Source organism: Alteribacter keqinensis, assembly GCF_003710255.1.
In the GTDB taxonomy this organism is placed as follows: domain Bacteria; phylum Bacillota; class Bacilli; order Bacillales; family Salisediminibacteriaceae; genus Alteribacter; species Alteribacter keqinensis.
This window is the reverse complement of the sequence record NZ_RHIB01000003.1, coordinates 173,015-230,685: the sequence shown is the minus strand read 5'-3', so window position 1 is coordinate 230,685 and position 57,671 is coordinate 173,015. Positions and strand designations below refer to the sequence as shown.

Genomic DNA, 57,671 nt, shown 5'->3' with positions numbered 1-57,671 from the left:
CACATCAAAAAACCTTCCCCAGGAAGGTTGAGTGTCTTGTTATAGGTCAATAATAAATCCCTGTTTTGACGTTGAATAATAAATTGGTCTTTGACAAATGGCCCGGTAAGACAATGGGGAAATTTTTTTGAACCCTTTAAATAATGGACAGCAATTCGCCTCGATGAACCATATCTTTCCTGCACTATCCAGTGCAACATCCATGCCTATATCTGCAAAGCAGTCGTCTGGATACGCCTGATCAATGGCCTCACCAATCATTTTACATACCGCTATGAGCTTATCTTTCAATTCGTCGATTTCAGGTTCCGACTCCATAACTGTTTCAAAAGTAAGTGGTTCCCCTCCTTTAGCCAGATTCGTTACTTGCTGCCCCGAAGCGGCCACACGGCATTCAACGCCACTGCAAACCCAGCCTTCATCGTTTTTCTGCATATGAACACGAATGTCAACGGGGTTACCTTTGTAAGTTTTAAATTGTATCCACTTTTGAACGATAAAACGGCCATTACTAAGATTTCGCTCCTTTATAAAGCTTATTAGTTGATTGGTTGAGAGAATTTTCTTCATTGCATTTCTCACATTTTTATAGTCCGCAACCTTAAACCTGTTCCACCCTATTTTCTCGATAAATAATACACCGTTCCCTCCTACTCCGGCTTTTGGCTTGATAACAATCTTTTTAAACCGGTACACCATAATGAATATATCTCCTATGGTGTTTACATCTCGCTGTTCGATAATAAATTCCTTTAATGTTTCATCTTTTGAGAGTATTGTGTCGAGGTTTCCTTTATAAAGGGGTCTCGTATTAAAGAGAGTGCCACCCATTTCTTTGTATTTTGTAATCAGTTCATCCGAAAATTTTGATCCTCTTCGATAGATAACATCAGGCAACGGGACGGTAGCCAACTGCCATTTTTTCTCGTTTCCTGCATAAACCCTGCCTACTACTGTTTTAGCCTCCCAATTAATATTACTCTTTTTAAAAGCAACAAAGATGCCACCGGTTCTGCTATAATCTCTGACTCTTTTAACTCCTGTGGATTTGTCATTTGAAACAGTCATACCGGTCAGTGGCCCAATTTTTATTGTGTCACCCTTAGCGATAACCTGATATTTAACACCTGGAAATAAATAAAGTTTTTCCATAACCTCTTTTGAAAAGTTGAGAGTCAAAGGACTATCAATATCTCCACTCTCACCAGTTCCTTTTTTTGTGATGATCTCACAAGAAACATGTAATAAACCATGCTGAATACTGTTATATTTACGAAATGTCTCTGGAAATTCCTCTGGTACAACAATGTGGCTATTCCCGGATTCACTCTGTAAAACTTTTACCCAAACTATTGTCATAACACTTTGAACCTCCGTTATCTTATTTCCTTCTATAGTTTATGAGCCAAGCTTCGAAATGCTGTAGTTATAAGACTAGTAAGTAAAATAAGGAAGGAGTTCTTCAAAAATCTGTCTTAACCGCTTTTTTTATAAATAAAGAGGGTGTCCCAAAAATGATGATTTTGGTGACACCTTCTGATAAATGACGCTACAGGTGGATGTTTTATGCGGGCCTCACTTCGGCCTGATATGAACAAAACTGTCAAGAGTGGTACGGGTTTTTTAAAAACGGGTGATGGACACCTTTAATAAAGAATAGGACCTTCTAATTTTCTTATAATTTTTTTACTAGTCTGTGTGCACTGTCACTGGCTTTACTTGGAGTGCAGGCATGAGAAGGTGTTTGGACGGGCCGAACATTATTATAAAATTCCAGCCTGTCCCCCGTTGACTGCCACTGCTCCTACCATTCATTAAACTCTGCACAGCAGGACAATTCATAAACCGGCAAATTAAATGAAAGTGCTCTGGAGATATTCGTATAATCAGCTTTGTTTTTTTGCAAGATACTCAGAAGTTTCTCAATAAGAGGTTTAATCGTGTAAGCACAAGAGGTTAAAATTTAACATTTCCAAATACCAACATTACCAAGTCCTTTTAAAAAAGTGGTTTAAAACACCTTCCGACAAACTTTGGAATGTAAAATCGGTACCAGAAAAGGCACTAGAATGTACTATTGAAATATGCTATTTAACTATTACATATTTTTAAAAGCCTCATAAATTATTACTATAATCAGGAAGGAGGTGGTTTGTAATGGGTACTGTCAGCCCCTTTTTTTTCACCACTGGTCCAATCGAAAATGCGTATTTCAATAGTACAGAGGTACTCGCGCTAAAATTTTTAAACGATAGTAATTCTCCAATTTCCGTCCGAGCACAGGTATATGGTTTAAACGGTGGAAAAGATCTCCTTTTTGATACAGGTGTAATTAATCTTGATTCTTGCGAGTCAACTTTTAATTTTGTGAACTTTGAGGCAGAGGGAATTCCTGTTCCTGCCCAGTTTGAAGTTGTTTTTATTTCTAGTATAAAGAGTGGAGCACTATTCTCAGTATGGGGCTACCACATTGATGAGAATGATAACTTAATATCCAATCCAGAGCACAGGGTTCTTCATTCTGAATTAACAAAACTACGAAACATATGTGAACCAGGCTAATTTTTGATAGTCGATGCATCCTAAAAATCTCTTCATATTAGGAAGGGCTCAGTGTTGTTGGGAAACCTATACACGTTTTTTTATCGTATGTGGGTTTCTTTATGCAGAAGTAATACCTTACGATTACGATTTCTTACGTTCTGTACTGCGACTGTAATTGTTCCAATGCGCCTTTCAAGCTTCGCAACCTGCAATAGCGAAGCCCGTACAGTTGTTTTACGACCACGAAGCTTCGCTCTATTGTTTCTTTTCTTTTTTTGTAGATTAGCTCCCCTTCTTTTGAAAGCCTGTTTTCCCTGACTTTCTCCTTGCTGTCCTCCTTACGTGTCGTCTAATAACTTTTTTGTGGTTCCGTCCGTTTGTATATTGTGCAAGCAACGGACAGTTTACATAGCCTCTTAGACCGGAATGATATTGTTGCTTCACCAGGCTGCAAGATTCACTTGATGTTAAAAATTGTTAAGTTGTTCGCACTCCGTAAAAAGTTATTTTGTCACAGGGTTTCAACCTCATGATTTCTCCACCAGTTGATTATCAGCTTCTTGGTACTTACTCAGACTGGACTTTCACCAGTTAGCAATTAATCGTGTGCCGGGCACGCTGAAAAAGAAAAAACGCTTCCTTTATACACGGCATAAAGGAAGCGTTCGTGAGGTTTGTTTACGTTCCGCAAAAAGTACGGTAAGGACGACTGGATGGTTCCGGAGGATTAGTAAATTCCTTATCCGGATTTTTAGTATAAGGATTCGACAAAACATCAAGAAGGCGAAGCATAACACTGAAATTCCCTTCACCAGCAGCTTCCAGTGCCTCTTCCACCTTGTGGTTGCGAGGGATAATTGCAGGGTTGGTTTGCTGCATCAATTCCCGGGAAGACTCTTTTGAACCTTCCTGCCTGTTCAGCCGTGCCTGCCACTGCCTATACCATTCATTAAATTCTCCAGAGCAGGACAATTCATCTACAGGCTGATCAAATGAAAGGGCACGGAAGGTATTCGTATAATCAGCTTTGTTTTTCTGCATGATACTCAGGAGTTGCTCAACTAGAGATTCGTCTTCTTTTTCTTCGTTTAACAACCCTAACTTTTTTCGCATACCGTCAAGCCAGATACGCTTGTAACGTTCACTGAAATCAGCCATCACAGCCTGTGCAAGCTTTACTGCTTCTTCCTCATCGTTGTGAAGCAGAGGCAGGAGGGCTTCTGAGAACCTTGAAAGATTCCAGCCGGTAATATAAGGCTGATTCCCATATGCATAACGCCCCTGTACGTCTATCGAACTGAATACGGTTTTTGGGTCATACGTATCCATGAAGGCGCACGGGCCGTAATCAATCGTTTCTCCACTGATGGTCATATTATCGGTATTCATGACGCCATGGATAAAACCGATATGCTGCCACTTGGCAACCAGGGAGGCCTGATCTTTCATTACTTCCTCGAGAAAAGAGAAATACTGGTTTTCATGATCTTTTATATGAGGGTAATGGCGCTCTATGGCATAATCAGCAAGAGTCCTGAGGTCGTCCACTTTTCCCACTCCTGCACTGTACTGAAAAGTTCCGAATCGAAGGTGACTGGCTGCTGTGCGGGTCAGAACAGCACCGGGAAGTTCCGTTTCACGGTAAACGGGCTCCCCTGTAGCAACAACAGCAAGACTCCGGGAAGTCGGGATACCAAGGGCATGCATAGCTTCACTGATGATATATTCCCGAAGCATCGGGCCAAGTGCCGCACGACCGTCTCCTCCACGGGAAAATGGTGTAGGTCCCGATCCCTTCAGCTGAACATCGACCCTTTCCCCGTCAGGGCTGATCTGCTCCCCAAAAAGCAGGGCACGTCCGTCTCCCAACATGGTGAAATTCCCAAACTGATGTCCAGCATAGGCCTGAGCGATAGGTACTGAGCCGTCAGGAACATCGTTTCCTGCAAGAATATTTATCCCTTCCTTGCTTTTCAGCTCTTCAGCATTCAGGCCCAATGTGGCTGCCAGCTTAGTGTTAAGTACGACAAGCTCTGGATCTGCAACCGGATTTGGATTGATCAAGCTGAAAAACGATTCCGGCAGCCGGGCGTAACTATTGTCCAGATTCCATCCTGTATCTATTGATTTCGTCATGGGATCTTCCTTTCTGAAAATGTTCTTCTCTCAAGTTATATTTACTTTTTTTCATTTTTCTATCCATACGTTTATCTATCCTTTTATTCAACTCTAACATCTTAAGTCCTGTTATGGAAAATGTAAGATGATTTCTACAGGCTCAATGATTGATTATCCGTTTTGTCCGGTTTTTGAAATGAGTAGGGATACATATTTATGACAACTACGGGTATAGCGTTGACATGTACAAGATTAACTTTTAAGAGGAGGCTGTATCAGTATGGACAAACTGATCATTAAAAATGGAATCATGTTGGATAAGCACTTTAACAAAAGGAAGGCAGACATTCTAATTGAGGGGAAATACATTAAAGATGTTCAACCAGGGCTTCCTGTCAATAATGAAACTGAAACGATTGATGCAGAAGGTAAGATTGTTATGCCCGGCTTCGTCGATTCCCACCGCCACGTCTGGGAATCTCTTATCCGCCATACCGGTACAGACTGGTCACTGCCTCAATATCTGGAAAACATTTATTACGGAAATCTAGGATCCATGCTCACAACAGAAGACATGTACCTGGCAAACCTGTGGGGCTCACTTGAAGCCCTGGACGCCGGTGTGACTACGGTCCTTGATTACTCCATGCTGGAAACGCCCGAACATGCGGATGCTGCCATAAACGGTCTGCGCGACGCAGGGATACGCGGGGTTTTTGCTCACGGGGTATCGGGACGAGGGGAATACTGGGATCGGGAGAGTCAACTGAGGCATCCCGAGGACAGCCGCAGAGTAAAAAAAGAGTACTTCCAATCCTCCGATCAGCTTTTAACAATGGGACTGGCTATTCGAGGGCCTGAATTCAGTGCATGGGAAACCGCCGTTGATGACATTCAGCTTGCAAGAGAACTTGACGCCATTGCATCCATGCACATAGGGTTCGGCAGCTGGGGACCACACGACAGGTCGATTTCCCGCCTTCATGATGCAGGGCTGCTGAGAGAAGATTTGAATCTGGTACACGTTAACCGCATCCAGCCTCATGAATATAAGCTCATTGCCGAGAGCGGTGCGTCCCTTTCTGTGACTCCAGAAATTGAAATGATGATGGGCCACGGATACCCGGCAACCGGTCGCCTTCACGAACACAATGGCCTGGTGACGCTGGGAGTCGATGTGGTTGTGTCCACAGCAGGTGACATGTTTTCTCAAATGAAGTTTGCAATGCAGGCTGAAAGAGCACGGCAGAACGAGATAATACTGGATAAAGGGGACATGCCAATGGAACTTGGAATTACGACAAAGGATGTTCTAACGTTCGCTACACAAAATGGAGCAAAAGCCCTTCAACTTGATCACAAAGTCGGGACGCTCGAGACGGGGAAAGAAGCGGATATAGTTATTATTGATCCGTCTTCAACGAACCTTCATCCACTCAACAACCAGCCTGTAGGGGCTGTTGTCCAGAGTGCCCGCCCGGAGAATGTGGAATTTGTCTTCGTTGCAGGAAAAGCTGTAAAGCGTGACGGCAGGCTGGTTTACGGTGAACAAAAACGCCTTAGGGAGCGGGTAAAGGCTGCAAGTGAAAGGATCTTTCAAAGACAGAGAGAGGCTGTGAAGAAGTAGTAGGGTATTAAAGGTGCACCGGTCCAGTTCCCGGTGCACCTTTTCTACTATAATCTCAAAGTTAAGATAAATGACCTTTCCCTAAATACTTCTGCATTAATTTTTCGGCTTCTTTGATACCCTCTTCCGTTAAGTAAACGGACTTTGACCGGGTACTCCCGCGAATAAAATCTTCATCCGTTAATTCATCTAACGTTTCAAAGCGGTAGCCCTTCCAACTTCTTCTCATTTCTTCAAAAGGAGGCTCATCTTTCCATGTTTGCAGGATTGTTGTATTTCTTTTAGTCGTGCCACATAATCCTCGACAAAAGTGTATGTGGTAACACAAGCGGCGCTGGTGATCTTACAAAAACTAACGGAACCATTATTGCCTGCTTCGTCAGGAATATCTTTCTGCTTCATTCAGGTTTAATTATTTAAGAAATAATAATCTTACCCATTCGCGAGCTTCTAATTTGCAAATATTACCCTGATTAAAGATTACTATACTAACAACTTTAAAGAAAAAATGGCGGGCATGATTTGAGTTCACTACCTCCTTCACGCCAGCCAATTTCCTGCTTCGTATAAATTCTAACTATTTGGAGGCACACCAGTTTAACACACTGCTTTACTTTCCCCTTGAATCACGACCTTCTACCGTTCCCCAATGCCCTACAGACTCTTTAACTCAAAGTTATCGAGTAATTCACGCACTTCATCTGTTGACTCTGTGCTCATCAGTTGATTTCTTAATTCACTCGCCCCGCGGAATCCTTTGACATAGATCTTAAAAAAGCGGTGAAGAGCCTTGAACGGACGCAGCCCTAAATGTGAATATTTATCGTGAAGATCCAGATGAAGTCTTAAGAGATCAAGCAGTTCCTTACTGCTGTGATCTTTCTTCTCTTTTTCAAAGGCAAATGGATTATGAAAAATACCACGGCCAATCATCACCCCGTCAACACCATATTGATCAACGAGTCTCAAACCGGTTTGACGGTCGGGAATATCCCCATTGATCGTCAAAAGTGTATCCGGTGCTATCTGGTCACGGAGTTTCTTAATCTCCGGGATCAACTCCCAATGGGCATCCACCTTGCTCATTTCATCTCTTGTACGCAGGTGAATGGAAAGGTTAACGATGTCCTGCTTCAAAATGTGGGTAAGCCAGTCCCGCCATTCATCTACTTCCGTAAAACCGAGCCTTGTCTTTACGCTTACGGGGAGCCCGCCTGCTTTCGCTGCCTGGATTAATTCTGCTGCAACTTCCGGACGCCGGATAAGGCCGCTCCCCTTCCCATTGTGTACAACATTAGGTACAGGACAGCCCATATTGATATCGATACCGCGAAAGCCCAGTTCCGCCATACCAATACTCATTTGCCGGAAGTATTCAGGCTTATCCCCCCATATATGTGCAACCATCGGCTGTTCATCCTCTGTAAAAGTCAAGCGCCCGCGCACACTGCGGATCCCCTCAGGGTGACAATAACTCTCCGTGTTTGTAAACTCTGTAAAAAACACATCAGGTCTGGCTGCTTCACTCACTACATGGCGAAAAACTACATCGGTCACTTCTTCCATTGGTGCCAGTATAAAAAAAGGTCGTGGGAGTTCACGCCAAAAATTATCTTTCATCATTAAATCAAAACCCTCTCATTATGGGATACCAGACCAACCGGTTATCCCAAAATTCAAAAGCAGGATGTCCCTGTTTCTTCTACACTTATACCATGTTTAAGCCCTGTTTATCAAACGGATCGGAGATGGTAATTTTTATTTCAAAATCTCTTTACAACCAGAACACCTCCTGCTAAATCCACCCATTCAATCGTGCATTCTACAGTTCGAGATTTGGTAAAAGACTGAAAAGGAAAGTGGAAGATCGGACAAGGCTGTAACAGGAAAAAGACCCCGAAATCGTTTTAACGAATTCATGGTCGGTATAGAATTTTTTGATTACGACTTTAAGACGAGTTGTGCTACACACTCCACATGTGTCGTCTGCGGAAACATATCCACCGGTTGGACTTCTTTCGTCTCGTATCCGTGCTCGTCCAGGTACTTCAAGTCCCGGGCAAGCGTTGCAGGGTTACAGGAAACATAGACAACACGCTCGGGCTTCATGTTTACAATCGCTTCGAGGAGTTCTTCGTCGCAGCCTTTTCGCGGCGGATCAACGACGACCACTTCCGGGCGGACACCCTGGGCGGACCACCACGGCATGACTTTCTCCGCTTCACCGACAACAAAGTCTGTGTTAGTCAGACCGTTCAGTTTTGCATTGTTTTTGGCGTCCTTAATCGCTTCCGGTACGACCTCCACTCCAAGAACCTTCTTCGCTTTTTGAGCCAGGAACAGGCTAATGGTGCCAATGCCGCAGTAAGCGTCGATTACCGTTTCACTGCCGGACAGATCGGCGTATTCCAGCGCTTTATCATAGAGCACTTTTGTCTGGGACGGATTCACCTGGTAAAACGAACGGGGAGAAATAGCGAAGCGGATGTCTCCAATGGAGTCGTAGATTACGTCTTCGCCCCACAGGACTTCTGTTTTTTCTCCAAAAATGACGTTGGTACGTTTCGGGTTAATGTTCTGCACAATCGACGTAACATGGGGAAGGTTTTCCCGTATGTCATCGACAAGATTCTTCTTATTAGGAAGCTCTTTGCCGCGGGTGACAAGAACGACCATCAGTTCCCCGGATGTTTTGCCGTGACGGGTGACGATGTGGCGGAGTGTGCCCTTATGTTTCTTTTCATCGTAGGCACGGATACCGTACTTTTTAGCCAGTCCTTTCACAAGCTGGACCACCTTATCATTCTCTTCGTGCTGAATGACACAGTTTGGCATGTCCACAATTTCGTGACTCCGCTCGGCGTAGAAACCTGCAATAATGTGGCCGCCCCGCTCGCCAACGGGAACCTGGGCTTTATTTCGGTAGCGCCATGGGTCCTCCATTCCAAGTGTTTCGTGAACAGGCACATCCGGCAGACCGCCGATCCGGGCAAGTACATCCTTTACGTGCTTTTGTTTGTACTCCAGCTGTCCTTCATAGGATAAGTGCTGAAGCTGGCAGCCGCCGCATCGCTTGAAAATCGGGCAGGGGGGCTTAGTGCGGTTGCTGCTCTCTTTTGTTACGTTTATTAAACGGCCAATGGCAAAGTTCTTTTTTACTTTTATAATTTTGATTTCCGCTTCTTCATCAGGAAGGGCTCTTGGTACAAAAATCGGGTAGCCGTTTACTTTCGCTACGCCCGCCCCGTCATGTGTAAGGTCTTCAAACGTCACATTAATCGTGTCGTTCTTCGCTACAGGTGTTTCATGTTTAGTCATTATCGTCGTTCCCTTCCGCTCAATCATTCTGCACATGATTGTACCACAAACAAAGCCCGGACAGGAAACCGCCTCGGTTACTTGGAACACCACTGATGAAAACATGCATAAACAAAAGGTCAGACCGCCCAAAACTATGTTCAGGGGTCTGACCCTATTGGCTCTTTAATTTTTTACCGCACTTTTTGATGGCTGCACGAGCTAAAATCAAGGTTGGGTCAACTGGATTAATTCCAGTCAAATCCAGATGCGGATACATGAGGGGAATTTCGGTACACCCTCCTATAATCATGTCGATCATATGGTTTTCTTTATAATGCTCTATAAGGTCCTGGATAAGCTTATAGTCACTTGTGTCACACAGACCGCGCTTGATTCTCTCAATCGTATTATCCACCACCCTTTGCTCTCGTTGGTTTGGCGTCAGAATAACTGCACGCTTGTCTAATTCTTTTTTATAGAGCCCCGCTTTCACTGTCCCTTCTGTTGCTAATAACAACACCTTTGGAAGGGTTGTCCCTGCTGCATCCTTAATTTCTCTGGCTGTTTCTTTTATTATGTGAAGTACGGGTACATTCACCTGCTCAGTAATTTGGTCATACCAGTAATGAGCGGTGTTGCAGGGCATTACTACAAAGGAAGCTCCCACCAGTTCAAGCAGACGAATTCCTTCTATTATAAATGGAAGAGGAGACTCCCCTGCTCCTGAAATACCTTTTACTCTTGAGGGAATCTGTGGGTTGTTGTTTATAATCACATGGATATGGTCTTCTTCTTTGTCTACTGACGTATTCAAGACCATTTTATCAAAGAAATCAATTGTGGCGGCCGGTCCCATACCACCGAGAACGCCAAGCACAATTTTCACAGTCTATCACCTGGCCTTCCTGTTTGGAGATTCATCAAACCAGCCACTACCTTTCCTTAATCTATTCATAGATTAGTGTATTCTCCTACCCTTTCTTTGTTTGGACAGGTATCCTCACATCATGTTCTTTCCACGTAAAAAGGCCTGTCCCGGAAAGTTCGTAAACTTTCCGAAACAGGCCTCTTTTACAATTGTTTACTCTTCTGTATCCATCTCTCCCTCTTCTTCCCATTCGAGGTTGTATTCTTCAATGTAGTCATTAATCATGTCAGACAGGCTGTTTTCCTGACGCTGGGCTTCTGAGATGAGGCTCTGGAGTGTCAGCTCTTCTTCTGCCCCGAACGCACCTGATGCTTCGGCAGCAATTGCTTCGTAAAATCCTTCAAGGAAATCATCCACTGCTACCACATACTCATAAAACTGATCCTGCAGATCCTGAACAGGCTCGGAGTCATAGCTTCTTCCCTCAAAGGAATCACGGATCGCCCTTATTTCGTCCCTGGCAGCATCCATCATGCTTTCTCCTTCTTCTGTTTCCCCGTATTCCAAGCGGATCAGCCCTTCATCGAACCGGTTAAGCTGCTCGTCCACATCCTCCCAAGCCGGATGCATCTCTCCATTATAATAGTCTACAATCGCATCCTCTTCTCCACATGCAGCCAGAATAACGGTAAGCATAAAAACAACAGGTATGACTAACCACTGCCTCTTCATTCTCATTTTGTCCTCTCCTCGCAATCGTGTTTTCCCGGTTCTTTACCCGGAAATCACACAAATAATCCCTAATATTGTTTATTTTTAGCAAAAAACACAGTGCTTTTGATTCATCCTTAACCTTTCGTTCAATCACTGGTATGATAGGAAGGTCGATTTATTTGAACGAGGTGACCAGAGGAATGGCAAAAGTAAGACGAAACGATCCCTGCCCGTGCGGCAGCGGGAAAAAATACAAAAAATGCTGCATGAACAAACAAGAAGCTTTATCAACAGCAACGTTGCAGGATGAAAAAGATTATCAGCAGTTTTTACCTAAAGTAGTGGAATTTAGCACACCTTATGAAGAAGAATTGCAGGCAAGCATCTGGAAGGATGTCAATGAACTGTGGGTACTGAAAAAAGCCGACCAGCAGGCTTTTGTCCAGAGCATGTCTCTCTGGAGCCTGTTCAATGCAAAGGTCGTTGACGGCAAAACCATTGTGGAAATGTATATTGACAAACACGGTGCATCCTACTCGGAGTCCTTCCAGCAGTTTCTGACTCAGTGGAAACAGATTCGCCCGGCCGTTTACCGCGTGGAGCAGGTAGAAGGCAAACAGATGACGATTGTGGAATGGTTTGATAAAACGAGGATTCCTATGGAAATAACAGAAACGACGAAGCAGCTTTCCGAACAGGATCTGATTATCGGATACCTGTACCCTACTCTCTCTGGCTACGCTCTCGGAAGTGATATCATGATTATTCCTGAGGACTTTGTCGATACATTCGAGTACGAGTGGAAAAAGTTCCATACCTTCTTCAGTAAACCCGGGGAATCGGAGCGTGACCTTCTGACCCGTGAATACCCGTCTGCCCTTCAGATCCTCTCAGGAATCCTTACTGAACTGGCCATAGGGATCAAAGACGATATCCTTTCAGATAAAGCACAGGAGTGCTTTGACATTCTGATCGAGAATATCTCCCTCAATGAATTCCCTTACACAAAGATCATTCATGCGAGATTGTTGTGGACGGAATTTATCGAGAAGAAATCCCCACGTATTACAAAACCTGAAGTATTTGCAGCAGCACTTGAATACTGGATGTACCAGTTAAGTGCCCCTGAGAAAAAAGTGAGCCAGAAGAGCCTCGCAGAAAAATACGGTGTATCATCGTCTACAATTTCAAACAAGTTCAAGCAGTTTGATCTAGACGGCCTGGATACAAAATAACACCTGTAAGAAGCCTTTCAGTAAAAAAGGCTTCTTTTTTCGTATATGGATATGATAGGGTTTGCTTGCCCGAATCACGAAACAGCTAAATAAACGAAACCGGCCTACATATCTGCAGACCGGTTTTTCGTGGTGTTCGTATTTGGTTCGAGCCATTCTCCGTATTTTTTTAACCATCCCCGGTACAAATGAGGCCGGACTTCTTTAACCGCCCGGGGGAGACTTACCGATGAGAAACCGAGAAGCATGAGACAGCCTGATAACCGGAACATCCAGTCGCTTTCCGGTTTCCACACCATCAGGAGTGTACTGCAAAGAAGTGTGAGTGCCCCAACAAGCACAGCCTTCCAGGTAATCCGCCACCGTAATTTATGGTTATGTCCCCACATTTTTTAAATCCTCCTTCCACTTTCTTCTATTAAGTTGCGCTATTTCCGTTTTTTTATGAGTTTTCCAGATAAATTATTTGATTATTTAGAACAAAACGAAAATAATAGAAGTGAGGGGATTGAAAGCGGTTTCTTATTATCCACCCTTAAATCATATAAAAAGAGAGGGGAAGAAAAATGAGTGCAATTATTTTAGCTGTTGTCGGGATGGCCGTCTTTTTTCTCGGCTATAAGTATTATTCCAAGTTCGTAGCCGAGCGTATTTACCGGCTCGATCCTGATTATGTGACACCTGCCCACAAGTATAAGGATGGTGTCGACTTTGTACCAACGAATAAATGGGTATTGTGGGGACATCATTTTACGTCCGTTGCCGGAGCAGCTCCGATTGTAGGACCTGCTATCGCCATCTACTGGGGCTGGCTCCCTGCCTTTTTGTGGGTCGTATTAGGTACGGTGTTTGCTGCCGGGGTTCATGACTTTGGCGCACTTGTTCTGTCTGTCAGGAACAAAGGGCAGTCGGTCGGAACACTGGCCAACAAGATTATCGGCCAGCGGGCAAAAATTCTGTTCTTATTTATCATCTTAATTCTCGTATTAATGGTAAATGCCGTATTTGCATGGGTGATTTCAAACCTCTTCATCAATTTCCCATCAGCGGTATTATCGGTGTTCATTCAGATTCCACTGGCGATCTGGATTGGGTATCTCGTTTATAAACGAAGCGGTAACATGCTTTTCCCGTCGATTGCGGCCCTGGCTACCATGTACGTTACTGCCATTATCGCAGCCCGTGTGCCTGCCCTTCAAATTGATCTGCCCCGGTACTTTGGCGGTGCGGAAAATACGGTAGCATTCGGTCTCGACGGGGTTTCCATGTCATTCTTTGTATGGATTATCGTTCTTATGATCTATGTGTATATCGCGTCAACACTGCCGGTGTGGAAGCTTCTCCAGCCGCGGGATTATATTAACTCGCACCAGCTTATGGTCGGTCTCGGTATTCTTTACCTGGGTCTGTTATTCTCAAACCCGGAAGTTACGGCTCCAATGATGAATACAGAAGCAACCACGCCTTGGTTCCCGCTTCTCTTTATCACCATTGCCTGTGGGGCCATTTCCGGTTTCCACGGTCTCGTTGCATCAGGAACCTCCAGTAAGCAGCTCAATAAAGAAACCGATGCCCGATTCGTTGGTTATTTCGGGGCTGTAGGTGAAGGATTGCTTGCTCTGATTGCCATCATTGCCGTAGCCACATTCTTTGCCAACCCCGGTGCATTCACAGCTGCCTATGACAGCTTCGGCACAGCAGGAAACATCGGTTTAACCACGTTCATCCAGGGTGCCGGCCAGCTCGCCACCGGAATTTTCATTCCGGCAGACATTGCCGCAACCATCGTTGCCGTTATCGTCGTAAGTTTCGCCGCTACGACTCTGGATACATCGGTCCGTCTTATGCGCTACATTATCTCAGAGCTTGGCAGCGAGTATAAAATCAAGTCACTTACGAAAATGCACGTAGCTACAACCATCGCCGTTGTATCTTCTGCAGCTCTGGTACTCCTTCCAAGAGGACCACAGGGATTCGGTTCCGGCGGTTACTTACTTTGGCCGTTGTTCGGTACGTCAAACCAGCTCCTTGCAGGGATCACCCTGCTGCTGATTACACTTTGGTTAAAAAGACAGGGACGAAACTACCTGATTACATTAATCCCAATGGTCTTTCTCATGATCATGACCCTGTGGGCCATGGGACAGCAGGTATTCTTCCAGTGGTCGGGTCTTGGAGATGCGGAAATGAATCTGCTCCTCTTCATGCTCGGTGCTGTCATTTTCGTCTTCGCCATCTGGATTATGCTTGAAGCAGTCAGTGCCTTACGTAAAAACAACACGAATATACCAACCGATAAAGATCAGTCTATGTAAATCTCGTAGAAGAGGTTGGGACATAAAGAAAGTGTTTAGCTGAGAATCCCAATAATATGCTGACATAGCGGAGTATATTTCAGGATCGGTTTATTTGCACCGCACGTTATTCGTTCGGATTCCCGCAGGCTAAAACACTTGTGTCTCAGCCTCTTTCCATGCAGGTCACATCAGCAGGGAGGAATTCATAATGGATTTTAAAAAGATCCTTCAGCTTTACGATGAGATGCTCAAACAGGGCCACAGGACCGAAATTGCCAGAGAGCTCCGTGACGAGGACGACTTGTTTATGATTCTCTGTTACTCGGACATGCTGGGTATCCCAAACCCTGCTTTCTATTACACACTGGAACTTTATCCCCACATGCTCGAGCGGTTCCATGAGTGGCACTTGCGCATGGGGATGGACAAGTCCCCCATCAACGGCTTTCGCTGCTGTTAACATTTAAGAAGGAGTGATACATCATGACAGTCGAAAAAGCCATCCTGTTTGTTGGCGGAAAAGGCGGTGTCGGTAAGTCTACCACTTCCTCCGCTCTTGCCCTCGCCGCCAGTAAAGCCGGCAAGCGCACTCTCTTAATCTCAACAGATCCGGCTCATAACCTGAGCGACCTTTTTCACACGAAGCTCGGCAATAAGGCGAAGGAAGTCTCACCCTCTCTTTTCGTGATGGAGATTGACCCTGAAAAAGAGAGTGAACGCTATATTGAGCAGGTTAAAGCAAACATTTCAGGTCACGTTAAAGCAACCATGATTGAAGAGGTTCACCGGCAGATGGATATGGCCAAAACGAGTCCCGGAGCAGATGAGGCTGCTCTTTTTGACAGAATGACGTCCATCATTCTGGACGAGCGTCAAAAATATGACCGCATTATTTTTGACACGGCACCTACCGGACACACCCTCCGGCTGATGAACCTCCCGGAAATGATGGGGGTCTGGATGGACGGAATGCTGGAGCGGCGGCGCAAAACAAATGAGCACTACACACAGCTGTTAAACGACGGTGAACCTGTGGAGGATCCGATCTTTGATACACTCCAGGCCAGACGGGAGAAATTCGCCCAAGTAAGGGCGATTCTGCTGGACAAAAAACAGGCAGGCTTTCTGTTTGTCATGAACCCGGAGCGTCTTCCTATCGCCGAAGCTGTACGTGGTGTAAATACGTTAAAGCAGCACAACATTCCGGTTGAAGGGATTGTGATTAATAAAATCATTCCCGATGACGTGGACGGGCGCTTTTTTGAAAAGCGGAAAGCACAGCAAGGCAATTATCTGGATCAGATAAACAGCTGTTTTAAAGATATTGCTCAAATACGTATTCCATTATTGGAAGAAGACATCTCCACTGTGGATCATTTGGAAAAGGTAGCCTCTCTTATTTAAGATTTAGTAAAACGCTTCTATAAATTCCACTTAATAACCCCAGAGAGAATCTGTGAATGTAAAAAGGAAATCAATCTATATTTTTGTTCAAAACATAGTGGAATGTACATGCCCCTTCACTCTTTTTTACATATGATGTAGAAGTACAAAAGATTGGAGGGAAAACTATGGGATTAGCAGTATTTGCGGAAGTCACAGTCGACATTCTTGCTGTTGGAGGCGTACCTTTAGAAACCAGGGTACAACTCTATTCTGGTATCTACCCGGTATCCGGTGACAGCGTTACTTTTCAGTTGTTAGGATCAACAATCACAGGTGAAGTAGGCTCTGTATTCATTACAACAATTCCTCTTCTCGAAACAGAATTGACAGTAGAGGTAACAATTGATTTACTTTCAGGAACGTAACCATTTATCTTTCTTATCATTTTCCGGGTGGAGACCTTCCACCCTTTTCTTTTTTGGGATTGGTATTTACATAAATGCATAAGTGCACGGAGTATGCGTAAGTAACTGAGTTATAAAAGATGAATATAACTAGAAAACAAGTTTTGTTCCTCAAAAAAAAGCCCTGCTTATTATCAAGGCCGTTTTAACTATTTAATTCATGAGCGTGATCCACTGTTTTATTTTTGCAGTGATCAGTTCAGCCGGAGAATCAACTATATCGTAAGGGTTTACAGTAAATTCTCTCTTACTGTCTTTTATAGTTCTTATGGTACTTTCAATTCGTTTTATATTGTAATCCAGATGAATCACATTATCTCCGGACTCTCTGTTCCTTTGACGATCTCCTATATTTATAAACGGAAGCTTTAAGAAGGGAGCTTCTATAATACCGCTACTTGTATTGCCAAGTAATACTCTTGCTTGTGACAATAAATATAAGTATTCATCAGAAGTCATACTTTCAATATAACGTGCATTCGGGTTTGTGGTTAAATATGTCCTTACCTGTTCCCTAAAGACATTCCCTCCCGCATCACTGTTCGTTCCGATAACAACAACTTTTATGCTGCCCAATGACAGTAATGCCGCTAAAACTGCATTCACCTGGTCTTTATAATTGACCGACACCTCTTTTGTATCAGGATGCATGGCTAGGATAATAAGATCGTTTAGTTGGTCATAATTCAATTTATCCTTTAATTGGGCCTTCAGCATTGGCTCCTTACCTGCCAATGATTGAATATCATGCTTTCGTAATGATCCGCTTACGATTATGTTTTCTGCATCCTCTCCCATGGCGATCAACCTTTTCTTCGAATCATGTGTGGAAACAAAATGGTACATTGAAAGCTTTGAAATCGCGTGACGGACCCTGTCATCAGCAGAACCGGAGACTTCACCGCCATGAAGATGGAACGTCGGGATGTTTTGATAATGACAAGCAACGGCAGCAGCAAGCATCTCTCCTCTGTCTCCAAGTAACAGCACACCATCCGGTTTTTCTCTGTCAAAAACATCCGCGAAATAAAGAATTCCCATCCCTGCAGCCTGACTCATTGAAAGTGTGGAATCGCCCTTAAATAAAATTGAAGGTGTTGCAGCCACTTGAAAGTTGTCACGATAAATGGCTTCAATTGTGTATCCGTATTCTTCCAGAAGATGCATTCCAGTCACCACTAACTGAAGGTTGATTGCCTTTTCTTGCTTCAGGGAAAATAACAATGACCTTAATATCCCATAATCGGCTCTGGTACCGGTAACACACAGAATTTTTTTACTTGTCATAGGATACCATCTCTAAATCTGTCCACCTGAGGGCATCTCCACTGCTTTTTGCTACTTGTAATTTCTTACCAATAACATCAAGGTAACTAGAAGCGCTTATGTTCCCTTCAGGCCGAAGGAATAAAAGGTCCTCTTCATGAATAACGTGTCCCGGCGGATAATCTCCGTTCAGATAAATACCGCGCCTGACCAGTATCCTGGTCTCCAGTTCTGAAGGTCTCGTTACTTTTTCTTCTGAACCTAAAGCGCTCTCGATGGCTCTAATACCTGCAACCATTCTGGCAAACTCATCCGGCATCAACGAAGCTTGATGGTCTGGTCCTTCCAGGTCCCGCCCAAGGGTAAAATGTTTTTCAATGATGTTATACCCCATCGCTGCAACAGCAAATGGAACTTCAAGACCAAGGGAATGATCTGAGTAGCCAATAGGACAGTTGAATACCCGTTTAAGCGTTTGGATGACATTAAGATGAAGGTCTTTAAATGGTGCCGGATAGGCAGAAGTACAATGGAGTATAGCGACTTCTGCTGAGTTTCCAAGAAAAGATACAGCCTTTCTGATTTCTTCTAAGCTTGCCATTCCACTTGAGAGGATTAACGGTATTTTGTAACCGGCCAATTCTTTTAAAAGATGATAATAGGTAAGATCACCGCTTCCAACCTTTATGGCATCCACATTCATTTCTTTTAGCAATCTGGCACTTGTTACATCAAAAGGCGTAGATAAAAACACAATTCCCTTTTTATCGCAAAATACTTTTAACCTTTTAAACTCTTTTTTGGAGAGTTGATACGATTTAAGCATTTCTCTTTGAGAGGAATACATCCCTTTTTTCTGATAATTTACAAGCGCTGCTTCTTCGGAAACCAATGCGTCTGTTTCATAGGTTTGGAATTTAACAGCATCCGCTCCTGCTTCACAAGCCTTTATAACAAGTTTTTTTGCCATCTCATAGGATCCGTTGTGATTGACTCCTATTTCCGCAATAATAAACATCGGGCTTTCTTTGCCTACCATTTTCCCTCCAATTTGAAGTGGCATGGTTAACGCTCCCCTTCTGTATCAAGCGCTGTTTTTAAGTGTCTTATCACATATTCCTGCTCATGGAACTGCATATTGGAAAAGAAGGGAATGGCAAGTGTCCGCTCTGACATTTCTTCACTTACCGGGAATTTACCCGACTGAGAACCAAATTGATTGACGTAACTGGTTTGTTTATGAATGGATGGAAAATAGGGTTTCGCTTGTATTCCTTTTTCCAGCAGGTGACTGATGATCTTGTTTCTGTCTGTGGTTTTAGGCAGTATCACAATGTATACGAACCAGCTCATTGAACATGCGGGTAAAACTTTCGGAGTTGTAACTTCCACCTGATATCGTTGCAACAACTCAGAGTAACGTTCAGCGACATTTTCTCTCTTTTGAAGAATGTGCTCAAGACGTTCCATCTGACCAACACCCAGTGCTGCCTGCAGCTCAGAAATTCTGTAATTGTAACCGACATATTCATGGTCAAGCCACCCGCTTGACGCACTTCTTCCCTGGTTGCGAAGAGCCCTTGCAGTTAGCGCCGCGTCTTCACTTTCTGTGACCAGCATTCCCCCTTCTCCTGTTGTAATTTGCTTATTAGGATAAAAAGCAAATACTCCTGCATCACCGATTGTTCCGACAGGCTTACCGTTCCATTTTGCACCAATTGCTTCACAAGCGTCTTCAATGACTTTCAGCCCGTAATTAGAGGCGACTTCCATAATCGTTGTCATATCACAGGGCTGGCCGAATATATGCACTACTAAAATTGCTTTTGTCCTGGACGTAACAGCACTTTCTATCCTTTTAGGATCAATATTGAGCGTTTGTGGGTCTATATCAACAAACACCGGTGTAATTCTTTCATATAAAAGGCAGTTTCCGGAAGCAATGAAACTGTATGGCGTCGTAATAACCTCGTCGCCTTCTTTTAAACCAAGTGCTTTAACAGCCACATGCAAAGCACTCGTTCCACTGTTCATAGCTATTGCAAATCCCGCCTTAAGTTTCTCCTTAAATAAAGATTCAAACTTAATCGTTTTCTCTCCGATACTAAGTTGACCGGAGTTTAAAACTTCACTTACATATCTTCTTTCCAAATCGGATATGTCAGGTTTGGATAAAGGGATAAACATCATTCATCAGGTCCTTCCTGTTTCCACATTTTATTCCATTACACTTATGTTATTAAATGTAGATTTCTATTAATTGCCCCGGACAAGTGACTCTATTATCCACTTTTTGTATTCTATACAATTAAATTAGATAACTAACCAGGACAACATCATCCCTGCTCGCATACTTTATAAATGTGTATCCCATAGACCAGAGGTGAAAGCCAGGTGGAAAATCTACCTGAATTAAAACAATTCTTTAAAGATAAAACAATACTGGTTACAGGTGGTACTGGCTCAATAGGAGAACAAATCGTATCTTCCTTACTTAGTTACCAGCCAAAAAAAATAGTCATCTTTAGTAAAGATGACAGTAAGCAGTATTTAATGAAACAAAAGTATTTAACTTATAAAAATCTATTCTTTCTTTTAGGAGATATTCGTGATTATGACTCAATCGAATACGCAACCAGAGGAACCGACTTCGTCTTCCATGTCGCAGCATTAAAACAAGTACCCATCTGTGAAGAAAACCCGTTTGAAGCAGTCAAAACGAATATAATCGGAAGTGAAAATGTTATACGGGCATGTATTTTCAATAATGTAAAAAAAGTAGTAAATGTCAGTACAGATAAAGCCGTTAACCCCACAAACACGATGGGAGCAACCAAGTTTATTTCAGAAAAGATGTTTACTAACGCAAACACCAAGCTGAACAATAAAGAAACTGTTTTCTGCTCCGTGCGATTTGGTAATGTTATTAACTCGCGAGGTTCTGTTATTCCTTTATTTATGAAACAGGCTAAAGATGGGAAACCCCTGACTGTCACTGACCCGGGCATGACTCGATTCATTATGAGTATTTCAAATGCAGCGAATCTGACGCTAAAATCTATTTACTTTTCCCGGGGCGGTGAAACGTTTATTTTTAAAATGAAAGCCATCAGGATTCTGACATTGGCAGAAGTTATTCAAAGCCATTATGCAAATAAAGGAGTAACCAACTTAACTGTACAGGTTGTTGGCAGCCGTCCCGGCGAGAAACTATTCGAAGAATTAATCTATGACCACGAAGTGAACCATGTAGTTGAAAACGATGAATTATATGTCATTCTTCCACAGAAAGGCAAAGACATCCTCCCATTTCGATCATGTCCTTCCCCCATGATTCGTTCTGATAAGCTGGAATTTTTGAGTAAGGATGATATTCTTAAGATGATTGAGACCCTGGAGGATACCTGGTAATGGCTGATAAATCCAAAATACTTTGGAGCCAATCAATCGACTTCCTGAGGGCGTTTTCAACAGTAACTTATGCTGGTGTTCCTGTTTCGCTTCCATTATTCAGGGATTTTCAATTATTTGTTTCCGCTCATAAAAAGACAGCGGCCACCGGCAGGGAAAAGTTTACTCATCAGATTCACAAAGCATGTTCACCTTACCTGATAAACGGCCGTTCCCGTTCCAACTTTAACCTGTCAGGCTCCATCTTGGTACGTGCTGAGCTGGCACCACTAATCCCGAAGAACAATAATATAAGCGTTGTCTATTTAGCTCATACTAAAAGTGAATATAACAAAGCAATGAAGAACCCTTCCTGCCGCCCTCTTTACTATCTTCCTAAACTGCCACAAACAAAGCTGCCTCTTGAAGAAGAACAAAAAGCTATGAATGAGATTGCGATCATTACAAATGCAGAAAATACACCGCCATTTTTAAGGAGTCCTTTATTTGTTACATGGATGAAGAAAAAGGCAGCTAAATTTATGAGTAATATTAAAAGACTTCACAGCTTGTTTGAGTATCATCCTATTAAAAAGACGTTGTACGGTTCAACGATCAATTGTCACGGTGCCCTGGTAACGACATTTGCCCAGAGCAGAATGATACCGACCATCAATTACCAGCACGGTCTCCTGGGAGAGGAAGGTCATCTTCCTGTAAACGCAGATGTACACCTTGTCTGGGGAAATTCGCATAAACAATATCTCCAGTCCCACGGTGCCCCCTCACACTTGATACACGTAGTTCAGCCCTCATTTCAGGATAATGTAAGGTCTAAAAAGACCAACATTAAGAAATCATCAAAAAAACAGGTGCTTATCGCTTTGCAGCCTCTTAGTCACAGGTTCAATAAGAGAATGATAAAAACAATTGAAGCAGCAGCTGAGAAGTTCAGTAAACACCTGCACCTGACTGTGAAGCTGCACCCGGCTCAATCCGGCCACCGTCTGAGGAAAATCATCACTCCCAAGATGACAACCCTACTCCCCCATGGAAGTGTACCTTTATACGACCTGATTGAGCAGGCGGACTTGGTTGTTACATCCTTTTCCACAGTAGGATACGAGGCACTCCTGCTTGGGAAACCGGTTATTTATTATTCGAATAATCCCTCCTTTTTTTATTTTTTAAAGAATAACCCGGTATGCGGGACGAAACAGGTTCAGTACGAAAGATTGTTTAAAAGCCTGATCCTCACAAATGATAGCCTGGTAAAAACAAATGTCCGAGACGATTTAAAAGATTACGGACAAAAGGCGCCCGGGCTTGAATACTATTTAAGATGAACTAATTTTTCCGTCAACTGTCATGAGTGATTTTCTCACATTCTTCCTTTCTGTATAACTGCATTTTATGCAGCTATATACGAGGATATTTAAGCATAGAAATCGATTGGCTTTTGCAGTGATGAGGGTTATTTCTGTTACCGGCGGACCTGAAAAGCTCCCCGGTAAAATAGTAAAGACCTTAAAACTGATGAGCTGTGGATGTAGTGTAGAAAAACATACTTATGGTCATCAGTAAAACTACCATTTTAGGAGATAATAAAAATGATTGGTGTTATAGGTGCAGGCGGGCATGCAAAAACCGCAGTTGCTATCATTCAGCGTTGTTGTTCCAATGAGAAAATCGTTTTCTTCTCTGATTCATCCAATTCCTTTTTCAAGGACTATCAACTATTCCCCGCAGACCTTCATTCCTTATTATCAATGCAGGAAAAAATTCACCATTGGCATATTGCCCTTGGTGACATTCAAAAGAGAAAGAGGTTTGAAAAAGAACTGACAGAGCATAATCTGCCATTGAAAACATTAGTTCATCCTGGAAGTATCATAGAAAAATCTGTTGACATCGGTCATGGGTCCATAGTGGTTGGAGGGGCAATAATAAACTCATGCAGCACGATAGGCAAATGTTGCATCATTAACACAGCCGCCACTATTGATCATGATTGTTCTATTTCCGACTTTGTTAATATTGGGCCGGGGTGTCATTTGGCCGGTAACGTAGAAGTCGGTAAAGAGACCGACATCGGGACAGGAGCGATCATCATTCCGGGGATAAAGGTCGGAAGAAATTGCAAAATTGGTGCAGGGGCTGTCATTATTTCAGATATACCGGAAGATAGTATGGCTGTCGGGGTTCCCGCCAGGATCATCCGGCGCATTTGAATCCTCCCATACAGAAAAGTTCAATTTATAACTGAATCGTAAAAAGCCCGCCCTTTGGCAGGCTTTTTTAAATTGCAGCTCAAAAGGAATTAATTCAGAATATACGCTATGATATTGCTTATGTTGATTTTTTCTCATTGAGTTCCCGCAGAATGCGGCTTATTACCATAGAGGGTGATTTCTCCGGTGAAATCATTGATTTAAGAAAGCTTTGACCTTGATTGTATGTTTTTGTATAGTAGGCTTTGTCCTGTATTAACCTCTCTATCTCTCTTTTCAATTCCGCGCTTTCTTTAACGACAATTCCAGCAGAGGCATTCTCCAAAAAATAGTTAAAGGAGTTATTATTTAATTCGTAATGGTAAGGGATACGGGGTTTTAATACAATGAGCGGTTTCTTCATGATTGCTGCTTCAATAGCGGTATTTGATGATATCGTTAACAGAAAATCAGTAACATATAAATTGTCATATAGCTCCATGTCTTCCCTGGAGAGTATTAGGAAATTTCCTTTTTTCCCCGCTAATTGTTTATAGTCTGAATTGTCGGAGGGGTGGGGGCGAATAATAAACGTTAAAGGAAGCATCTCTGTCTTTTTCAGCCAGTCCAGCACTTGTTCATTTACCGCTTTTTCAAAAGGCTGGGTAGTCCATGTGGCAATGTAATGATTTTGCGGTATATTGTGTTTTCTCTTAAACTCGCCAACGTCTATAGAAGTATTCAGCTTCTGTCTGGCATACTCAAAGTTCATATTTCCCACAATTTCTATTTTAGAAGTATGGATTCCACGTTTGATTAACCACGCTTTATACATCTTTCCCCAAACCAGATATTTTGCAGCCCGGCTGGGAATAATGGAACGGTCCGTCATTAGCACCTGAGGTACACTAACGTAGGGAATATCATATTTTAATCCAATAAGAGAAGTAATACAACCCGGAACAGTAATATCCACATGATCAATAATCACTCCGACCTTCTCTTTCAGGATAAGGCTTTCGTATACATGAACCATTTTTGCCATCCTGAAGATATACCCTCTCAACCAGGTAAAAAAAGAGGGGTCTTTAAATAGGAAGTGGCTTTCAGATAACAGACTCTCCTTTTTATTGATAAACTGGCTTAACTGTTTTCTTTTGGCGGCAGGTAAATGGACTGAGGGAAGATGGTCACCTAATTGAAACGTAGAGAAATTACCGGGCAGTTTTTTTCCTTTGACTGCCTCTGTATCAGCTGCACTTGTTAGTGTAAACACAACTTTATCAGTTGAAAAATGATCCAGCGCCAGTTGAACAAAACGTCCGGGCATTAGATAGGTTTTGTAATGGTTCGCATTATAAAGTTTTTTTCTTACAGGTTTATTTTGAGAAAGGGCCTGTTGTGCGTCCCTTACAGACTGCATAGGATGTTTCAATTTTAAAAAGGTTAGGAATGGTTCATTGCTTATGTTTTCATCAACAAATTCTTTTATCCTCAAATGAAAATGCCTTACAAGACATGTAGGAAGTTCAATTCCACTGTAGTTAAGTCCATTGAATTCATCAAAAAATTCTTTTGTAAGGGCATAGCGTAAAAAGTAATGATTATTCAACTTCTCTTCTCCAAACAATGTTCTTCCCCCCGGCTGTTTATTTGATTTATAATAAATGACCGAATAACTCTGGAAGGCCTTACGTTTAAATTAATCGTTTCCCCGACAAACTTCTTCGCTTTCTCTAAAAGGTCTCTTTCAAAAACAGGATTATGGAGGATATCCTCAACCACATTTAACAGCGATTCACCGGATTGAATCACACTTCCTGCGTTCCCCTTCACTAAGAATGAATTAAAATCGTTATTGTGATGCTCATAGTGATAATCCATGTCGGGCTGCAGTACAATAATTCCATTATTCATAAGTGCCCCTTCAATCGCTGTGTTTGAAGAAACCGTCATTACAAAATGACTGTGATGGAGTAAATCATAAAGTCCGAGCCTGGGATTCGAAATACTCACATTCCCGCTGCCGCTGAAAAATTCACTGTAGTCAACATGATCGTACGGATGTGGCCGTATCAGAAAGTGAGCAGGTAGGTTTTCTTTTTCGACCCTCTTTATCCAATTGATGATATGAAGATTTGTTTGATCTGTAAAAGGCTGTGAAGTAAATACAAATATCTTATGATCCGGGGACACCGGGCAAATGTCAGCAAATTGGTGAGCGGTCATGAATGAACGGGAATGATATTTATTATCAAAGTTCAAGTTTCCTGTTTCTAATACAGAAGAAGCCGGGACTCCCCTTTTTACCAGCCACTGCTTATAGTTCCTTCCCCAGGCAAAATGGTGTGAGGCCCTTGTTGGAATCAAAGAACGATCCGAAATGAGTACCTGGGGCATGTTAACAAACGGAAGGTTGTATTTTTTAGCCAGGATACCCAGTGTGGTCCACGGGTTGATTATTTCTACCGGACAAATAAAAAGCTTTATCATCTTCTTTCTTACCAACCTGTCTAAACTTGTAATGATACGAACCGCGACAGGAATTTGTTTATTCAGCCAGTATTTAAATGTTTCTCTTTTAAACAAGGTGTTAATTTCTTTTTTAGGATGGATCCTTGAAGCTTTTCTTCTAATAACGTTTACCGTTTTCCTGGGGAGCCTCACAGACGTAATACCTTTTCTATAGCTGTATATCTGAAAGTTGCGGGGTAACGCAAGGCTGTTTAACATCTTTTCCTCTTCTTCATTAATTGCCATCAGGATAATGCTTTCTTTTTTTAAGTTTTCTAACGCAAACGATACAAGAGAGGCGGGTATAACGACAGTTTTTCGATTAGGGAAAAGAGACAGGTCTTTATAGACTTTTGGAGATCTGGTCAGGGCATGTTGAACATGTTTCATATCTGTCATGCTGTGTTTTACGATATTGTTCTTTTTTTGGTAGTTTCTATCTACGTAAACCTTAATATACTGGTGAAATACTCTGATTAATGTAGTCGGAATTTCAACCCCTTTATAAGTAAGGTCAGAGTAGCCTTCAAAGAAGCTTCGAGTCAAACCGTATTTCAGAGATGAATAATCATTTAGCCTGCTGTCACCATACATTTTAAAAGGTACCTCCATCTGCTATAGGTTCATACCAGTTGATTGCGTGTTCGTATTGTTCTCCTATAGTTACAAGGTTACGATGGCTTGAGTGAAGGAATTCCAGAACCATATTATATAAGCCGGGTTTAAACTGAAGATCTAAATGGTTATTCAATGCTATTTGCTCCACTTCAAATGAGCCGCGTTTCTGAATAAACAGCTTCTCTACAGGCTGTAAAAGCAATTTTGACTTTTCGGTATTTACCTGAATACCCCACCTTCCCGGAGAGATCCAGTTTGCATTGTAGGAAAACAAAGCTCCTTCGCCGGTTTCTCCGCATCCCGTAAAAATGGCCGCTTCAGGGTGCCAGTTCAACGCATCTTTCCCGCTTATTTTTGCTTGCAGTTTAATCGGGTTCCCTCCCAGATAAAAGGCAGTATCGATGATATGGGACGAGTTTGCCAGGAGCCAGGAACGCTTTACTTTGTCATGAATAGCGGATGTCGAAATCGAGTGACTCAGTTCTGTAAAGTCAAAGTGGAAAGATAAAACGCCTCCCTCTTGCCGGACCATTTCTTTGATCTTTTCTACAGAGGCATAGAAACGTCTGTTATAGGCGACATATACATTCGCCTGCTTCATCTTTGCTCTGTTCCCAAGTTCTTTTATTTCACCTGCATCCATCCCCCCGGGCTTCTCAACCAACAGCTCGTTCAGGCCGTGATGGAGCAGGGCTTTCGTAACTGGATATAATTGTTCAACGGGCACCGCAACAATGCCTTTTGCCGGAACCTCTCCGATATTTTTTAAATAGGTGTGGATCCCGCCTGATACAGGACGTATACCTGTTTGTTTAAAAAAATTTTCACATGAAGCCTCTCCTCTGCCCACACAAATATACTTTTGTTTTATGGCACTAAGTACCTTTGCATATTCAACAGCCATCTTTCCGGAGCCGACCAGCAGAACGTGATTTTTTATGTGATTGGACAAGAAGCCGTCTCTCCTTTGCAGTAAAAATGGTGAGACAGGGACTGGAGTAGTGGAATATGCAGATTCCAGGATTCCCTGAAGCCGGGCAAGTCGCAGCTTTCTGTTGAAAAAAGTTGTTGAAGATATAAACATGTCAGTTCGCTTTGTAAAGGAGATTTATAGTCTACTTCTTCCCAGGTCCATTTATGATCTGCACAGGCTAACCAAGCTTTATTCTCCGACACCCTGATCACAGCTCTCCATTCATTGGATTGGCAGGTGATAACCGGTGGAATCCCACCTTGATCAAATGAAGTCATGTTTAGTGTACTGTGATTTCTTGTATATGCACTCAATGTCCCCGTGCACTCAAAAAAGCCTTTCCGCTTACTTGAAAAAGGCGTATTTAACAAACGAGGATCAACGACTACAACGTTATCTTCAGAGAGATAGGTAATCAGATCCAGATGGTGAATAACATTTGATGCCAGATTTAACTGTGAGCCAGTTACAGTATAGTGAATGGGAGAGGGACCAAAACGACGTTTGATTTCCTTAAAGAACGGATATGTTCTCATCGGGCAATTAACCCACACCGTTACTTTTTTTTCATTAAACAGTTGAGATATTTCACTAAAATCTGAGACTCTTTGAAAAACAACCTTTTCCAAAATCATAAACCTTGCCGTTCTTTTTTTCAGGAATGCTTCGATAATGTTACGCCTTACATTGGATGGAGAAGCAATAATGACTATATCAAGAAAATGGGGAAGCGTATCCAGTGTTGTGCCGCATGATAAGGAATGAGGAAATGTGGATGATTTGAATTCTTCAGCCATCATCTTTTTTGCTGATGTTATCCCTTCTTCTTTTTGATCAACCAGAAAAATATCAGCACTTTCTTTCAAATAAAACAATGATTGGAAGTGCCTTCTTCCAATATGACCCAATCCTATAATTCCAACTTTTTTTCTGTCTGTCTGCATACTTTACTGCCCCTTTCCCGGTCACCAAGCAGTTAAGCCACCATCTACCACAATATTCTGACCAGTTATATAAGAAGATGCCTCCGAGGCTAAAAATAGTAAGGCTCCAACCAGCTCGTCAGGCTGCCCCATCCGTGCCATAGGTACTCTATGAGAATACTTTCGAATAAAAGTCTCATTTTGACCGCTTTCTATGCCTCCGGGGCTTAACATGTTTACTCGAATGCCCTTATCAGCCCAATACGTCGCCAAGTATTGTGTCAAACCCCAGACTGCTGCTTTTGAAGCGGCATATACCGCAGGAGTGTTTATTTCCATGCCCAGATATTTAGAGCCTGCATATATGCGATTGTCGACTCCTTTAATACCATAAATCGAGGAAGTTTGAATAATGACACCACGTTGTTGCTTCAACATTTGACTGCCTACCTTTTGTGCTGTCAGATACATTCCCTCAACATTTACCGCCATGACTTCCCTCCAGGTTCCGAGTTTGTATTCCTCAAAAGAAGTAAAATATTCCTTTAAATTCTGTGTTTTCGTGGCTGCGTTATTGTGGAGGATATCTATTTCAGAATACTTATTAATGACTTTATTCACCATCTTATCAACCTGATCGGGGGAGGTAATATCGCATCCAATACCTAAGCAATCGGTTTTATATAAACGTGACAGGTATTTTGCAAATGCTGTACAACTATCTTCTTCAACATCCACTACCACCACATTTGCTCCGGATTCCGCCATGCCTTCACAAAAACGTTTCCCAAGTATTCCAAGTGCTCCAGTTATGAGTGCTGTTTTTCCCTTCAACAGGAACTTTTCACTAAATGACGATTTCATCTAAGTAAACCTCCCCCTTTCCAGCCTTCGATTGAGTGCCTGCCATTAAAACTTTCATCAACGTTAACGTGCTTGCAGGGGAAATTTCCGGCTTCTTTGTCTCGATAGATTTGAAAAAGTGCCATAATGTCCTGCGAAACATTGAGAAATTATCATTTATAATTGTCTGGGAATGGGTCTTCTCTCCAAAAAAATCAATAAGAAAAGGAACCTTTAAATTCCCCAGTGTATTGACTAACAAGGTAGTATGATCTTTGAACCTGATAATATAGGAATCGTGAGTTGATGAATGATAGAGGACCGAGAGAGGTTCTGAAGGATAAAAAGGGATAATGGCTTCCAGCAGATGTATTCCGTACTTAACCCAGGACAATGGGCCAGCCGCACGTATGAGATGCAATTTTCCATAAATTAAAGGGTCTGAATGATAAGAGTCCAATTCACGGGCAAACCTCATAGAAGAACACGACATCAGCTTTCCATGCATCAGGAATGGTGTAAAGTACTTTAACTCTTCTTCTTTAACAGAGAGCGGCTTATCAATAAATACAGGAATATCTTTTTCAAGAAAATGTGCTGACAGGCTTTTATGACATTCAAAATCATCTCTTGCTATAATCACAGCATCCACTTCATTACACATATCCTCGATATTTGTTATTGCATTAGGTATAAAGCAAGCTTTACAAAGTTGCTTGGTAGTTAAAGGGTCTTGTGTCCAGGCATGGGTCACTTTTATATTACCGAACCCAAACTCAGAAAGGTCTCTCCTGTCAAGATAGTTACGGATAACTTCCCATCCTGCAGACGTAATTAGTGAAGGGGCATACCCATTAATGATAGCTGAAAAAGAAAACGGATGTCCGTTCCCCTTATTGTATCCGACTATTCCTACATTCTTTACCATACAGCCCATCCACCATCAACGCAGATATTCTGTCCTGTCATATAGCTTGAGGCATTTGTACATAAAAGTGCCACAGCTCCCTTTATTTCATATGCTTTCCCTATTCTGTTCATAGGGTTCTTAGAAGCCAGCTTTTGAATAAATTCCTTGTTTTCCTGTGTTTGTTCGTGTGGAAAAGGACCAGGGCTCAGGCAATTCACACGAATTCCATGTGGAGACAAGAAACTTGCTAAATACTTTGAGAATTGGATGACTCCTGCTTTTGCTGCTCCATAACTTGGGGGGTTGGTAAATTCTTTTCCATCATAAATTCGGTAATCAGGTGCAACGTGCCCGTACATGGACGTGACATTCAATATAACGCCTTTCTTTTCAATCAGCCCCTTCACTGCTTTCTTAGTACAATAAAATACTGAATTTAAACTCATATCAATGTCATATTCCCAATCTTGGTCTGTTATCGTTTCAAATGAATTCTTGTTACCCGACCAGGCATTGTTTACAAGGATGTCAAGGCTGCCAAATTGGTCTTCAATTTTTTTAAAGCAATGATCGATAGACACTTTGTTCATTAAATCAAGTGTAAGCGGAAAGAGATCTCCCCCTTTTGGAAGGCTTTTTTGTATTTCTTCACATTTTTTTTGACATTTATTGTAGTTCCGGCTTGCTACTATCACCGTTGCTCCCAGTTCCGCTAATGTTGCACTGATTTCAGTTCCTAAATAACCCGCTCCCCCTGTGACAAGTGCAATCTTCCCCTTTAATGTAAATAATTCATCAAGGTTCAACGTTGTACTCCCTCCTATGCAATAACTCTGCCAGCATGAAATCAATTTCATTGTCGATATCAATTGAACGTTCTTCGGGCATTAAAACAGCACCCGAAGGTTCCGGGAGCAGGTGAACCGCCTTTTCATCAATATCACCTATGCAAAAAGCATATACGGCTCCATTTAATTGGTAGGCTTCAGGCAGTAATTGTCTCGGAAGCCACGGGTTAGCTCCTCCAATAAAGGCTTGTGGTGTTCCTCCTGCAATTTTCCAGGCTCTATGGGGATTTAATTCAGCTGTTGTATAAGTAGCAGCCGACCGATAACGGGTTGGTTGCTCTGAATGATTGATAAGTTGTAAAGTTTCCTGTATGTCTTTCGGGATTCTAAGAGGGCTTGTGGGTTCCAGATAAACCATCGTTTCAAAGGCGGCCCCTTCCGTTTTCAGTCTTGAAATAACACTCCTTATTACATCAATCGGCAAGGCGAAATCTGAAGCCAGCTCTTTATCACGATGGAAAACTTCAGCCCCGTACTTTTTTGACACTTCACTGATTTTCTTATCATCCGTAGAAACGATGACACGGTCAATTTCCGGCGTTTTTAATGCTGCTTCAATGGTCCAGGCGATTAAAGGCTTACCATTAAATTGTTTTATGTTTTTGTACGGAATGCTTTTGCTCCCCCCTCGTGCAGGGATGAGAGCTACTGTTCGGTTCTTACTGTTCATTCACCGACCTCCTGTTTCTTTGAATCTTTTCTAATTACTCGCCTGCATAAAGGTATTTGATTTTTTTGTAGTGCTCCCATCCTCCACAATATGTAGTATGAAATTGAATTATCACCTTCGCTTCGTGCCTCCTGATATATTTATTTCTTTTCGGTCATCCTAATCCCATACACCAGTACTAAAGGAGTTTCTTGCCATGGTGAAATGGATAACTCAGTTTTTTCACAAATTAAAAGAAGGCCAGGTGATTGATTTATCCGCCCAGCTGGCATTTTATTTTCTCCTTATGTTTGTGCCGTTTCTCCTCTTCGGGCTGGCACTTCTCAGCTTTTTCCCCATCGATGGCAAAGTCCTGCTTGAGTATGTGTCTGCTATGGCACCCGGAGAAGTGGGAACCATCATTGCCAGAAACGAGGACATGCTTCTTGGAATCAGACATGGCGGCTTTCTTTCGTTCGGACTCCTGTTATCCGTCTTCGCTACAACAAACAGCCTGCATGCTACCATAAGAGCACTAAACCTTGCTCATCACCAAAAAGAAGAACGCTCTTTTTTACGCATCAGGATGCTGTCACTCTTTTTTGCCATTCTCATTATCGCGGCAATCCTTATCCAGCTCATCCTTCCGTTTTTTATCGTCACACTCGACCGTTATGTGGCCTCGGTGTTTCACATTCCCAGCGGTATTCTTGCTTCATGGGAATGGATTGTGTGGTTTGTGAGTACAGTTACTGTTTTCGGGGTTCTCGTGTTTTTGTACAAGCTTGGTCCTAATGTAACGTCATCCTTTAAACAAGTTGTTCCCGGCGCAATTTTCGCCACTCTCGGGTGGCAGGTTACGTCCTTTGGCATGTCACTGTATGTGCAGTATATGGCGAACCTGTCTGCTCTTCACGGAACACTGAGCAGCGTAATCATTCTCATTATCTGGTTCTACCTCGTCGGATTCGTTCTCCTTACAGGAGGTCTGATTAATGCCATGGAGACAAGACAAGATCCCCTCCCATCCTGACCGCTTACCAAACGTTTACAAGTACACGAGGATGGGTAAGTGAAAACAAGAACCATTTTGTTCAGGAGGAGACTGTTATGCCCCTTACAAGAGAACAGGAAAGCCGTAAAGTACCCGCTAAACACCGCAAGGAAGCAGAATCAAAAGAAGAACAGGAGCGCCTTGAGAAGCTTCTTGATAAAATTGAGGAAATGACCACAAAGGGGCATTTAAAGGATATTGCCTATCATTTCACGAATAAACGGGAAGTGATTAAAACAAATCTGCTTGCAGGTATGGCGCGTGGAGTCGGCTTGACGGTGGGAACCGCAATCTTTATCGGCCTCCTCGTACTCATTCTCACTCAGATTGTTTCTTTGCCGATTGTCGGGGAGTATATTGCCGGACTTCTTGATATGATTGATACGTACCGTACAACAGACTAACAAATTGCAGGGGTGATTGATTTGGACTTTTTAGGCATTGGAATTTTTATTATCGCATTGGCATTTGCAGGACTCGTGGTTTATCTCGCAAAGGTGTTATCAAAACTTACAGAAGTACTGACCCACACGGCAAAAACCGTTGAGAATCTCGAGGGACAGATTGGTGAAATAACGAGCGAAACGAAGCTCACTCTTTATAACACAAACGAAACAATTGCAGATGTAAATCACAAGCTCACACAGCTTGACCCGATCTTCTACATCGTCAATGACGTAGGGGAGTCCGCTCATCGCGTCACTTCGTCTCTTGTGAAACTCTCCAAGCGCACACAAAGTGATGTGGATAAAGGAGCAACCAAGATTGACGAGAAAGATATACGCGGCTGGATGCGCACCGCTTCCTTTGTTTACTACCTTGTGAAAAAACGTAAAGAGAAAAAAGCAGCAGCGGAAAAAGTAAATGAACAGCACCGTATGGATGTAGAGGTTGAAGTAGCTGATGAGCTTCAGCGCGAACATATGAACGTATAGAACAGAACCGGGAGTGATCTGAAAATGGGTAAAGGCATGGGAATCGGATTTGTATTAGGCAGTGCTGCCGCTGGAATAACGGCTTTACTGATGGCACCAAAGTCCGGCTCAGCTGCCCGTCACGAATTGAAAATCCGTTACTACGAACAGAGAAAATGTCTTGAACGGACGTTTGAGGAAATCAAACTGGAAGCCAGTCGTTTGGAAAGCGTCTATGATTCCGTAAAAACTCACGTTGCAGAAGAAATGGATGCCATTACAGCTGATGCTGTTAAAGCTGCCCATGAAGAAGTACACGTAAATAGCAGTCAGAAACTGCTGCCGCCCGCCGAACAGGCCTTTTAATTAAGGCCTTTTTTTACTTAAAAGCTGAATAATGGTAACATGGGTCACTATTGCGCCTTCGCATCTGTTTTCCCCGAAACGTTACCTTCCTTAATTTTCAAGTACATTTATGAGATAAACATTTACAGAGAAAGTTATTTTGATATAATAGTACAGGTTATTAGTGTCATATAACAAAATACAATAAAACAATAGAAAAGGAGACAATATCAATGAATGGAGAAGGTAATTCCTTTGTCGGTGCAATAGAATGGATCGTCGACGGTGCCAATGATATCCTTTGGACTTATGTTCTGATTGCTTTACTCATTGGATTGGGTATTTATTTTACTATACGATCAAACTTTGTTCAGTTCCGTCTGTTTGGCGAAATGTTCAAGGTTATTACAGAGAAAAGCACGATCTCAAAAGAAGGAAAACGCGGTGTTTCGTCCTTTCAGGCATTCTGTATCAGTACGGCCTCCCGGGTCGGTACAGGGAACCTGGCCGGGGTAGCCCTTGCAGTGTCGCTTGGTGGTCCCGGAGCCGTATTCTGGATGTGGCTAATCGCCCTCCTCGGTGCTGCAACTGCCTTTATTGAAAGTACATTAGCTCAGGTTTATAAGGTGAAAGACGGAGAGAATTTCCGTGGCGGACCTGCCTACTATATGGAAAAAGCTCTTAAAGCCCGCTGGCTCGGAATATCTTTTGCTATTTTAATTACATTATGTTTCGGTTTCATTTTTAACATGGTACAAGCCAACACCATTTCTCATGCATTTGAAAATGCCTATGGCGTTAACCGCGCTGTTGTCGGTGCCGTACTTGCGCTACTAGCCGGTCTGATTTTCTTTGGCGGTGTTCAGCGTATTGCTAAAGTAACTCAGGTTATTGTACCGGTGATGGCGGTCATTTACCTTGTATTTGCGCTTGGTATTTCCATTGTAAATATTACAGAACTGCCGGCTGTAATCAGCTTAATCATTGCCAACGCATTTGGTCTTGAAGAAGTTGTCGGCGGGGGACTCGGTGCCGCACTCATGCAAGGTATACGCCGAGGCTTATTCTCCAACGAAGCCGGTATGGGTAGTGTGCCAAACGCTGCTGCCACAGCTGACGTTAAGCACCCTGCCAAACAAGGTCTTGTGCAGTCACTCGGTGTATTCGTTGATACACTCGTTATCTGTACAGCAACAGCTTTTGTCATCCTTCTGACTGACGTGTACACACTCGGTGAAGAAGAAGGTATCGCGATTACCCAGATGGCTCTAAGTGAACATATCGGTGGATGGGCTGTCTCGTTCCTTGCCATTGCGATCCTGCTGTTTGCGTTCAGCTCCATTGTAGGTAACTACTATTACGGTGAAACAAACATGGAGTTTGTGAAGAAAAACAAATTCCTGATCAACTTCTACCGTTTTGCTGTAATGGGTATGGTTTTCCTTGGTGCTCTTGCCGAGCTCAGCCTAGTATGGAACATGGCTGACTTGTTCATGGGCCTCATGGCCGTCATGAACTTAGCCGTGATTGCTATTCTTGGTAAACTGGCTCTTAAAGTGCTTAAAGATTACCAGGAGCAACGTAAAACCCAAAGTGAGCCGGTATTTAGGGCAGATCGTATTGAAGGTCTGACAAGTACAGAATGCTGGGATGGCGAGGAAGAACAGCGCCAGGCAAAATAACAAAGCATTTAGAGGCGTGACCACCGTGGTGGTCGCGTCTTTTTTGTTTGTTAAAGGTTTACAGGTCACGAGCCGGTTTGTATAGGTCCGCCTCACAGGGTGCCGGACGGGCGGTAGCGACAAAAAGATCATGCTTCGAAAGTGGAGCGCTATGGTTTCGTGGAATGAAGCTTACTTAAAATTGTACGGGGACAGACCCCTGAACTTTTGGTGAAACTTATTGACTTTACGGGCGTATAGATCATGTGCAGGTTTATTGATATGAAACTGGGGGTTTTGGGATGAATGAACGACAGGAGAGGTTTACGCCTCTGGAGCCGGGAGAGCGGCTTTCTCATGTTGACAGTCTGAGGGGCTTTGCTTTATTCGGGATTTTACTCGTTAACAGTATGTATTTTCAGTATGGCATGTTCAGCTTTGAGCGTTTTGCCGAGACTTTCAGGACAGCTGACAGCAGCGTAGCCGCTTTCCTTTCTCTTTTCTTTGAAGGGAGCTTTTATCCGCTCTTCTCCATGCTGTTTGGATTTGGTGCGGTCATGATCTGGCAGCGGACTCAGGAAAAGGGCCGTTCGTTTGGCGGGCTGTTTTTCCGTCGTATGGTGATTCTTGCTTTTCTCGGTCTTCTCCACACGTATCTCATCTGGGATGGAGACATTTTACTTACATACGGACTCAGCGGTCTGTTTCTTCTTTTATTTATTAAATGTAAGCCGGCAACGATACTCGGTTGGGCGGTCGGTACCTTTTTACTCATCGGCCTGCCGGGGCTTATTCCAGACGACGGTTCTATAGGAGACATGGACTTCACAACCATTCAGGAACAGGAAATCTCCGCGCTCTCTGAAGGGACGTATACGGACGCCCTCATATACAGGGTCACAGCCGACCCGTTTCAGGATATGGAAGGTGGGTATGCTGTTGCGGTCTTCATGTCCATTTTTATGGGGCTTCAGATTATCGCACTCTTCCTTACTGGCGCTTACCTGGCCAAAAAAGGATGGATTCACAGGCCGGCCGAGCACAGGCGGACTCTTATCAGAATCGCTTCGATTTTCTTTCCACTTGGCCTAACATTAAAGGGAGCTTACGTCTTTACAGGTAACAATCAGCTCGAGTATTTAAGTATGATTTTCGGCGGTCCGTTTTTAACACTAGGATACATTGCCGCCTTTCTCCTTCTTCACCAGGCCGGCGTGTTTGCAAGATTGTTTACCGCCTTTGGCTACGTTGGAAGAATGGCGCTCAGCAACTACCTGAGCCAGTCAGTCATCATGACGCTTCTGTATTTTAATTATGGGTTTGGGTTATTTGCTGAACTCGGGTTAATCATAGGCACTTTCATTGTGATTGTTGTTTTCGTCCTTCAAATCCTCGCAAGCCGCTGGTGGCTAAGCTGGTTTGCCTACGGGCCGGTGGAATGGTTCTGGCGTGTCGGCACGTATATGCGGCCTCAATCGTTAAAAAGAAAATAACCACAAAGAGGAGTCCGGTTTTCATATCGGGCTCTTTTAATTTGTAAAACAATAACAAAACAGATGACTAACTTCCATCGTATCAGGGTATGAGTTTAGGTAAAGTATATATTTACAACGATACGATAGGACATTCAGTAAAGGGAGCTAGTATAATGAAAACTTTATCACTTCAACGATTCCGTCTTGCTGCAGACTTTGTCCATACCCATGCCCGCCTCGTGGATCAGCGTTTGTTTGAGTACTATTTTACAAACGGCTCCTCTGAGGATGTGATGGAAGCACTGGTCCCTTATCAGAATGAAGACGGTGGCGTGGGACACGGTATCGAGCCCGATATCAGGATGAAAGCCTCCAGCCCCATTGCCACTTCGGTCGCACTTCAGTATGCAAAGGCAGTGAATGCGAAAGGAAGCCATCCATTTATTCAAAAAGCCATGAACTACCTTTCATCCGTATACGCAGAAAGCGGATTCTGGCCCCTGAAGCTTAAAGCAATGAATAATGAACCTCATGCAGAGTGGTGGCATTTTACGGAACCTGCAACTACATTTGAAATAAATCCCGGTGCTGAAATACTCGGATATTTTCACAGCTATCCGCAAATTCTTGAACAAGACCTCTTCCCTATTTGGCATGAACAGGTTTTTACCTACCTTGAAGATGCTGAGAAGCTTGACATGCACGAATCACTCGCCTATATGCGTCTTTCTCAAATGATGCCTTCACCCGGGAAAAATCAGCTGATTGACATGATAAAACCCCATATCAGAAAAGTCGTCACTACCGATCCTTCGAAATGGGGTGCATACTGCGCCAAGCCTCTCTGGTTCGCTCCAAACCCGGAGTCTCCTTTTTTTCCCATGTTTGAGGAATCGGTTATAAAAAACCTTGACTACGAAATTGCCACACAGGATAAGAACGGAGCCTGGTCCCCTTCGTGGGAGTGGAAACAATACGGAGATGTATGGGAGTCTCAGGCGAGGAAAGATTGGCAGGGAGAATTAACTGTAAAAACCCTCAGATATCTTGCCAGCTACAACAGGATTGAAGGACTCAATTCTTCCAGTGAAGGGGCTGTATGACTATTAAGCGCCGTAATCAAAATAAAAAACAATGGCTCTGTCTGCCTTCCACCTAAGATTGGGGGAAACAGACAGGTGCCATTGCTTTTGAAGGGTGATTCAACAGGTTTAATCCAGACCTTTTGAATCACCTTTTTTAATAAAGTTCCTGAAAGTTTGACAATGGTTTGTTCGGTACCATCATCGTAAAGTGATTATGGAGATTTACAAATTCCCCCGGAAGTTTCCCTCCGTATTCCCCGTCAAGGTTCAACTGCATTTCATTTTGCGAGTGAATCTTAATTCTGTTTGCCTGAACATATATGACCCGCTCGTCATTGATGTGCTCACCGCGTAGAGCAGCACCTGTGAGTCTCACTACATCCGCAAGGTTTGTCTTTTTCAGGATCAGCATATCAAACAGTCCGTCATTGATGAATGCTTTTGGAGCAAGCTTCTCAAAACCACCTACTGAATTAGTGTTCGTCACTAAAAACAGCATGATCTCACCCTCAAACCACTTACCGTCATATTCGATCGTGACGTGGTTCGGACGAATCCGAGGCAGTTTTTCAAAACCTTTCACGTAATACGCCAGCTGGCCCATCATCGTTTTCAGCCTGCTCGGCACTTCATATGTGAGCTCGGTCAGCGTTCCGCCTCCGGCAATATTGATAAAGTACTGACTTTCAATTTTTCCGATATCGATAGACTTTTCAAGACCGTCACAAATGACGTCGCAGGATCCTTCAATTTCTTTTGGAATCTGAAGGGCTCTGGCAAAATCATTTGTTGTGCCTGCAGGGATCAGACCCAGTTTTGGACGGTCCTCTTTTTCCGCCATACCGTTAATCACTTCATTAATTGTTCCGTCTCCGCCGGCAGCAATTACGAGGTCAAAATTCCGGTCTGCTGCAAGTCCCGCTGCCCGCTTTGCACAATCTTTCCCGGTAGTCGCATGTGTCGATGCTTCATACCCGCTCTTTTCGAGCCTCTCTAATATATATGGAATGTTGCGTTTGAAGTTTTCACGCCCTGAAGAAGGGTTATAGATCAGTCTGGCTTTTTTCATGTTCGGTACGCTCCCATCACGATCCTGTCCTGTTCAACCAAGTATAGCACGCTTGTCATGGAATGAGAACAAATGCCCCCTGTCCAGTGCACTTGTGACAAAGCCACTCTGGTTACTCGTATCCTTATTCTATGAATAGCATGGGCACATTTGAACGTATATAAAACAACATCTTCCGCCTCTGCAGGGTTTTAGAAGAGTCTGCCGTATGGTGTCGAATTCTTTATTATTCTACTGAAGTTTTTCATAAAGCTTCCCCCAAGCCTGCATAAACCACCAAAAGTTCTCAATAGAAACCTTCACCAGTCACCACACCCCGAACCATAACCCAATCCATGCTAAATGAATGCCGTGAACGAACACATACCCGGTAAAAGCAACGATCACCATACCCGCGATGGACTTTCTCAGTGGGTAATGCAACACAGGAATAAGGATGATTGCTGTTGCTGTAAGCACGAATTTGACTGTTAAAAAGAACAACGGATCGATGGCATAGGCCCATGCCATGACCGGATTCGCTTCTTCAATCTCTCCCATCCTTATCCCTGCTACCGTAAGCAAAGCATCGGTCATATTAAGCAGAGCTGTACTTAACAAAAGCTTTTTCATCACCGTTTCACCTCAAGGGTTTGTTTACCTTAAGTATATAAGTTCTTAATAAAGAACAACTTCACAATTATGTTACAATTGCGAAAAAACGCAGGAATTATATTTAGAGTATCGAATTAGTTCATGATGAATGAACTCGAAAGGATGCTGAATATGAAAGCTTACACAAACGCCACTCTTTTAGACGGGCTCGGAAACACGATTAAAAATGGAACGGTCCTCATTGACAGTGAAAAAATTATTGCTGTTGGGGAGCATATTACCGTTCCTGGAGATGCTGAAACCATTGATTGTGAAGGAAAGTTTGTTACTCCCGGAATTATTGATGTACATACGCATTTAGGTGTTCATGAAGCTGGCGTCGGAGCTGAAGGACGGGACTTTAACGAAACGTCAAGTGCTGTGACGCCCCACATCCGGGCGCTGGACGGGATTAACCCTCGTGAGCGGGGATTCCAGGATGCCAGAGAATGCGGCGTAACAACCGTTCAGGTAATGCCTGGAAGCGCCAATGTTATCGGTGGAGAGATGGTTGTTTTAAAAACAGCAGGACATGTGATTGACGATATGCTAATCCGCAACCCTTCCGGAATGAAAGGAGCTTTCGGTGAAAACCCGAAGCGGATTCATGGGCAGAAGGTCGTCACAAGAATGGGAGTTGCCGGATTATTTCGGGAAACACTCATAAAAGCCGAGGATTATAAAAGGAAAAAAGATAACGGAGAATTAAAAGACCGGGACCTTGGAATGGAACAGCTGATTCCCGTACTTGAGAAAAAGATTCCTCTCCGAACCCATGCACACAGAGCAGACGATATTCTCACTGCCATCCGGATCGCAAAGGAGTTTGATCTCGATTTAACGATTGAGCACTGCACAGAGGGCCATCTGATCGCAAAAGAAGTGGCCGAATCAGGTTACCAGGTATCTGTAGGGCCTACCATGAGCACCCGTTCGAAAGTTGAACTTGCAGACAAAGGGTATCACACCCTCGTTGAGCTGGAAAAATACGATGTACCTATTTCGATTACAACCGACCATCCGGTCATTGGTATAGAATACCTCCTCACTCAGGTAACCGCTGCAGTGAAAGCCGGGCTGAGCGAGGAAACGGCGTTCCGTGCCATTACGAGTCAGGCCGCACGTCACCTCGGTGTAGAGGATCGTGTAGGTTCTCTTGAGGAAGGAAAGGACGCCGACCTCGTTATATGGACAAAGCATCCTTTTGATGCTTATGCAGAAGTCGTTGAGACTGTTGTAAACGGACAAACCGTGTTTTCAAAATAAGTTAACCCGGAGGCTGCCTCCGGGTCTTTTTTTATCTTCTACACGGTCTCCACCCTAATATAATTTCTCCCTGTACCCTTTTTCCAGCCTTTTTGTGAGCGCGTTCTCGTCCTGGCCTTTTAAAGCCGCGTGGTCCGAAAGCATTCTCGCAGCAGTTGGCATTGCACCTGTATCCGGCCAACGCTCCTGATCCCAGATGCCGGAACGCTTCATCGCTTTGGCACAATGAATAAAACATTCTTCTACTTCCACGCCAATCCCCAATGATGGTGCCTTTCCTCTGACTGACAGCGGAGCGAGAATCTCTTCATCTTTTATAACAACACCTTTTCCGTTGATTCTTAACGTTTCACCGAACCCGGGGATTAAAAACAACAGACCAATACGGTTATTTTCAAGAAGGTTTTTGAGAGTGTCCATTCGCTTATTTCCAGGGCGCTCCGGGATGATGAGGTGGTGCTCGTCCAGAATGTAGACAAAACCGGGATGATCTCCTCTTGGTGACGCATCACACCTCCCGTTTTCATCGGAAGTTGAAAGGACAGCAAAAGGGGAATGAGCCAGAAACGTCCGGCAGTGACTGTCCAGGTGATCAATGGGTTTCGCCTTTACAAGCGGGCTCGGATCCCCAATGTATCCGGTTAATTCTTCTTTTGATTTTATCTGCTTTATACCTGAAAAAAACATGTTCATTTCCCCTTTTCCCCGTCTTTTCGACTTTCAAATAAACGTTTGTTTAAATGTCTGTTTTACACGAAAAAAAGAAGAAGACATTGCCTCTTCTTTTTTTCTCTATTATTTCATTCGCCTTTAACAGGTTCCGGTCCTCTTTATCTGTCTGTTTCTTCGTATTCGATCACAATTACTTCATCCGAATCTTCCTCAAATGTAATGGTAACGAAAACACCAAATTCCCGTTCCTCTCCCCGCAGCCAAAGCTTAAACTTTTCAGAGGCTTTCCCTTCTCCAAGCTCTTCCCGCCCCATATGAAGGTAATCCACCACTTTCGCTTCAGGATAGCGCTCCTTCACTTTTTCCACAGCCAGCTTCCCCCACTTTGCATAAGCAGGTTCTTCCTGTTGCTCCCTTTGTGCAGGCAGCCCTTCTCCTTCTTTCTCAAGAGCTGAAACCATGAGGGGATTGATGTGGAAATGGGCAAGTAAAATCGTCATCACCAGAAATATTTTCATTGTTTTTCCTCCTGATAACCGTTTCCCTTTAGTCTGTCCAGCTTTCCTTTCAACATTTCTATAAAAGGAGATTTAGATGCAATCACGAATACATATAGACTCGGGAGTTTTTATTGAGGTGAAAACGATGAAAAAAGAGGCATTTACATTTGTAAGGCTTAGGCGTAAACATGCAGAAGAGATTGTATTCTGGAAATACCCTGAGCCTTACGGATTATATAATCTTGATCCGACAACCGACTGTATAAACGAGCTGATCAAGGAAGACTACTACGCTTGCTTGGACCACGGGGGAAAGGTGATCGGTTTTTGCTGTGTCGGTGAGGAGGCTCGCGTGCCCGGCGGTTATAAAGAAGGAATTTACCGCGATGCCCGCTATCTCGATGTTGGAATTGGCATGAAGCCTGCTTTGACCGGGAACGGTCTGGGCAAAACGTTTTTCTCACAGGTTCTCACGTTTCTCAGTGACACCTATGGTACGAAACGGTTCCGTCTGGTTGTGGCAACCTTCAACAAGAGGGCGATCCGGTTGTACAGGAGTCTCGGATTTACAGATGAAAAGGTGTTTTACAGTCAGGTGAAAGAAAAGCCCGCGACGTTTTTATGTATGATTAAAGAAATGTAGAAAGAAAACTTGGCTTTTCGCCATGATGGCGAAAGTCTTAGTTGCTCTTATGCTTTAGAACAAGCATTTGAGGGATGCCATCAGATTGATGCCGCTTTTCGGCTTCTTCTGATGGAATAAAAAGACCTTGAGCTCGCAGGCGCTGGAGCCGGACGTGGAAAAGTCTAACGAAAAAGTTTATCCCGTGTTAAGAACTTAATAAATTCTGGACAACTTAGAAAACGAGACCGTTCTGTCGGCCTCGTTTTTTTAATCTCTTGACAGTGACTCTTCCAGGTTCTTTTTTCTCAGTTTACGTGCGTACTCGTTCATTTTTGCAAATACAACCTTCGCCATAATAACCATAGCTGCTGCGAACGTCACCATTCCGATGTTCGTAAAATTCACGCTTGTTATGGCTGTGTTCAATCCGATGAGGTAAAGAACAAACACCCCGATTTGAAACAGACTCTCCACGTATGGGAAGACGATACGGAGCGGCCTACGCTGCACCGGGAGCATCCGGATCAGCGACAGCAGCTGCAGAGGAATAAGCCACCCGAATGTAGCGAGGGCAAACAACATTACGCTGTATCCTGATTCTATTTGTACGAGATTGGAGCCGATGCCCCAAATGCCGACGATTACAAGGGAGATTAACCCTGTAAAAAACGTGATCGTAACACTTGCCATTGTGAAAAACTGAAGTGCTTCTTTTTTCATAAGGTTTTCCTCCCTTTTTTAATACAAGTAAAGTATGTGCGGACAAGCAGAATTATACTTGCGGGACCACACAATAATGTATCCTAACAAAGTGGGAAGTTAATGGCAAACAGGAGGATCGGGGGTAAAAGCCCCCAGGATGGCGTATTCTCCCTTAAACGTTGCTTTAACATAAGATTCCTTACTTAACCTGATGATGTGGCTTTTTCTTTGCTGTTTAAAAATAAAAGGATTACGTTTCACGGTATTTTAATTAAATTGGGACTTTTTATCATCCCGCCTTCCCATAACCTGAAAATCCCGCTGCGTAAACTTTGCAACGGGATTTTTACTTTCTAACGCTTTTTAATTTCATCTACAAGAAGGGTATTGACCATCTGAGGGTTTGCTTTTCCACGGGAAGCTTTCATCACCTGGCCTACGAGGAAGCCGATGGCTTTTTCTTTTCCATTTTTGTAGTCTTCGATGGACTGATCGTTGTTGTCCAGAACATCGTTGACCATCGTACGGATTTCACCTTCATCCGTTATCTGTACGAGACCTTTTTCCTTTACGATCTTCTTCGGATCTCCGCCTTTTTCAATGAGTTCTTTGAACACTTTTTTCGCAATTTTGCTGGAAATCGTTCCATCTTCGATCAGAGCGATCATGCCAGCCAGTCCTTCTGAGGTCATTGGCACATCTGTGATTTCTTTTCCGTTGGCATTTAAATAGGCACTCACTTCACCCATCATCCAGTTGGATAAAAGCTTTGCAGGTGCTCCGTGAGTAAGGCCTTTTTCAAAGAAGTCACTCATGGCTTTTTGCTGGGTAAGAACCTGAGCATCGTATTCAGGGAGCTCCAGGTCCTTCACGTAACGCTTCTGACGCTCGTCGGGAAGCTCAGGGATTTCCGAGCGGACCCGTTCTTTCCATTCGTCTTCGATGTAAAGTTCCACAAGATCCGGTTCAGGGAAGTAACGGTAGTCGTCAGATCCTTCCTTAATCCGCATAAGAATAGTCTTCTTGTTGTCTGCATCCCAGCGGCGTGTCTCCTGAAGGATTTTACCTCCGGAGAGCAGTTCTTTCTCCTGACGGACTTCTTCGTAGGAAATTCCTTTTTGGACGTTCATGAATGAGTTTAAGTTTTTCAGCTCTGTTTTTGTTCCGAACTCTTTTTGTCCGGCGGGACGGATTGAGATGTTTGCATCACAGCGGAGAGAGCCTTCTTCCATTTTGCAGTCGGATACCTCCGTGTACTGCATGATGGCCTTTAATTTTTCAAGGTAGGCGTAGGCCTCTTCCGGTGAGCTGATATCAGGCTCGGAGACGATTTCAACGAGGGGCGTGCCCACCCGGTTGAAATCGACTAATGAATGGTGCTCACCATCCGCGTGGGTGAGCTTGCCCGCATCCTCTTCCATATGAATACGGGTGATCCCGATGCGCTTCTTCTCCCCGTTCACTTCAATATCGATCCAGCCGTTTTCACCGATGGGCTGATCAAACTGGGAAATCTGATACGCTTTCGGACTGTCAGGATAGAAATAGTTTTTCCGGTCAAATTTCGTTTCTTTTGCCACGTCGCAGTTCAGTGCGAACGCCGCCCGCATGGCATAGTCTACAGCCTGCTTATTTAAAACCGGCAACACACCTGGATGCCCAAGGCAAATCGGACAGGTATGTGTATTTGGCGGAGCGCCGAACTCTGTGGAGCAGCCGCAGAAAATCTTTGATTTTGTTTTTAGCTCTACGTGGACTTCAAGTCCAATGACCGTTTCAAATGACATTCGCTGTCCCTCCTTATAGTTCCGGCTTTAATTTATGATGTTCTGTTGATTGTTCAAATGCATGGGCCACACGGTAGACCATTGCTTCGTCGAAATGATTTCCGATAATCTGCAGTCCTACTGGAAGACCTTCAGCAAGTCCGCACGGAACACTGATCGCTGGTACACCTGCCAGGTTTACGGGAATCGTTAAAATATCGTTCATGTACATCGTCAGAGGATCTTCAATTTTATCCCCGATCTTAAATGCCGGTGTCGGTGTAGTCGGTCCGATAACCACGTCATACTTTAAGAACACTTCATCGAAATCCTGTTTAATGAGTGTACGGACCTTTTGTGCTTTTTTATAAAGAGCATCGTAATACCCGGAGCTCAACGCAAACGTCCCGAGCATAATCCGGCGCTTCACTTCATTACCGAAATATTTACTTCTAGTTTTCATATACGTTTCGATCAGGCTGTCATCCTGCACGCGCTCGCCGTAGCGGATACCGTCAAAACGGGAAAGGTTGGCTGAGGCTTCGGACGAGGCCAGCAGATAATAAGTAGCCACGGCATACTTCGTGTGAGGAAGAGAAACCTCTTCAACTGTCGCACCCTGCTTCTCCAATGCCGCTAATGCTTCACGGATTCTGTTACGGACCTCAGGGTCAACCCCTTCTGTAATGTACTCCTTCGGCACAGCGATCTTAAGCCCTTTTATATCTCCTGTAAGGGCATCGCTGTAGTTCGGCACATCTACCCCTGCACTCGTAGAGTCCATCCGGTCGTGCCCTGCAATCGCCTGCAGCACATGAGCGTTATCTTCTACAGAGCGGGTAATCGGTCCGATCTGGTCAAGTGAAGATGCAAATGCCACCAGACCGAAACGGGATACGCGGCCGTACGTCGGCTTCAGTCCCACGACGCCGCAGAATGCAGCCGGTTCCCGGATGGATCCGCCTGTGTCTGAGCCTAAAGAGAACAAGACTTCGCCTGCAGCAACCGTTGCAGCCGAGCCACCGCTGGAGCCACCTGGTACTCTCTCTGTGTCCCATGGGTTTTTAACGATTTTATAGCCTGAGTTTTCATTTGATGAGCCCATGGCAAACTCGTCCATGTTGACTTTACCGATATTGATGATGCTCTCCTGTTCAAGCTTTTCCATAACGGTTGCGTTATAAAGAGGCTTGAAATTATCAAGAATTTTACTCGCACATGTGGTGCGAATCCCTTTAGTGCTGATGTTATCCTTGATTCCTGCCGGCAGGCCAAATAAAGCCCCCGCTGCTTGATCTGTACCGAGAAGCTCGTCCAGTTCCCCTGCCCGTTTTCTTGCTCCTTCTTCGTTTAGGTGCAGAAAGGAACCGATGTTTTCGTCTACGTCTTTTATCCGTTTGTATGAAGCATCAACAAGATCTGTGACGGATATTTCTTTTTTATGTAACTGCTCCTGGATCTGAGCAAAACGCTGATCTAATATCGACATGTTTTCACCCCTACTTCTCGAACACGGAAGGTATTTTGACTTGACCGTCTTTTTGGTCAGGTGCATTCTTTAATGCGTCTTCCTGACTGAGTGACGGTTTGACTTCATCTTCTCTGAGAACGTTCTTCACATCAAACACGTGTGACGTTGGTTTCACGTTTGTCGTGTCCAGTTCGTTCAGTTGTTCTGCATAGTTGATAATCGAATCGAGCTGCTCGGAGAACATCTCTACTTCGTGATCGGTGAACTCAAGACGGGCAAGGTGTGCCACGTGCTTAATCTGAGCTTTTGTAATCCGCTCCATTTTTTACCCTCCATCCATGAAATAAAGGCGCTGTCACAGGCGCCTTTCCGTTTCTCAATAATAAACTGATCTTATCAAAGATCACCCTCACAATCAACAAACCGGTGTATGCCAGTAAGGGACACCTTCTGCGTAAGTGAAAGGTTATGAAGTTTATGAATGTCACATCTCTATCTTAAGTTGTAATCCTTACCCGCTGTTGCGCATATTTGTTACTACTATCTTTTCTTCTTTCCTCTGGTAAAACTTTATTTCCGCTCATTGGGCTCCCTTTCCGCGGGCGGTTCTCACTTCGTTTGCAGGGGTCTCTCCCGGCCCCATTACCAAAGGATTCTTCATACATTCCGGTTGCATCAACTCTTATTGAATAAAATAAGGTTAATATAGAAGAAGTATTTATGGGTTATGATCGGCGATGATATATACCATGAGGAACTTCATTTGTTAAGGATTGTAACTTAAAAGTCTTCAGAATACATAGCTGAAATCGAAAGATACGCTGGCTTCATCTTCTGTTTACAGGAAGTGAGACAACAGACACCCATGCTAAATTATTCCCAACATGACACATGAAAACAGACACCTGTTTTTAGCAATAGTATCTTTATCCTCATGTTCTCGAATTCTCTTTTAAGGTAGACATTGTAAAAAAACCTCCCCCAATATTCATTGGGAGAGGTTCTGTTAGAAGCCTTAGAGGCTCTTCTGATATTCGTCAAACTCATCTTGGATTTCTTTACTTGGCTCAGGGCCGATTAAGCTGAATACTACGACCGCGATCCATGCAAAGATGAATCCAGGAATGATTTCATACAGGTCACTTGGCACAAAGAGATCCCAAAGGATAACTGTCGCACCACCGACAATCATACCTGCAAGAGCACCTGTTTTCGTCATCCGCTTCCAGAAAAGAGCCAGGATAACGACCGGACCAAATGCGGCACCGAATCCAGCCCAAGCGTAACCCACAAGCTCAAGAACCGTTGCTTCAGGATTGTAGGCAAGGAAGATCGCAAACAACGCGATAAGCAGAACGCCGAAACGTCCAACCCATACAAGCTCCTTCTGTGAAGCATTCTTACGGAAAAGAGCTTTATAGAAGTCTTCCGTCAACGCACTTGAAGAAACAAGAAGCTGGGAGTCAATTGTACTCATAATCGCCGCCAGGATCGCTGCAAGTAAGAAACCAGCTACCCATGGGTTAAAGAGTACTTGTGTAAATTGAATAAAGACTGTCTCTGAGTTTTCAAGTGGTGCATCTGCGAAAAATGCGATACCTACAAAACCAGTGAAGATGGCGCCGAAGAGGGCAAATACCATCCAAGTCATACCGACAAGACGGGCTTTAGGAATCTCGTCTTTGGATTTAACAGCCATAAAGCGGGCAACGATGTGCGGCTGACCAAAGTAACCAAGACCCCATGCCAGCAGGGAAATGATTCCCACAAAGCCGATTCCGGAGAATACATCAAGTCGTTCCGGATCGATCGCACCAACAGCATTTACGGTCTCATTCCAGCCGCCCATCTGGCTGATGGCAACAATCGGTACGATAATTAAAGCAAGGAACATCAGGATACCCTGTGCAAAGTCTGTCCAGCTTACTGCCAGAAATCCTCCCAGGAAAGTATATGAAATAATAACGATAGCACCAATCCAAAGCGCTTGTGTATAACTAAAACCAAAAGATGATTCAAACAGCAATGCCCCACCGACAAGACCGGAGGACGTATAGAAAGCAAAGAAAACTAAAATAACAATGGCTGATACAATACGAAGGACTTTACTGTCGTCCTTGAACCGGTTTTCAAAGAAATCAGGAAGTGTAATGGAATCTCCTGCAATTTCTGTATACATACGAAGACGTGCGGCAACAAACTGCCAGTTTAAGTAAGCTCCGATGGCAAGACCGACTCCGATCCAGATTTCTGTCATCCCGGCAACATACATGGCACCAGGCAAACCGAGTAAGAGCCAGCTGCTCATATCAGACGCTCCGGCACTTAATGCTGCGACACTTCCGCCCAGGCGGCGTCCTCCTAAAACATAATCAGATAAATTGCTTGTCATTTTGTATGCTACAAGTCCGATTGCGAGCATACCGATTAAGTAAATAATAAACGTAATTAAAGTAGACGTATCCATTCGTTATTTTCTCCTTTCAGTGAAAAATGTAATAATTGATAGAATGACGAGAATTGGCATTGGCACGAATAGCCAGAACCAGGTTGCTGCTGTCAGTGCGTAATCTTCCACAATGTCCCCTCCCCTATTTTTGTGCAATTTTAAGTATTCGTTAGCATTCGCTATTTTGACTGACCTTACTCAAAATATACCCTACTTATTCGCCAGAACGGCAATATTCACCTTTATGCAGTGATTGCCCTTAAAAGTGGCACCCGCTCCTTCCGAAAATCAAGGCACAAGCAGAACTATAACACAATATTTAATTTTGAACATTCTAAATATTATTTTATGCACGTTTTAATGAATAAATATTCACCAAAACCTCGTATTTAACCGCTTTCAGTTTTATATAGACATATATATTCATAAAAAAAAATTAAAATAAATATCATTTTTTCACATAATCGACACATCCTCACACTTGTCTGACACCTTTTTTAGGTAAAAAGGAATGGCATCTTCTCATATTAGTAACTTTTATCAATCCCTCTTAGGTCTTTAAGCCCTGCAAAAACGAATACCCTCATCACAAGAACTCACAGAAAAAAACCGCAGGTCATATGAACTGCGGTTTTTTATGCGTTTTTTAATAGACATGAACAAAGGGTTCATCCTGTCCCGGATACTTTACCACGAGAGCTTCAGTTCCGTTAACCGACTCCAGGTTTACCGTCACCGGCGCATCGATGTTAAAGTGCTGCTCAATCCGCCCGCTCACATACTGGGTAAGGGCAATGATTTCTGCCTTTCCGTGAGACTGAAGGTTTACATCGATCTTTAATTCCTCAATGCTGCCGCTTTTATATCTGGCTTTTCCAACAATACCTATTGAACGGCCAAAGAAGTCATCAACATCCTGTTTAAATTGATTAAAGGAGTCCGCATGATCACGGTTGTTCTCTGTTGCCTGGTTTGACGGGAAGAAATAATACTGATCATTGATTTGTTCCCAGTTTCCCAGCTGGTCTCCATTTGATTCAGCCATGGCAATATAGGAACCCGGAACGATGGAATTTCGCTTTTCCTCCTGGTACAGGGCAATCGTAATCGGGACATCTTCCAATCCTTCTTTTCCCCTCATGCGGCTCAAAATTTTCTCAGCCGCTTCTTTTCCGTAGGCCTCTACAACATCATCGTCCAACGGAACTTCGTAGCCTGTGTAGTCATCGTCCCGGAAATAATAAATGGTCCTGAGCCCGATTCCAATCACAATGCCGCCGAGTTTCACTCCATCTTCACCGTCTTCGTACATATAGTTATGCTCCATCAGGTGAGAAATAATGGACGGTGAATTCCGCAACCGGTCAACCTGGTCTTCCTCGTCACCGAGAGCAGGATTGAGCCCCAGTTCATTATCTTCACTTTCACGGCCAAGCCATGCCTTCACTTCGTTACTGCCAAGGATCTGCCCTTCCTGGAAGTAATAATCATCCTGGCTGAAGCTTGCTGAAGCAATCTCCATAAGACCTACTTCAAACTGATCAATATCAACCCGGTTCGACATGGAATAACTGACATTTCCCCTTGTCGGGCTACGGTGGTACTGGCCGTCGCGGAGGACGTTACGGTAAAAGTTCTCCGGTGTCTCGATCGTCGGTGTGATGACGTATTCAACCTCATCTTCTTCTTCCTCATCAACGACAATCACTTCTTCTTCACTTCTGTCCATGGCAGGCAGACAGCCTGTCAGAAAAAGCAGACCTGCAAGACTGATAATCCCAAGTCGTTTTGTCATCCTCTACACCCCTTACATGGGACCACAGTGTCGACAGAGGAATTATTTACCTAATTCCTCCAGCATTCTCGCTTCATCCCATATTTCTATGTTTAAATCCTGTGCTTTCGTTAATTTCGACCCGGCTTTTTCCCCTGCAATAAGGAGGTCGGTATTTTTACTCACACTTCCTGTCACATTCCCGCCAAGCAGTTCGATCTGCTTTTTCGCTTCATTACGGGTCAACTGCTCCATGGAACCGGTAAGAACGATTGTCTTTCCTGCAAAAACAGAGTCAGACTCTTCGGTGTCAATCAGCTTCGGACCTTTGTATGTCATGTTAACACCTGCTTCAGCCAGTTCCTCAAGAAGCTCGCTCACTTCAGGTTTATCAAAGTAAGTGACAATGGCGTCTGCCATTTTATCCCCGATTTCATTAATGGCAATAAGGTCTTCCTGGGTTGCTTTCTGCAGATTGTCCATTGATTCAAAATGCCGGGCAAGGGTCTGAGCTGCTTTCGCTCCTACATGACGGATCCCGAGACCGAACAGTAATTTCTCCAAACTGTTTTCTTTTGTTGCTTCAATGGCGTTCAGGAGATTTTCTACTGATTTTTCTCCCATACGCTCCAGCTTTAACAGCTCTTCTTTTTCCAGGCGGTAAAGGTCAGCTACATCGTGGACAAAACCGTGGGCAAACAGCTGCGCAATGACCCTCTCGCCAAGGCCGTCAATGTTCATGGCATTTCTGGATACAAAGTGAATAAGCCCTTCTCTTATCTGCGCGGGACATTTCGGGTTCATACAGCGAAGAGCAACTTCTCCTTCAATCCGTTCCAGCTCACTCTCACACTCCGGACAGTGGGTAGGCATGGAAAAGTCCCGTTCGTCCCCTGTACGCTGGTCTGTCAGGACGTTAATTACTTCCGGGATAATGTCACCGGCCTTCTTAATTGTTACTTTATCTCCAAGCTTCAGATCTTTTTCACGGATTAGGTCTTCGTTGTGAAGAGAGGCACGCTTTACTGTTGTTCCGGCAACGGCAACCGGAGTTAAAACGGCTGTCGGTGTGACAACACCTGTTCTTCCTACGTTCAGCTCAATATCTTCCAGTGTGGTGATCACTTCTTCAGCCGGAAATTTATAGGCAATCGCCCAGCGGGGGCTTTTTGCTGTAAATCCAAGATCCTTCTGGGCACCAAGGTCGTCCACTTTAATCACGATGCCGTCAATTTCATAAGGAAGATCAGCCCGTTTATCAAGCCAGCCTTCGCAATAGGCAATGACGTCGTCAATAGTGTCGCACACCTTATGTTCACGGTTTGTCTTAAATCCGAGTCGGTCTACATACTGAAGAGCTTCGTAATGGGAATCCACTTCTTTCCCTTTCAGCTGTCCAATAGAATAGACGAAAATATCAAGATTTCGTTTCGCTGCAATTTTCGGGTCCAGCTGGCGAAGAGAACCGGCAGCCGCATTCCGCGGGTTCGCAAACAGCTGCTCTCCCTTTTCTTCTTTAGCTTCATTCAGACGCTCAAAGGACCGCTTCGGCATAAACGCTTCTCCACGGACCTCAATGTCCACTTCTTCATTTAAGCGAAGAGGAATGGAAGGAATTGTCTTCAGATTACTCGTAATGTCTTCCCCCACTGTTCCGTCCCCACGGGTAGCACCTAGGATAAAACGGCCTTTTTCATACTTTAACGTTACAGCAAGACCGTCAATTTTAAGTTCACAGCTGTAGCGGTGGGGGCGGCCGGTATTTTGCTGGACACGGCGGTCAAAGTCACGGAGATCCTCGTCATTAAATGCGTTTGAGAGGCTGAGCATCGGAACATCATGCTGCACTTTTTGAAACCGGTCGAGAATCTCTCCGCCTACACGCTCGCTCGGGGAGTCGTCCCGTTTAAGTTCGGGATACTGCTCTTCCAGATCAATGAGATCACGGAGGAGCTGGTCATACTCCGCATCTGACACTTTTGGTGTATCGAGAACATAATAGTGATAGGCATATTCGTTTAACATATCCGTTAAGTGATTGAGTTGTGTTTTTGCTTCGTTACGATTCATGGGGTTCCCACCTTACTGCTTTGTTATCGGGGCAAACTTCGCGAAAAGACGCTTGATCCCCACTTCAGGGAACGCAATATCAAGCTCTACGTTCTCGCCTTCCCCTTTCATACTTACCACTGTGCCCGTTCCCCACTTTTTATGGGCAGCTTTATCTCCCACCGACCAGGAGAATGAGTCGCCTCCTGTTGTGGTGGTAGACGTACGCATCTGAGCTCTTGCCGTAGCACCCGGCGCACGGCCTGGCTGACCCGACATGCGGGCCTGGGTCCCTGCTGATCCTGACCGGGATGTTTTCATCCACGCAGGTGCTGGCTTTTCTTCTTTTAAGGAATCAAGAAGGTCTTCCGGAATCTCGCTTAAAAAGCGGGATGGTGGATTCATGTTTGTCCGGCCGTAAAGGGTCCGCATCCGAGCACGGGAAAGATACAGCTCTTTTTCGGCACGGGTGATCCCCACGTAGGCAAGGCGCCGTTCTTCTTCCATCTCCACTTCTTCCATAAGAGACCGGCTGTGAGGGAAGACTCCTTCTTCCATACCGATCAGAAACACGACCGGAAACTCAAGACCTTTGGCAGAGTGAAGGGTCATGAGAATAATCTGCTCGGCATTTTTATCCTCGTCTTCATCATCTACTTTATCGATATCGGCAATGAGAGCGAGGTCTGTTAAAAAGGCTACGAGTGACTTATCTTCGTTTGTCTTTTCAAAATCCTGCGTAACGGATAAAAACTCGTCGATGTTCTCCAGCCGGCTCTCTGCTTCAAGACTTTTGTCGTTTTTGAGCATGGCACGGTAACCCGTTTTCTCGAGAAGCTCTTCCACGAGCTCCGTTACAGACAGATAGTCCTGCATCTGGACCCAGTTTGTGAGCTGACTGATAAATTCAGAGAGGGCGTTGGCAGCCCGGGCGCTGAGTCCGATTTCACGAACATCCTGAAGAGCGCGGTAAATCGAAACATCCTGCATCGCTGCAAACTGCTCGATTTTTACAAGAGTCGAAGCACCGATGCCTCGTTTTGGCACGTTGATGATCCGTCTCAGGCTGATATCGTCGTCAGGGTTCGCCATTACCCGGAGGTAGGCAAGGACGTCTTTGATTTCTTTTCTGTCATAGAACTTCGTACCGCCAACGATGGTGTAGTTGACGTTTGATTTCACGAACATCTCCTCAATCACACGGGACTGTGCGTTTGTCCGGTAAAGAACGGCAATATCTGACTCGGTATATTTACCCGAGTCGAGCATTTCTTTTACTTTCCCGACGATATGCTGGGCTTCGTCGTGCTCGTTGTCAGCTTCATAAAGGGCAAGCTTGTCCCCGTCATCGTTTTCCGTCCACAGGTTCTTCGGCTTTCGGCTGGCGTTGTTCTGAATTACGTCGTTGGCTGCCTTCAGAATCGTCTTCGTTGAGCGGTAATTCTGTTCCAGCATAATGACGGTTGCATTCGGGTAATCCTTTTCGAAGGAGAGGATGTTCTGAATGTCGGCCCCGCGCCAGCGGTAGATTGACTGATCCGAGTCACCTACAACGCAGATGTTTTTATGACGGTCCGCAAGCATTTTCACAAGCATATACTGTGCTTTGTTCGTATCCTGATACTCGTCCACCATCACGTACTGAAATTTGCGCTGGTAGAATTCGAGAACTTCAGGTACCTTTTTGAACATTTCGATTGTCTGCATGATCAGATCATCAAAGTCCATGGCCGAGTTTTTCTTCAGTTCTTTCTGATAGGCCGTATACATCTTTTCAACGGTATCTTCGTAAGGGCCGTTTGCTGTTTTTGCGTAATCCTTCGGTGTTTTCAGTTCGTTTTTAGCTGAGCTGATCGAGCCGAGGATGCTTCTTGGTTCAAACTTCTTCGTATCAATATTGTGCTCTTTCATGAGACGTTTCATCACAGTAACCTGATCTGATCCGTCCAGAATTGTGAAATTGCGGTTAATTCCGATCCGGTCTACGTCGCGTCTGAGCATACGCACACACATGGAGTGAAATGTGGAAATCCAGATATCTTCTGCCCCCGGCCCTCCAATAATTTTGGAAATACGGTCTTTCATCTCCCGTGATGCTTTGTTCGTAAATGTGATCGCCAAAACAGACCACGGTGCTACTCCTTTTTCCCCAAGAAGGTAGGCTATACGGTGAGTAAGCACCCGGGTTTTTCCACTTCCCGCCCCGGCCATAATTAAAAGAGGACCGGCTGAATGTTTCACAGCTTTCTGCTGTTCAGGGTTCAATCCTGACAGCAGATCGTTTGTTACACGTTCCATCATCAATCACCATCCAAACGTATGTTCTTATTTAATACCAGTTTAGCCTAGTTAAGGTCGGTTGTACACTCACTTTTTGACGGCATCAACGGTTTTTAATGCCTGCTTTAAATCGGTATAAATGACGTTCCCCACAACGACCGTATCGGCATGTTCCGCCATTTCGGCTGCCTGGGCTTTGTTTGTAATCCCACCGCCGTAAAAGAGCTTTGTAGTCTTCAGAACGTTTTTCGCGGCTTTTACAAATTCCGGATTTCCGTAGGTTCCGCTGTATTCTAGATAAAAGATCGGCATGTGAATAAGGTGCTCCGTCATTCGGGCATAGGCAATCACATCGTCTTCATCGAGGGACGTGACCGCTTCTGTCAGCTTTGCTACTTTCGCATCCCCATTTAAAATACAATAAGCTTCCGAGAGTACTTCATCCCAGTTCATGATGGGGCCGAGATCTTTAATCGCCTCATGATGGCGGCCGTTCATCCAGTCCGCGTTTTTCGTATTGAGAACAGATGGGATCAGGTAGTAGTCAAACCCGGGTGTAACAGCATCCAGATTGGACACTTCAAGGGCACAGGCCACCGAGTAGCGGCGGATGCGCATCAAAAGATCAAGCGTGTTGTCTTCAGTAACACCGTCTGTTCCGCCAACGATCACTGCGTCCGTTCCTGATTCACAAATGGCCTCGAGGGCTTCATCGTCTATTTCTTTATTCGGATCCAGTTTAAAAACATGCTTCCAGTCCTGATATTCAAGCATGGTCATATCCTCCAGCTTCTTTTTCCGTTAGTACGCGCCCGGCAGAGGTTCTCCTGCAGGCTGCGTTTACGTATAGCCTAATCAATTCATCACATAAGTATATCAAAAATAATGGAGAGTCTCATTAGTATCGGGAGTTGTTTTGTGGATTTTTCGTGGAGGAGGCGCGTGTCGAATTGTGATGAATTCTCTTTAAGTGGCTCAAAAGTCTGCATAAAAAGCCGGAAGTTCTCCATAAAACCCCGTGAATTCTGCATAAACACTCCGAACTCTCCATAAAACCCCTAAAGTTCTCCATAAAAAACGCACCCTGCTAATCAAAGCAGAATGCGCCTGTCTTTTTATAATTATTTTGCTTCCTGTTCTTCTTTGACCCGATCCAGTGCCATGCGATAGCCGTCATTTCCGTAGTTAATGCACCGTTTTACCCGGGAGATCGTGGCGGTGCTCGCCCCCGTGTCTTTTTCGATCTTCTGATACGTGTCCCCGTCCATCAGCATGCGTGCCACTTCCAAACGCTGGGCAAGGGATTGAATTTCGTTCATCGTACAAAGATCATCGAAGAATTGATAGCATTCTTCAGAGTCTTTTAGGCTTAGAATCGCATTAAAGAGCTGATCGAGTTCTTTTCCTCTTAATTTGTTGATTTGCATGTCGGTCATCCTTTCTTTGGGTGGCTGGCCTGCTACTCCATACCTTCAATCGCCACGTGCGAAGAAAGCCCTCCGTTTTCTTTCGGAACAATGTTAATCCATGTCTGGCCAGGTACAAAACCTGCAGGCTCGTTATCTTTATATGGAAGAATAACGCCGTTTTCATTGCGCCATTCAAGCTCTTGCATTACTCCTTCTTGAAAGAGGTACGCTTTCCCTCCCGACGAAAGATCGATATCCCGTCTACCGGCGTCGTCAATGACCCGGTGTGAGGCTTCCAGTACGAAGACGTTTTTCGGTGCAACAGGCGTGCCGTTGGCTGCGTCTTCTGTCGGTACGCCCCCGTTTGAACGGCGGAACCCGCCAAGTTCATCATCGTAAGCGTATTGAACGTTATTGCTTGTACTGCCGTATTTCACTTCAAAACGGTCCGCCTTTTTACCCTCGGACTGATCGGAAGTGTAGGGAAGTGACGGCGGAACATTGTTCATATCATAGCCGAGTTTTTCTGCAGCTGCTTCAAGGTTTGAAAAACTTGTATACATATTGTGCGGGGCACTGCGGTCTGATGAGCGGGTAAAGTAACGCCCGTCATAGGCGAGTCCGCTGATAAAAGGAACATAGCCGCCTTCAGCAAGGGCCAGGCCGTCTGGACTCCCTCCGGCTGATACATAAATGGCGCCGTATCCTTTATTTAAATGAACATAATAATCCCGGGCACTTCTTACAGGACCGATGGTGTCAGGCTCCTGACTGT

General features: G+C 44.0%; 53 protein-coding genes and 1 pseudogene (1 of these 54 cut by a window edge). 19 read left to right on the top strand and 35 right to left on the bottom strand.

Features of this window, described 5'->3' with window-relative positions:
* Positions 1-39: 39 nt before the first annotated feature.
* Positions 40-1,359 carry a YheC/YheD family endospore coat-associated protein gene (locus EBO34_RS16355; RefSeq protein WP_122900565.1) on the bottom strand — a complete coding sequence of 440 codons (1,320 nt, stop codon included), beginning with the start codon at positions 1,357-1,359 and terminating at the stop codon, positions 40-42.
* Positions 1,360-2,157: 798 nt separating this feature from the next.
* Here EBO34_RS16355 and EBO34_RS16350 point away from each other — a divergent pair.
* Complete coding sequence (locus EBO34_RS16350; protein ID WP_122900563.1) at positions 2,158-2,562, top strand: hypothetical protein; 405 nt, start codon at positions 2,158-2,160, stop codon at positions 2,560-2,562.
* Between the two features lie 133 nt (positions 2,563-2,695).
* Here EBO34_RS16350 and EBO34_RS16345 read toward each other — a convergent pair.
* Positions 2,696-2,982, bottom strand: a pseudogene (locus tag EBO34_RS16345) (transposase); the annotation flags it as partial.
* Between the two features lie 240 nt (positions 2,983-3,222).
* Positions 3,223-4,680 carry a protein adenylyltransferase SelO gene (locus EBO34_RS16340; RefSeq protein ID WP_122900561.1) on the bottom strand — a complete coding sequence of 486 codons (1,458 nt, stop codon included), beginning with the start codon at positions 4,678-4,680 and terminating at the stop codon, positions 3,223-3,225.
* A gap of 262 nt (positions 4,681-4,942) precedes the next feature.
* On the opposite strand from EBO34_RS16340, the gene EBO34_RS16335 reads away from it, so the two are divergent.
* Positions 4,943-6,289, top strand: a complete 1,347-nt coding sequence (locus EBO34_RS16335; protein ID WP_122900559.1) for an amidohydrolase family protein — start codon at positions 4,943-4,945, stop codon at positions 6,287-6,289.
* A gap of 61 nt (positions 6,290-6,350) precedes the next feature.
* Here EBO34_RS16335 and EBO34_RS20855 read toward each other — a convergent pair whose 3' ends face one another.
* The 5 genes from EBO34_RS20855 to EBO34_RS16310 form a co-directional block, all read right to left on the bottom strand.
* Entirely contained in the window at positions 6,351-6,518 is a 168-nt protein-coding gene (locus EBO34_RS20855; protein WP_249414134.1) for a DUF6429 family protein, read from the bottom strand.
* 425 nt (positions 6,519-6,943) lie between these two features.
* Positions 6,944-7,909, bottom strand: coding sequence for a tRNA dihydrouridine synthase (locus tag EBO34_RS16325; protein WP_122901390.1), 966 nt, complete (start codon positions 7,907-7,909; stop codon positions 6,944-6,946).
* Positions 7,910-8,230: 321 nt separating this feature from the next.
* Positions 8,231-9,607, bottom strand: coding sequence for a 23S rRNA (uracil(1939)-C(5))-methyltransferase RlmD (gene rlmD, locus EBO34_RS16320; protein WP_122900557.1), 1,377 nt, complete (start codon positions 9,605-9,607; stop codon positions 8,231-8,233).
* Positions 9,608-9,761: 154 nt separating this feature from the next.
* Complete coding sequence (gene cuyB / locus EBO34_RS16315; protein WP_122900555.1) at positions 9,762-10,475, bottom strand: cysteate racemase; 714 nt, start codon at positions 10,473-10,475, stop codon at positions 9,762-9,764.
* Between the two features lie 195 nt (positions 10,476-10,670).
* Complete coding sequence (locus EBO34_RS16310) at positions 10,671-11,195, bottom strand: hypothetical protein (protein ID WP_122900552.1); 525 nt, start codon at positions 11,193-11,195, stop codon at positions 10,671-10,673.
* Positions 11,196-11,371: 176 nt separating this feature from the next.
* Between EBO34_RS16310 and EBO34_RS16305 the strand changes: the two genes are divergently transcribed.
* Complete coding sequence (locus EBO34_RS16305; RefSeq protein WP_183163917.1) at positions 11,372-12,406, top strand: SEC-C metal-binding domain-containing protein; 1,035 nt, start codon at positions 11,372-11,374, stop codon at positions 12,404-12,406.
* 104 nt (positions 12,407-12,510) lie between these two features.
* Here EBO34_RS16305 and EBO34_RS16300 read toward each other — a convergent pair whose 3' ends face one another.
* Positions 12,511-12,795 carry a hypothetical protein gene (locus EBO34_RS16300; RefSeq protein WP_122900548.1) on the bottom strand — a complete coding sequence of 95 codons (285 nt, stop codon included), beginning with the start codon at positions 12,793-12,795 and terminating at the stop codon, positions 12,511-12,513.
* 177 nt (positions 12,796-12,972) lie between these two features.
* Between EBO34_RS16300 and EBO34_RS16295 the strand changes: the two genes are divergently transcribed.
* The 4 genes from EBO34_RS16295 to EBO34_RS16280 all read left to right on the top strand — a co-directional run bounded on the left by EBO34_RS16295 (position 12,973) and on the right by EBO34_RS16280 (position 16,514).
* A complete protein-coding gene (locus EBO34_RS16295) occupies positions 12,973-14,721 on the top strand; it encodes a carbon starvation CstA family protein (protein ID WP_122900546.1) in 1,749 nt (582 codons plus the stop codon).
* A gap of 190 nt (positions 14,722-14,911) precedes the next feature.
* On the top strand, positions 14,912-15,163 hold the full coding sequence (locus tag EBO34_RS16290; RefSeq protein ID WP_122900544.1) for a cory-CC-star protein: 252 nt from the start codon (positions 14,912-14,914) through the stop codon (positions 15,161-15,163).
* Positions 15,164-15,186: 23 nt separating this feature from the next.
* Positions 15,187-16,107, top strand: a complete 921-nt coding sequence (locus tag EBO34_RS16285) for an ArsA family ATPase (RefSeq protein ID WP_122900542.1) — start codon at positions 15,187-15,189, stop codon at positions 16,105-16,107.
* Between the two features lie 167 nt (positions 16,108-16,274).
* Positions 16,275-16,514, top strand: a complete 240-nt coding sequence (locus tag EBO34_RS16280) for a hypothetical protein (protein ID WP_122900540.1) — start codon at positions 16,275-16,277, stop codon at positions 16,512-16,514.
* A 192-nt stretch (positions 16,515-16,706) separates the two neighbouring features.
* On the opposite strand, the gene neuC is transcribed toward EBO34_RS16280, so the two are convergent.
* Genes neuC through EBO34_RS16265 form a run of 3 tightly spaced genes read right to left on the bottom strand, consistent with a single transcriptional unit; the run spans position 16,707 to position 20,009 of the window.
* On the bottom strand, positions 16,707-17,840 hold the full coding sequence (neuC, locus tag EBO34_RS16275; RefSeq protein WP_122900538.1) for a UDP-N-acetylglucosamine 2-epimerase: 1,134 nt from the start codon (positions 17,838-17,840) through the stop codon (positions 16,707-16,709).
* Positions 17,830-18,882, bottom strand: a complete 1,053-nt coding sequence (locus EBO34_RS16270; protein WP_122900536.1) for an N-acetylneuraminate synthase family protein — start codon at positions 18,880-18,882, stop codon at positions 17,830-17,832. The genes neuC and EBO34_RS16270 overlap by 11 nt, the downstream gene beginning before the upstream one ends.
* Positions 18,883-18,884: 2 nt before the next feature.
* Positions 18,885-20,009, bottom strand: coding sequence for a DegT/DnrJ/EryC1/StrS family aminotransferase (locus tag EBO34_RS16265; protein ID WP_249414133.1), 1,125 nt, complete (start codon positions 20,007-20,009; stop codon positions 18,885-18,887).
* Positions 20,010-20,213: 204 nt separating this feature from the next.
* Here EBO34_RS16265 and EBO34_RS16260 point away from each other — a divergent pair, with 204 nt between their 5' ends.
* The 3 genes from EBO34_RS16260 (at position 20,214) to EBO34_RS16250 (ending at position 23,440) form a co-directional block, all read left to right on the top strand.
* Positions 20,214-21,230, top strand: a complete 1,017-nt coding sequence (locus EBO34_RS16260; RefSeq protein ID WP_122900534.1) for a polysaccharide biosynthesis protein — start codon at positions 20,214-20,216, stop codon at positions 21,228-21,230.
* Positions 21,230-22,555 carry a capsular polysaccharide export protein, LipB/KpsS family gene (locus tag EBO34_RS16255; RefSeq protein ID WP_122900531.1) on the top strand — a complete coding sequence of 442 codons (1,326 nt, stop codon included), beginning with the start codon at positions 21,230-21,232 and terminating at the stop codon, positions 22,553-22,555. Before EBO34_RS16260 ends, EBO34_RS16255 begins: the two co-directional genes overlap by 1 nt.
* Positions 22,556-22,819: 264 nt before the next feature.
* Positions 22,820-23,440, top strand: a complete 621-nt coding sequence (locus EBO34_RS16250) for an acetyltransferase (protein ID WP_122900529.1) — start codon at positions 22,820-22,822, stop codon at positions 23,438-23,440.
* Positions 23,441-23,558: 118 nt separating this feature from the next.
* Here EBO34_RS16250 and EBO34_RS16245 read toward each other — a convergent pair whose 3' ends face one another.
* From EBO34_RS16245 to EBO34_RS16210, 8 genes are read right to left on the bottom strand one after another with little or no spacing between them, the layout of a single operon-like run.
* Positions 23,559-25,049, bottom strand: coding sequence for a CDP-glycerol glycerophosphotransferase family protein (locus EBO34_RS16245; RefSeq protein ID WP_122900527.1), 1,491 nt, complete (start codon positions 25,047-25,049; stop codon positions 23,559-23,561).
* Complete coding sequence (locus EBO34_RS16240) at positions 25,028-26,527, bottom strand: UDP-N-acetylglucosamine 2-epimerase (RefSeq protein ID WP_183163916.1); 1,500 nt, start codon at positions 26,525-26,527, stop codon at positions 25,028-25,030. Before EBO34_RS16240 ends, EBO34_RS16245 begins: the two co-directional genes overlap by 22 nt.
* Position 26,528: 1 nt before the next feature.
* A complete protein-coding gene (locus tag EBO34_RS16235; RefSeq protein ID WP_183163915.1) occupies positions 26,529-27,503 on the bottom strand; it encodes a Gfo/Idh/MocA family protein in 975 nt (324 codons plus the stop codon).
* The gene (locus EBO34_RS16230) at positions 27,488-28,468 is read right to left on the bottom strand and encodes a Gfo/Idh/MocA family oxidoreductase (protein ID WP_122900521.1); all 981 of its coding nucleotides are present in this window, start codon (positions 28,466-28,468) and stop codon (positions 27,488-27,490) included. Before EBO34_RS16230 ends, EBO34_RS16235 begins: the two co-directional genes overlap by 16 nt.
* 21 nt (positions 28,469-28,489) lie before the next feature.
* Positions 28,490-29,311 carry an SDR family oxidoreductase gene (locus tag EBO34_RS16225; protein ID WP_122900519.1) on the bottom strand — a complete coding sequence of 274 codons (822 nt, stop codon included), beginning with the start codon at positions 29,309-29,311 and terminating at the stop codon, positions 28,490-28,492.
* A complete protein-coding gene (locus EBO34_RS16220; protein WP_183163914.1) occupies positions 29,295-30,218 on the bottom strand; it encodes a Gfo/Idh/MocA family oxidoreductase in 924 nt (307 codons plus the stop codon). The genes EBO34_RS16225 and EBO34_RS16220 overlap by 17 nt, the downstream gene beginning before the upstream one ends.
* Positions 30,212-31,006: an SDR family oxidoreductase gene (locus EBO34_RS16215; RefSeq protein WP_249414132.1), complete on the bottom strand. Its 795-nt coding sequence runs from the start codon at positions 31,004-31,006 to the stop codon at positions 30,212-30,214. Before EBO34_RS16215 ends, EBO34_RS16220 begins: the two co-directional genes overlap by 7 nt.
* On the bottom strand, positions 30,996-31,718 hold the full coding sequence (locus tag EBO34_RS16210) for an acylneuraminate cytidylyltransferase family protein (RefSeq protein WP_122900512.1): 723 nt from the start codon (positions 31,716-31,718) through the stop codon (positions 30,996-30,998). The genes EBO34_RS16215 and EBO34_RS16210 overlap by 11 nt, the downstream gene beginning before the upstream one ends.
* A gap of 196 nt (positions 31,719-31,914) precedes the next feature.
* Between EBO34_RS16210 and EBO34_RS16205 the strand changes: the two genes are divergently transcribed.
* From EBO34_RS16205 to EBO34_RS16175, 7 genes are all read left to right on the top strand, one after another.
* Positions 31,915-32,730, top strand: a complete 816-nt coding sequence (locus EBO34_RS16205; RefSeq protein ID WP_122900510.1) for a YihY/virulence factor BrkB family protein — start codon at positions 31,915-31,917, stop codon at positions 32,728-32,730.
* Positions 32,731-32,807: 77 nt separating this feature from the next.
* A complete protein-coding gene (locus EBO34_RS16200) occupies positions 32,808-33,155 on the top strand; it encodes a DUF5665 domain-containing protein (RefSeq protein WP_122900508.1) in 348 nt (115 codons plus the stop codon).
* Between the two features lie 21 nt (positions 33,156-33,176).
* Positions 33,177-33,686 carry a DUF948 domain-containing protein gene (locus EBO34_RS16195; protein ID WP_183163913.1) on the top strand — a complete coding sequence of 170 codons (510 nt, stop codon included), beginning with the start codon at positions 33,177-33,179 and terminating at the stop codon, positions 33,684-33,686.
* A 24-nt stretch (positions 33,687-33,710) separates the two neighbouring features.
* Complete coding sequence (locus EBO34_RS16190; protein WP_122900504.1) at positions 33,711-34,031, top strand: YtxH domain-containing protein; 321 nt, start codon at positions 33,711-33,713, stop codon at positions 34,029-34,031.
* Between the two features lie 212 nt (positions 34,032-34,243).
* Positions 34,244-35,692, top strand: a complete 1,449-nt coding sequence (locus EBO34_RS16185) for an alanine/glycine:cation symporter family protein (RefSeq protein WP_122900502.1) — start codon at positions 34,244-34,246, stop codon at positions 35,690-35,692.
* A 281-nt stretch (positions 35,693-35,973) separates the two neighbouring features.
* A complete protein-coding gene (locus tag EBO34_RS16180; protein ID WP_122900500.1) occupies positions 35,974-37,164 on the top strand; it encodes a DUF418 domain-containing protein in 1,191 nt (396 codons plus the stop codon).
* A 155-nt stretch (positions 37,165-37,319) separates the two neighbouring features.
* Positions 37,320-38,249, top strand: a complete 930-nt coding sequence (locus EBO34_RS16175) for a hypothetical protein (RefSeq protein ID WP_122900498.1) — start codon at positions 37,320-37,322, stop codon at positions 38,247-38,249.
* Positions 38,250-38,385: 136 nt separating this feature from the next.
* Here EBO34_RS16175 and EBO34_RS16170 read toward each other — a convergent pair whose 3' ends face one another.
* Positions 38,386-39,300 carry a diacylglycerol kinase gene (locus EBO34_RS16170; protein ID WP_122900496.1) on the bottom strand — a complete coding sequence of 305 codons (915 nt, stop codon included), beginning with the start codon at positions 39,298-39,300 and terminating at the stop codon, positions 38,386-38,388.
* Positions 39,301-39,606: 306 nt separating this feature from the next.
* On the bottom strand, positions 39,607-39,912 hold the full coding sequence (locus tag EBO34_RS16165; protein WP_122900494.1) for a DUF5658 family protein: 306 nt from the start codon (positions 39,910-39,912) through the stop codon (positions 39,607-39,609).
* 153 nt (positions 39,913-40,065) lie between these two features.
* Here EBO34_RS16165 and EBO34_RS16160 point away from each other — a divergent pair, with 153 nt between their 5' ends.
* Positions 40,066-41,199 (top strand): amidohydrolase, encoded by a 1,134-nt coding sequence (locus tag EBO34_RS16160; protein ID WP_122900492.1) that lies wholly within the window; start codon positions 40,066-40,068, stop codon positions 41,197-41,199.
* Positions 41,200-41,253: 54 nt separating this feature from the next.
* On the opposite strand, the gene EBO34_RS16155 is transcribed toward EBO34_RS16160, so the two are convergent.
* Positions 41,254-41,886 (bottom strand): pyridoxamine 5'-phosphate oxidase family protein, encoded by a 633-nt coding sequence (locus EBO34_RS16155; RefSeq protein WP_346725808.1) that lies wholly within the window; start codon positions 41,884-41,886, stop codon positions 41,254-41,256.
* A gap of 143 nt (positions 41,887-42,029) precedes the next feature.
* Positions 42,030-42,389 (bottom strand): DUF3889 domain-containing protein, encoded by a 360-nt coding sequence (locus tag EBO34_RS16150; protein ID WP_249414131.1) that lies wholly within the window; start codon positions 42,387-42,389, stop codon positions 42,030-42,032.
* Positions 42,390-42,516: 127 nt separating this feature from the next.
* Here EBO34_RS16150 and EBO34_RS16145 point away from each other — a divergent pair, with 127 nt between their 5' ends.
* Positions 42,517-43,014, top strand: a complete 498-nt coding sequence (locus EBO34_RS16145; protein ID WP_249414151.1) for a GNAT family N-acetyltransferase — start codon at positions 42,517-42,519, stop codon at positions 43,012-43,014.
* 249 nt (positions 43,015-43,263) lie between these two features.
* Here EBO34_RS16145 and EBO34_RS16140 read toward each other — a convergent pair whose 3' ends face one another.
* The 11 genes from EBO34_RS16140 to EBO34_RS16090 form a co-directional block, all read right to left on the bottom strand.
* Positions 43,264-43,716 carry a hypothetical protein gene (locus tag EBO34_RS16140; RefSeq protein ID WP_122900486.1) on the bottom strand — a complete coding sequence of 151 codons (453 nt, stop codon included), beginning with the start codon at positions 43,714-43,716 and terminating at the stop codon, positions 43,264-43,266.
* Between the two features lie 335 nt (positions 43,717-44,051).
* Positions 44,052-45,485, bottom strand: coding sequence for an Asp-tRNA(Asn)/Glu-tRNA(Gln) amidotransferase subunit GatB (gatB, locus tag EBO34_RS16135; RefSeq protein ID WP_122900485.1), 1,434 nt, complete (start codon positions 45,483-45,485; stop codon positions 44,052-44,054).
* A 13-nt stretch (positions 45,486-45,498) separates the two neighbouring features.
* Complete coding sequence (gene gatA / locus EBO34_RS16130) at positions 45,499-46,953, bottom strand: Asp-tRNA(Asn)/Glu-tRNA(Gln) amidotransferase subunit GatA (RefSeq protein ID WP_122900483.1); 1,455 nt, start codon at positions 46,951-46,953, stop codon at positions 45,499-45,501.
* A gap of 10 nt (positions 46,954-46,963) precedes the next feature.
* Positions 46,964-47,257, bottom strand: coding sequence for an Asp-tRNA(Asn)/Glu-tRNA(Gln) amidotransferase subunit GatC (gene gatC, locus EBO34_RS16125; protein WP_122900481.1), 294 nt, complete (start codon positions 47,255-47,257; stop codon positions 46,964-46,966).
* 693 nt (positions 47,258-47,950) lie between these two features.
* The gene (gene putP / locus EBO34_RS16120; RefSeq protein ID WP_122900479.1) at positions 47,951-49,402 is read right to left on the bottom strand and encodes a sodium/proline symporter PutP; all 1,452 of its coding nucleotides are present in this window, start codon (positions 49,400-49,402) and stop codon (positions 47,951-47,953) included.
* A gap of 628 nt (positions 49,403-50,030) precedes the next feature.
* Positions 50,031-51,179: a CamS family sex pheromone protein gene (locus tag EBO34_RS16115; protein ID WP_122900477.1), complete on the bottom strand. Its 1,149-nt coding sequence runs from the start codon at positions 51,177-51,179 to the stop codon at positions 50,031-50,033.
* A gap of 42 nt (positions 51,180-51,221) precedes the next feature.
* Positions 51,222-53,228, bottom strand: a complete 2,007-nt coding sequence (gene ligA / locus EBO34_RS16110) for an NAD-dependent DNA ligase LigA (RefSeq protein ID WP_122900474.1) — start codon at positions 53,226-53,228, stop codon at positions 51,222-51,224.
* 12 nt (positions 53,229-53,240) lie between these two features.
* The gene (gene pcrA / locus EBO34_RS16105; RefSeq protein ID WP_122901384.1) at positions 53,241-55,505 is read right to left on the bottom strand and encodes a DNA helicase PcrA; all 2,265 of its coding nucleotides are present in this window, start codon (positions 55,503-55,505) and stop codon (positions 53,241-53,243) included.
* Positions 55,506-55,574: 69 nt separating this feature from the next.
* The gene (gene pcrB, locus EBO34_RS16100) at positions 55,575-56,261 is read right to left on the bottom strand and encodes a heptaprenylglyceryl phosphate synthase (protein ID WP_122900472.1); all 687 of its coding nucleotides are present in this window, start codon (positions 56,259-56,261) and stop codon (positions 55,575-55,577) included.
* A gap of 347 nt (positions 56,262-56,608) precedes the next feature.
* A complete protein-coding gene (locus tag EBO34_RS16095) occupies positions 56,609-56,914 on the bottom strand; it encodes a YerC/YecD family TrpR-related protein (RefSeq protein WP_122900470.1) in 306 nt (101 codons plus the stop codon).
* Between the two features lie 32 nt (positions 56,915-56,946).
* Positions 56,947-57,671: the 3' portion of a DUF3048 domain-containing protein gene (locus EBO34_RS16090; RefSeq protein ID WP_122900468.1), read on the bottom strand. It continues 343 nt past the right edge of the window; only the last 725 of its 1,068 coding nucleotides appear in the window; its start codon lies off the right edge, out of view — the gene reads right to left on this strand; its stop codon occupies positions 56,947-56,949.

Excerpts from the sequence above, each read along its gene's own strand:
- EBO34_RS16355 (WP_122900565.1), bottom strand. The coding sequence starts at position 1,359 with ATGACAATAGTTTGGGTAAAAGTTTTACAGAGTGAATCCGGGAATAGC.
- EBO34_RS16350 (WP_122900563.1), top strand. The coding sequence starts at position 2,158 with ATGGGTACTGTCAGCCCCTTTTTTTTCACCACTGGTCCAATCGAAAAT.
- EBO34_RS16340 (WP_122900561.1), bottom strand. The coding sequence starts at position 4,680 with ATGACGAAATCAATAGATACAGGATGGAATCTGGACAATAGTTACGCC.
- EBO34_RS16335 (WP_122900559.1), top strand. The coding sequence starts at position 4,943 with ATGGACAAACTGATCATTAAAAATGGAATCATGTTGGATAAGCACTTT.
- EBO34_RS20855 (WP_249414134.1), bottom strand. The coding sequence starts at position 6,518 with ATGAGAAGAAGTTGGAAGGGCTACCGCTTTGAAACGTTAGATGAATTA.
- EBO34_RS16325 (WP_122901390.1), bottom strand. The coding sequence starts at position 7,909 with ATGAAAGATAATTTTTGGCGTGAACTCCCACGACCTTTTTTTATACTG.
- rlmD (WP_122900557.1), bottom strand. The coding sequence starts at position 9,607 with ATGACTAAACATGAAACACCTGTAGCGAAGAACGACACGATTAATGTG.
- EBO34_RS16310 (WP_122900552.1), bottom strand. The coding sequence starts at position 11,195 with ATGAGAATGAAGAGGCAGTGGTTAGTCATACCTGTTGTTTTTATGCTT.
- EBO34_RS16305 (WP_183163917.1), top strand. The coding sequence starts at position 11,372 with ATGGCAAAAGTAAGACGAAACGATCCCTGCCCGTGCGGCAGCGGGAAA.
- EBO34_RS16300 (WP_122900548.1), bottom strand. The coding sequence starts at position 12,795 with ATGTGGGGACATAACCATAAATTACGGTGGCGGATTACCTGGAAGGCT.
- EBO34_RS16295 (WP_122900546.1), top strand. The coding sequence starts at position 12,973 with ATGAGTGCAATTATTTTAGCTGTTGTCGGGATGGCCGTCTTTTTTCTC.
- EBO34_RS16290 (WP_122900544.1), top strand. The coding sequence starts at position 14,912 with ATGGATTTTAAAAAGATCCTTCAGCTTTACGATGAGATGCTCAAACAG.
- EBO34_RS16285 (WP_122900542.1), top strand. The coding sequence starts at position 15,187 with ATGACAGTCGAAAAAGCCATCCTGTTTGTTGGCGGAAAAGGCGGTGTC.
- EBO34_RS16280 (WP_122900540.1), top strand. The coding sequence starts at position 16,275 with ATGGGATTAGCAGTATTTGCGGAAGTCACAGTCGACATTCTTGCTGTT.
- neuC (WP_122900538.1), bottom strand. The coding sequence starts at position 17,840 with ATGACAAGTAAAAAAATTCTGTGTGTTACCGGTACCAGAGCCGATTAT.
- EBO34_RS16270 (WP_122900536.1), bottom strand. The coding sequence starts at position 18,882 with ATGCCACTTCAAATTGGAGGGAAAATGGTAGGCAAAGAAAGCCCGATG.
- EBO34_RS16265 (WP_249414133.1), bottom strand. The coding sequence starts at position 20,009 with ATGATGTTTATCCCTTTATCCAAACCTGACATATCCGATTTGGAAAGA.
- EBO34_RS16255 (WP_122900531.1), top strand. The coding sequence starts at position 21,230 with ATGGCTGATAAATCCAAAATACTTTGGAGCCAATCAATCGACTTCCTG.
- EBO34_RS16250 (WP_122900529.1), top strand. The coding sequence starts at position 22,820 with ATGATTGGTGTTATAGGTGCAGGCGGGCATGCAAAAACCGCAGTTGCT.
- EBO34_RS16240 (WP_183163916.1), bottom strand. The coding sequence starts at position 26,527 with ATGTATGGTGACAGCAGGCTAAATGATTATTCATCTCTGAAATACGGT.
- EBO34_RS16230 (WP_122900521.1), bottom strand. The coding sequence starts at position 28,468 with ATGCAGACAGACAGAAAAAAAGTTGGAATTATAGGATTGGGTCATATT.
- EBO34_RS16225 (WP_122900519.1), bottom strand. The coding sequence starts at position 29,311 with ATGAAATCGTCATTTAGTGAAAAGTTCCTGTTGAAGGGAAAAACAGCA.
- EBO34_RS16220 (WP_183163914.1), bottom strand. The coding sequence starts at position 30,218 with ATGGTAAAGAATGTAGGAATAGTCGGATACAATAAGGGGAACGGACAT.
- EBO34_RS16210 (WP_122900512.1), bottom strand. The coding sequence starts at position 31,718 with ATGAACAGTAAGAACCGAACAGTAGCTCTCATCCCTGCACGAGGGGGG.
- EBO34_RS16205 (WP_122900510.1), top strand. The coding sequence starts at position 31,915 with ATGGTGAAATGGATAACTCAGTTTTTTCACAAATTAAAAGAAGGCCAG.
- EBO34_RS16200 (WP_122900508.1), top strand. The coding sequence starts at position 32,808 with ATGCCCCTTACAAGAGAACAGGAAAGCCGTAAAGTACCCGCTAAACAC.
- EBO34_RS16190 (WP_122900504.1), top strand. The coding sequence starts at position 33,711 with ATGGGTAAAGGCATGGGAATCGGATTTGTATTAGGCAGTGCTGCCGCT.
- EBO34_RS16185 (WP_122900502.1), top strand. The coding sequence starts at position 34,244 with ATGAATGGAGAAGGTAATTCCTTTGTCGGTGCAATAGAATGGATCGTC.
- EBO34_RS16180 (WP_122900500.1), top strand. The coding sequence starts at position 35,974 with ATGAATGAACGACAGGAGAGGTTTACGCCTCTGGAGCCGGGAGAGCGG.
- EBO34_RS16175 (WP_122900498.1), top strand. The coding sequence starts at position 37,320 with ATGAAAACTTTATCACTTCAACGATTCCGTCTTGCTGCAGACTTTGTC.
- EBO34_RS16170 (WP_122900496.1), bottom strand. The coding sequence starts at position 39,300 with ATGAAAAAAGCCAGACTGATCTATAACCCTTCTTCAGGGCGTGAAAAC.
- EBO34_RS16165 (WP_122900494.1), bottom strand. The coding sequence starts at position 39,912 with ATGAAAAAGCTTTTGTTAAGTACAGCTCTGCTTAATATGACCGATGCT.
- EBO34_RS16160 (WP_122900492.1), top strand. The coding sequence starts at position 40,066 with ATGAAAGCTTACACAAACGCCACTCTTTTAGACGGGCTCGGAAACACG.
- EBO34_RS16155 (WP_346725808.1), bottom strand. The coding sequence starts at position 41,886 with ATGTTTTTTTCAGGTATAAAGCAGATAAAATCAAAAGAAGAATTAACC.
- EBO34_RS16150 (WP_249414131.1), bottom strand. The coding sequence starts at position 42,389 with ATGAAAATATTTCTGGTGATGACGATTTTACTTGCCCATTTCCACATC.
- EBO34_RS16145 (WP_249414151.1), top strand. The coding sequence starts at position 42,517 with ATGAAAAAAGAGGCATTTACATTTGTAAGGCTTAGGCGTAAACATGCA.
- EBO34_RS16140 (WP_122900486.1), bottom strand. The coding sequence starts at position 43,716 with ATGAAAAAAGAAGCACTTCAGTTTTTCACAATGGCAAGTGTTACGATC.
- gatB (WP_122900485.1), bottom strand. The coding sequence starts at position 45,485 with ATGTCATTTGAAACGGTCATTGGACTTGAAGTCCACGTAGAGCTAAAA.
- gatA (WP_122900483.1), bottom strand. The coding sequence starts at position 46,953 with ATGTCGATATTAGATCAGCGTTTTGCTCAGATCCAGGAGCAGTTACAT.
- gatC (WP_122900481.1), bottom strand. The coding sequence starts at position 47,257 with ATGGAGCGGATTACAAAAGCTCAGATTAAGCACGTGGCACACCTTGCC.
- putP (WP_122900479.1), bottom strand. The coding sequence starts at position 49,402 with ATGGATACGTCTACTTTAATTACGTTTATTATTTACTTAATCGGTATG.
- EBO34_RS16115 (WP_122900477.1), bottom strand. The coding sequence starts at position 51,179 with ATGACAAAACGACTTGGGATTATCAGTCTTGCAGGTCTGCTTTTTCTG.
- ligA (WP_122900474.1), bottom strand. The coding sequence starts at position 53,228 with ATGAATCGTAACGAAGCAAAAACACAACTCAATCACTTAACGGATATG.
- pcrA (WP_122901384.1), bottom strand. The coding sequence starts at position 55,505 with ATGGAACGTGTAACAAACGATCTGCTGTCAGGATTGAACCCTGAACAG.
- pcrB (WP_122900472.1), bottom strand. The coding sequence starts at position 56,261 with ATGCTTGAATATCAGGACTGGAAGCATGTTTTTAAACTGGATCCGAAT.
- EBO34_RS16095 (WP_122900470.1), bottom strand. The coding sequence starts at position 56,914 with ATGCAAATCAACAAATTAAGAGGAAAAGAACTCGATCAGCTCTTTAAT.